The organism is Paraburkholderia sp. CNPSo 3274, from assembly GCF_024206475.1.
In the GTDB taxonomy this organism is placed as follows: Bacteria; Pseudomonadota; Gammaproteobacteria; order Burkholderiales; family Burkholderiaceae; genus Paraburkholderia.
Map to the genome: position 1 here is coordinate 1 of NZ_JAMBPR010000023.1, position 55681 is coordinate 55681.

General features: G+C 64.2%; 53 protein-coding genes, 1 tRNA gene and 1 pseudogene (1 of these 55 cut by a window edge). 32 read left to right on the forward strand and 23 right to left on the reverse strand.

What is annotated here, in order from left to right; translation table 11 throughout:
• Window positions 1-248: 248 nt before the first annotated feature.
• Window positions 249-1274 (reverse strand): annotated as a pseudogene (ppk2, locus tag M3I54_RS17415) (polyphosphate kinase 2); the annotation flags it as partial.
• A 191-nt stretch (window positions 1275-1465) separates the two neighbouring features.
• Entirely contained in the window at window positions 1466-1684 is a 219-nt protein-coding gene (locus tag M3I54_RS17420; RefSeq protein ID WP_158760529.1) for a YdcH family protein, read from the reverse strand.
• 239 nt (window positions 1685-1923) lie between these two features.
• On the opposite strand from M3I54_RS17420, the gene M3I54_RS17425 reads away from it, so the two are divergent.
• The gene (locus M3I54_RS17425) at window positions 1924-3582 is read left to right on the forward strand and encodes a CHAD domain-containing protein (protein ID WP_254337983.1); all 1659 of its coding nucleotides are present in this window, start codon (window positions 1924-1926) and stop codon (window positions 3580-3582) included.
• Between the two features lie 85 nt (window positions 3583-3667).
• Window positions 3668-4591: a TOBE domain-containing protein gene (locus tag M3I54_RS17430; RefSeq protein ID WP_375542160.1), complete on the forward strand. Its 924-nt coding sequence runs from the start codon at window positions 3668-3670 to the stop codon at window positions 4589-4591.
• Window positions 4592-4628: 37 nt separating this feature from the next.
• Here the strand turns inward: M3I54_RS17430 and M3I54_RS17435 are convergent, their stop codons facing one another.
• The gene (locus M3I54_RS17435; protein ID WP_254337987.1) at window positions 4629-5330 is read right to left on the reverse strand and encodes a phosphatase PAP2 family protein; all 702 of its coding nucleotides are present in this window, start codon (window positions 5328-5330) and stop codon (window positions 4629-4631) included.
• Between the two features lie 287 nt (window positions 5331-5617).
• On the opposite strand from M3I54_RS17435, the gene M3I54_RS17440 reads away from it, so the two are divergent.
• A complete protein-coding gene (locus tag M3I54_RS17440; protein ID WP_254337989.1) occupies window positions 5618-6799 on the forward strand; it encodes a PHB depolymerase family esterase in 1182 nt (393 codons plus the stop codon).
• A gap of 101 nt (window positions 6800-6900) precedes the next feature.
• Entirely contained in the window at window positions 6901-7080 is a 180-nt protein-coding gene (locus tag M3I54_RS17445) for a DUF3563 family protein (RefSeq protein ID WP_028202957.1), read from the forward strand.
• Between the two features lie 93 nt (window positions 7081-7173).
• On the opposite strand, the gene M3I54_RS17450 is transcribed toward M3I54_RS17445, so the two are convergent.
• The 3 genes from M3I54_RS17450 to M3I54_RS17460 form a co-directional block, all read right to left on the reverse strand.
• Window positions 7174-7977 carry a BPSS1780 family membrane protein gene (locus tag M3I54_RS17450; protein WP_254337991.1) on the reverse strand — a complete coding sequence of 268 codons (804 nt, stop codon included), beginning with the start codon at window positions 7975-7977 and terminating at the stop codon, window positions 7174-7176.
• A complete protein-coding gene (locus M3I54_RS17455; RefSeq protein WP_254337993.1) occupies window positions 7968-8975 on the reverse strand; it encodes a homoserine kinase in 1008 nt (335 codons plus the stop codon). Before M3I54_RS17455 ends, M3I54_RS17450 begins: the two co-directional genes overlap by 10 nt.
• A gap of 158 nt (window positions 8976-9133) precedes the next feature.
• Entirely contained in the window at window positions 9134-9541 is a 408-nt protein-coding gene (locus tag M3I54_RS17460) for a hypothetical protein (protein WP_254337996.1), read from the reverse strand.
• Between the two features lie 245 nt (window positions 9542-9786).
• On the opposite strand from M3I54_RS17460, the gene M3I54_RS17465 reads away from it, so the two are divergent.
• On the forward strand, window positions 9787-11283 hold the full coding sequence (locus M3I54_RS17465; protein ID WP_375541718.1) for an AMP nucleosidase: 1497 nt from the start codon (window positions 9787-9789) through the stop codon (window positions 11281-11283).
• 102 nt (window positions 11284-11385) lie between these two features.
• Here M3I54_RS17465 and M3I54_RS17470 read toward each other — a convergent pair whose 3' ends face one another.
• Both M3I54_RS17470 and M3I54_RS17475 read right to left on the reverse strand, forming a co-directional pair.
• Complete coding sequence (locus M3I54_RS17470) at window positions 11386-11913, reverse strand: chromate transporter (RefSeq protein WP_254338000.1); 528 nt, start codon at window positions 11911-11913, stop codon at window positions 11386-11388.
• Window positions 11910-12515 carry a chromate transporter gene (locus M3I54_RS17475; protein ID WP_254338002.1) on the reverse strand — a complete coding sequence of 202 codons (606 nt, stop codon included), beginning with the start codon at window positions 12513-12515 and terminating at the stop codon, window positions 11910-11912. Before M3I54_RS17475 ends, M3I54_RS17470 begins: the two co-directional genes overlap by 4 nt.
• A gap of 100 nt (window positions 12516-12615) precedes the next feature.
• Between M3I54_RS17475 and M3I54_RS17480 the strand changes: the two genes are divergently transcribed.
• The gene (locus M3I54_RS17480; protein WP_254338004.1) at window positions 12616-13542 is read left to right on the forward strand and encodes a transcriptional regulator GcvA; all 927 of its coding nucleotides are present in this window, start codon (window positions 12616-12618) and stop codon (window positions 13540-13542) included.
• A 102-nt stretch (window positions 13543-13644) separates the two neighbouring features.
• Here the strand turns inward: M3I54_RS17480 and M3I54_RS17485 are convergent, their stop codons facing one another.
• Entirely contained in the window at window positions 13645-14412 is a 768-nt protein-coding gene (locus M3I54_RS17485) for a TIGR00730 family Rossman fold protein (protein ID WP_254338006.1), read from the reverse strand.
• A gap of 1 nt (window position 14413) precedes the next feature.
• Here M3I54_RS17485 and polA point away from each other — a divergent pair, with 1 nt between their 5' ends.
• The 3 genes from polA (at window position 14414) to M3I54_RS17500 (ending at window position 19807) form a co-directional block, all read left to right on the forward strand.
• Window positions 14414-17215 (forward strand): DNA polymerase I, encoded by a 2802-nt coding sequence (gene polA / locus M3I54_RS17490; protein WP_309249621.1) that lies wholly within the window; start codon window positions 14414-14416, stop codon window positions 17213-17215.
• A gap of 246 nt (window positions 17216-17461) precedes the next feature.
• Window positions 17462-18838 carry an NAD(P)/FAD-dependent oxidoreductase gene (locus M3I54_RS17495; protein WP_254338008.1) on the forward strand — a complete coding sequence of 459 codons (1377 nt, stop codon included), beginning with the start codon at window positions 17462-17464 and terminating at the stop codon, window positions 18836-18838.
• A gap of 96 nt (window positions 18839-18934) precedes the next feature.
• Window positions 18935-19807 carry a dienelactone hydrolase family protein gene (locus M3I54_RS17500; protein ID WP_254338010.1) on the forward strand — a complete coding sequence of 291 codons (873 nt, stop codon included), beginning with the start codon at window positions 18935-18937 and terminating at the stop codon, window positions 19805-19807.
• A gap of 27 nt (window positions 19808-19834) precedes the next feature.
• On the opposite strand, the gene M3I54_RS17505 is transcribed toward M3I54_RS17500, so the two are convergent.
• Entirely contained in the window at window positions 19835-20704 is an 870-nt protein-coding gene (locus tag M3I54_RS17505) for a sulfurtransferase (protein ID WP_254338012.1), read from the reverse strand.
• A gap of 138 nt (window positions 20705-20842) precedes the next feature.
• Complete coding sequence (locus M3I54_RS17510) at window positions 20843-21949, reverse strand: aromatic ring-hydroxylating dioxygenase subunit alpha (protein WP_254338014.1); 1107 nt, start codon at window positions 21947-21949, stop codon at window positions 20843-20845.
• 307 nt (window positions 21950-22256) lie between these two features.
• Here M3I54_RS17510 and M3I54_RS17515 point away from each other — a divergent pair, with 307 nt between their 5' ends.
• From M3I54_RS17515 to folE2, 4 genes are all read left to right on the forward strand, one after another.
• Complete coding sequence (locus M3I54_RS17515) at window positions 22257-22571, forward strand: exodeoxyribonuclease VII small subunit (protein WP_028202970.1); 315 nt, start codon at window positions 22257-22259, stop codon at window positions 22569-22571.
• Window positions 22568-23449: a polyprenyl synthetase family protein gene (locus tag M3I54_RS17520; protein WP_254338016.1), complete on the forward strand. Its 882-nt coding sequence runs from the start codon at window positions 22568-22570 to the stop codon at window positions 23447-23449. Before M3I54_RS17515 ends, M3I54_RS17520 begins: the two co-directional genes overlap by 4 nt.
• 84 nt (window positions 23450-23533) lie before the next feature.
• The gene (gene dxs / locus M3I54_RS17525; protein WP_254338018.1) at window positions 23534-25435 is read left to right on the forward strand and encodes a 1-deoxy-D-xylulose-5-phosphate synthase; all 1902 of its coding nucleotides are present in this window, start codon (window positions 23534-23536) and stop codon (window positions 25433-25435) included.
• A gap of 162 nt (window positions 25436-25597) precedes the next feature.
• Window positions 25598-26404, forward strand: coding sequence for a GTP cyclohydrolase FolE2 (folE2, locus tag M3I54_RS17530; protein WP_254338019.1), 807 nt, complete (start codon window positions 25598-25600; stop codon window positions 26402-26404).
• Between the two features lie 76 nt (window positions 26405-26480).
• Here the strand turns inward: folE2 and tsaD are convergent, their stop codons facing one another.
• Window positions 26481-27509 carry a tRNA (adenosine(37)-N6)-threonylcarbamoyltransferase complex transferase subunit TsaD gene (gene tsaD, locus M3I54_RS17535; protein ID WP_254338191.1) on the reverse strand — a complete coding sequence of 343 codons (1029 nt, stop codon included), beginning with the start codon at window positions 27507-27509 and terminating at the stop codon, window positions 26481-26483.
• A 169-nt stretch (window positions 27510-27678) separates the two neighbouring features.
• Between tsaD and M3I54_RS17540 the strand changes: the two genes are divergently transcribed.
• The 5 genes from M3I54_RS17540 (at window position 27679) to dnaG (ending at window position 33014) form a co-directional block, all read left to right on the forward strand.
• The gene (locus M3I54_RS17540; protein WP_254338021.1) at window positions 27679-28899 is read left to right on the forward strand and encodes an NAD(P)/FAD-dependent oxidoreductase; all 1221 of its coding nucleotides are present in this window, start codon (window positions 27679-27681) and stop codon (window positions 28897-28899) included.
• A 111-nt stretch (window positions 28900-29010) separates the two neighbouring features.
• Entirely contained in the window at window positions 29011-29988 is a 978-nt protein-coding gene (locus M3I54_RS17545) for a universal stress protein (protein WP_254338023.1), read from the forward strand.
• A 142-nt stretch (window positions 29989-30130) separates the two neighbouring features.
• On the forward strand, window positions 30131-30343 hold the full coding sequence (gene rpsU, locus M3I54_RS17550; RefSeq protein ID WP_254338025.1) for a 30S ribosomal protein S21: 213 nt from the start codon (window positions 30131-30133) through the stop codon (window positions 30341-30343).
• Window positions 30344-30567: 224 nt separating this feature from the next.
• On the forward strand, window positions 30568-31014 hold the full coding sequence (locus M3I54_RS17555) for a GatB/YqeY domain-containing protein (RefSeq protein WP_254338027.1): 447 nt from the start codon (window positions 30568-30570) through the stop codon (window positions 31012-31014).
• Between the two features lie 122 nt (window positions 31015-31136).
• Window positions 31137-33014, forward strand: a complete 1878-nt coding sequence (gene dnaG, locus M3I54_RS17560; protein WP_254338029.1) for a DNA primase — start codon at window positions 31137-31139, stop codon at window positions 33012-33014.
• Window positions 33015-33035: 21 nt separating this feature from the next.
• On the opposite strand, the gene M3I54_RS17565 is transcribed toward dnaG, so the two are convergent.
• A complete protein-coding gene (locus M3I54_RS17565; protein ID WP_254338203.1) occupies window positions 33036-33275 on the reverse strand; it encodes a hypothetical protein in 240 nt (79 codons plus the stop codon).
• On the opposite strand from M3I54_RS17565, the gene rpoD reads away from it, so the two are divergent.
• Entirely contained in the window at window positions 33157-35565 is a 2409-nt protein-coding gene (gene rpoD / locus M3I54_RS17570; RefSeq protein ID WP_254338031.1) for an RNA polymerase sigma factor RpoD, read from the forward strand. The genes M3I54_RS17565 and rpoD overlap by 119 nt on opposite strands.
• 166 nt (window positions 35566-35731) lie before the next feature.
• A tRNA-Ile gene (locus M3I54_RS17575) sits at window positions 35732-35819 on the forward strand.
• Between the two features lie 282 nt (window positions 35820-36101).
• Here M3I54_RS17575 and M3I54_RS17580 read toward each other — a convergent pair.
• Entirely contained in the window at window positions 36102-36320 is a 219-nt protein-coding gene (locus M3I54_RS17580) for a hypothetical protein (protein ID WP_254338033.1), read from the reverse strand.
• Window positions 36321-36568: 248 nt separating this feature from the next.
• On the opposite strand from M3I54_RS17580, the gene M3I54_RS17585 reads away from it, so the two are divergent.
• The gene (locus M3I54_RS17585; protein WP_254338205.1) at window positions 36569-36736 is read left to right on the forward strand and encodes a hypothetical protein; all 168 of its coding nucleotides are present in this window, start codon (window positions 36569-36571) and stop codon (window positions 36734-36736) included.
• Between the two features lie 124 nt (window positions 36737-36860).
• Here the strand turns inward: M3I54_RS17585 and M3I54_RS17590 are convergent, their stop codons facing one another.
• The gene (locus M3I54_RS17590; protein ID WP_254338035.1) at window positions 36861-37073 is read right to left on the reverse strand and encodes a hypothetical protein; all 213 of its coding nucleotides are present in this window, start codon (window positions 37071-37073) and stop codon (window positions 36861-36863) included.
• Between the two features lie 347 nt (window positions 37074-37420).
• Between M3I54_RS17590 and M3I54_RS17595 the strand changes: the two genes are divergently transcribed.
• Window positions 37421-37957: a Uma2 family endonuclease gene (locus tag M3I54_RS17595; protein WP_309249618.1), complete on the forward strand. Its 537-nt coding sequence runs from the start codon at window positions 37421-37423 to the stop codon at window positions 37955-37957.
• Window positions 37958-38008: 51 nt separating this feature from the next.
• Here M3I54_RS17595 and M3I54_RS17600 read toward each other — a convergent pair whose 3' ends face one another.
• The gene (locus M3I54_RS17600) at window positions 38009-39301 is read right to left on the reverse strand and encodes a D-amino acid dehydrogenase (RefSeq protein ID WP_254338039.1); all 1293 of its coding nucleotides are present in this window, start codon (window positions 39299-39301) and stop codon (window positions 38009-38011) included.
• Between the two features lie 366 nt (window positions 39302-39667).
• On the opposite strand from M3I54_RS17600, the gene M3I54_RS17605 reads away from it, so the two are divergent.
• Together M3I54_RS17605 and M3I54_RS17610 are read left to right on the forward strand one after the other, a co-directional pair.
• Window positions 39668-40780 (forward strand): alkene reductase, encoded by a 1113-nt coding sequence (locus tag M3I54_RS17605; RefSeq protein WP_254338041.1) that lies wholly within the window; start codon window positions 39668-39670, stop codon window positions 40778-40780.
• Between the two features lie 555 nt (window positions 40781-41335).
• Window positions 41336-41806 (forward strand): ribonuclease, encoded by a 471-nt coding sequence (locus M3I54_RS17610; protein ID WP_254338043.1) that lies wholly within the window; start codon window positions 41336-41338, stop codon window positions 41804-41806.
• A gap of 39 nt (window positions 41807-41845) precedes the next feature.
• Here M3I54_RS17610 and M3I54_RS17615 read toward each other — a convergent pair whose 3' ends face one another.
• Entirely contained in the window at window positions 41846-42799 is a 954-nt protein-coding gene (locus tag M3I54_RS17615) for a LysR substrate-binding domain-containing protein (RefSeq protein ID WP_254338045.1), read from the reverse strand.
• Between the two features lie 180 nt (window positions 42800-42979).
• Here M3I54_RS17615 and M3I54_RS17620 point away from each other — a divergent pair, with 180 nt between their 5' ends.
• From M3I54_RS17620 to M3I54_RS17635, 4 genes are all read left to right on the forward strand, one after another.
• Window positions 42980-44101: a M20 aminoacylase family protein gene (locus tag M3I54_RS17620; protein WP_375542161.1), complete on the forward strand. Its 1122-nt coding sequence runs from the start codon at window positions 42980-42982 to the stop codon at window positions 44099-44101.
• A gap of 68 nt (window positions 44102-44169) precedes the next feature.
• Complete coding sequence (locus tag M3I54_RS17625) at window positions 44170-44964, forward strand: ABC transporter substrate-binding protein (RefSeq protein WP_254338049.1); 795 nt, start codon at window positions 44170-44172, stop codon at window positions 44962-44964.
• A 120-nt stretch (window positions 44965-45084) separates the two neighbouring features.
• Entirely contained in the window at window positions 45085-46275 is a 1191-nt protein-coding gene (locus tag M3I54_RS17630; protein ID WP_254338051.1) for a porin, read from the forward strand.
• A gap of 399 nt (window positions 46276-46674) precedes the next feature.
• Window positions 46675-46926 carry a hypothetical protein gene (locus tag M3I54_RS17635; protein ID WP_254338053.1) on the forward strand — a complete coding sequence of 84 codons (252 nt, stop codon included), beginning with the start codon at window positions 46675-46677 and terminating at the stop codon, window positions 46924-46926.
• Between the two features lie 95 nt (window positions 46927-47021).
• Here M3I54_RS17635 and M3I54_RS17640 read toward each other — a convergent pair whose 3' ends face one another.
• The 6 genes from M3I54_RS17640 to M3I54_RS17665 all read right to left on the reverse strand — a co-directional run bounded on the left by M3I54_RS17640 (window position 47022) and on the right by M3I54_RS17665 (window position 52422).
• The gene (locus M3I54_RS17640) at window positions 47022-47384 is read right to left on the reverse strand and encodes a copper resistance protein CopC (protein ID WP_254338055.1); all 363 of its coding nucleotides are present in this window, start codon (window positions 47382-47384) and stop codon (window positions 47022-47024) included.
• A 28-nt stretch (window positions 47385-47412) separates the two neighbouring features.
• Window positions 47413-48294: a hypothetical protein gene (locus M3I54_RS17645; protein WP_254338193.1), complete on the reverse strand. Its 882-nt coding sequence runs from the start codon at window positions 48292-48294 to the stop codon at window positions 47413-47415.
• Between the two features lie 133 nt (window positions 48295-48427).
• Complete coding sequence (locus M3I54_RS17650) at window positions 48428-48826, reverse strand: DUF2946 domain-containing protein (protein ID WP_309249619.1); 399 nt, start codon at window positions 48824-48826, stop codon at window positions 48428-48430.
• Window positions 48827-48986: 160 nt separating this feature from the next.
• On the reverse strand, window positions 48987-50471 hold the full coding sequence (locus tag M3I54_RS17655) for an aldehyde dehydrogenase family protein (RefSeq protein WP_254338059.1): 1485 nt from the start codon (window positions 50469-50471) through the stop codon (window positions 48987-48989).
• An 18-nt stretch (window positions 50472-50489) separates the two neighbouring features.
• Window positions 50490-51440, reverse strand: coding sequence for an agmatinase (gene speB / locus M3I54_RS17660; protein WP_254338061.1), 951 nt, complete (start codon window positions 51438-51440; stop codon window positions 50490-50492).
• Between the two features lie 151 nt (window positions 51441-51591).
• Window positions 51592-52422: a helix-turn-helix transcriptional regulator gene (locus M3I54_RS17665; RefSeq protein WP_254338063.1), complete on the reverse strand. Its 831-nt coding sequence runs from the start codon at window positions 52420-52422 to the stop codon at window positions 51592-51594.
• Between the two features lie 166 nt (window positions 52423-52588).
• Here M3I54_RS17665 and M3I54_RS17670 point away from each other — a divergent pair, with 166 nt between their 5' ends.
• The 4 genes from M3I54_RS17670 to M3I54_RS17685 all read left to right on the forward strand — a co-directional run.
• Window positions 52589-52933 (forward strand): cupin domain-containing protein, encoded by a 345-nt coding sequence (locus M3I54_RS17670; protein WP_254338065.1) that lies wholly within the window; start codon window positions 52589-52591, stop codon window positions 52931-52933.
• 65 nt (window positions 52934-52998) lie between these two features.
• Window positions 52999-54435, forward strand: coding sequence for an FAD-binding oxidoreductase (locus tag M3I54_RS17675; RefSeq protein WP_254338067.1), 1437 nt, complete (start codon window positions 52999-53001; stop codon window positions 54433-54435).
• 12 nt (window positions 54436-54447) lie between these two features.
• Window positions 54448-55377, forward strand: coding sequence for a LysR family transcriptional regulator (locus M3I54_RS17680; RefSeq protein ID WP_254338069.1), 930 nt, complete (start codon window positions 54448-54450; stop codon window positions 55375-55377).
• Window positions 55378-55538: 161 nt separating this feature from the next.
• A protein-coding gene (locus tag M3I54_RS17685) for a cytosine permease (protein WP_254338071.1) crosses the window boundary here: on the forward strand, window positions 55539-55681 show its start. Its footprint extends 1426 nt past the window's final position; only the first 143 of its 1569 coding nucleotides appear in the window; its start codon is at window positions 55539-55541; the stop codon falls past the right edge of the window.

The following is a 55681-nucleotide window of genomic DNA, read 5'->3' on the forward strand; positions in this document are numbered from 1 at the left end:
CACCCGAAGTGCTTGGCAAAGTTGCTCACCTGCTGGAGATACACGCGTTGCGTGTTGGCCGCGAGGTTGCGCACGCGCATATCCTCGATCATGCGTCGACGTAGGGGTGTCATGGTGGACTCCGCTCTGAATGGTCACGGCAGCAAATTGCACTGCCATCGTCGCACTCGAGCAGAGGGGCCCTGCAGATGATCCCGGAGCCGATGTCGCTGGCCAACCACCACCTCCCGCTTCAGCGGGTTAGTTCAAGGCAGCTTATGCAGCACGAATCGCATCGCATTCAGCCGTGCGCGTTTCTTGCAATCGGAGCGAACGACCGTCCACGGCGCATCGGCAGTGTCCGTTTGCGAGAACATCGCCTCTTTCGCCTGCGTGTACGCCTCCCACTTGTCGAGCGAAGCGAGATCGACAGGACTCAGCTTCCATTGCTTGAGCGGATGCACCTTGCGTTCCTTGAAGCGCCGCCGCTGCTCGGCACGGCTTACCGAAAACCAGAACTTGATCAGGTGGATGCCGCTACGAATCAACTGCCGTTCGAACTCCGGCACCTGCCGCATGAAATCGGCATATTCCTCAGGCGCGCAGAAGCCCATGACATGCTCGACGCCCGCGCGGTTGTACCAGGACCGATCGAACAGCACGATCTCTCCCGCCGAAGGCAAATGCTGCACGTAGCGCTGGAAATACCACTGGCCGCGCTCGACTTCGGTGGGCTTTTCGAGCGCGACGACGCGCGCGCCGCGCGGGTTCAGATGCTCCATGAAGCGCTTGATCGTGCCGCCCTTGCCGGCTGCGTCGCGGCCCTCGAAAAGGATCACCACGCGCTGACCGGTTTCGCGCACCCACGCCTGGAGCTTGAGCAGTTCGACCTGCAGCCGATACTTCTGCCGCTCGTAGGCGCGACGCGACATCAAATTGCGATACGGATAGCTGCCTTCGCGCCAGCCAGAGGCGAGTTCCTCGTCAGGGTGGCGCGTGCGCGAGTTGCGCCAGTCGGCAGGGTTGCCTTCGAGGATCAGGCTGCGCAACTGGGCGACTTCGTCGGGTGACATGCTTTGCATCAATGCCGCGATCGACTCGAGCAACATGGCGGGCGGATTGTGCTCGGCGTGAGTGCGCGCGATGAGCTCGTGGACAGTGCCCGCGATGACCTCGCTCGCGGACTCGACGGCGCTGTCGACGGTGCGCAACTCGGCGCTGTGGGGCGTGACGAGCGGCAGTCGTGCGGCGGGGCCGGCGGTGTCGGAAGCGGAGTAGGGAATGGATTTGGGCATGGTGTCGGCGGATGCGGGGATGGGAGGGCGTACGGAGTGACTCGCATTCAAAGCGGATGCCTCGAAGCGCGAGCGGCAATGGAGCGCAGGGAAGTCGTCGAGGTTTGACCGGCAAGGCAGCGCCGAGGCAAAAGCAGGCGCGCCGATGGCCGGTGCCAGCCCGCTGACAGCCAGGGCTGGACGCCGCCTGTTCAGGCGTTTGCCGCCTTTCTCAGGATGAGGTAGAGGGAGTCTTTGAGTTGAAGCTTTTCCTTTTTCAGCTGTTCGACTTCCATGCCATGCGAAGCCACGACACCTGCCTCCATGTTCTTTATCTGCTGGTCGAGTTCGTTGTGACGATGAAAAATCCGGGCGAAATGGTCGTCCTGGATCTTGAGGCGCGAAATCAAATCTCTGTACTCAGGGAACACTCAACACTCCTTACAGATAGGCAAAATGGGAGAAATTGAAACGTAATTATTTTTCCACCCTCTCGCCGTGGCAGTCTTGACCATCATCAGACTCCCGTTACTCGAAGGGTCAGGGACGTTACCTGGGGCGCCGAGGCGCGCTCGCGTGTACCATCGATCGCGTCGTCGCAGTTCCTGGCTCTCCATCCGCCTGCACCGTTCTAAGCCGTCGCGCCCACCCACAGAACCCTGGAGCGTTCATGGATCGCGTTCTGGAAATCGTGCTGGATGTCGTGATCCCGGCAGCGCCGGATAGAAAAAGCGCAAAAGCAGCCGCCACCACGGGAGCGGTGTCCAGGGCGCACGCCAGCCCGAAACCTTCGGAGCGGGCCGCCAGCCTGTGCGCGGCTTTGCCGCCGCTCGTGGCGTTGCCCGATGTGCGCGAGTGCGTGACGACGGTCGCCTTCGACCGCGGCGGTGTCCTTGGCGGGCTTGGCTGGCGCGTGGCGGTCGAATCGCGCGGCGACACGCAGCGCGTCGTCGTGGCGAGCCGGCGCGTTCATACGCCGGGGGTCACCGTGGTCGCGCCGATCTTCGAGGCGGCGCTCGATGCGAACGGCATCGCGCATGCGCTCTTCGACGCCGCGCCCGAGCCATTTCGCGAGGCGCTGGGCAGCGCGGACGATCTGTCTGCGTCTGCCACACTTGTGGCGTTGCGCAGCCGCTGGAAGTGGCCGCGCGACGGTGTCGAGGTGCTGCTCACGTTCGACGAAGACTTGCAAGAGCGGTCGGCGCCGCCGCAAGCACCGACGGCTCAGGACACTCACGGCGCGGATGCGGCGCCCCCGCCCGACTTGCCCGACCTGCACGAGTTACGCGTGAGCGCACCCTGGCCCGAAGGCGGGGACGAGCGGCCTATTGTCGATGCGCTTTTTGCCTGTGCCGGCGACCTGATCGGGGCGCTTCCCGCATTCGTGCGCCTGACCGACGCGCTCGAACGCGCCACCGCCGGCAGCGTGACCGGCGACGCCGAAGCGATCAAGGCCGAAGCCGTGGATCTCGCCGGCGCGGACACGGCCGAAGCCGCGCTCGTGGCGATCGGGCGCAACATCAGCGCGCAGTGGTTCGGCAATGACGCGGGCGTGCGCGATAGCACGAACGGCGAGTTCATCCATCAGATGCGCGTGTCGCAGCGGCGGCTGCGCACGGCGATGCGCATCTTCTCGCACTGGTGCGACGAGAGCTGGGAGACGCTCATCGAGCCGGAGCTCAAGTGGCTCGGCGGTCTGCTCGGCGACGCGCGCGACCGCGATGTATTCGTCGAATCGACGCTGCCGGCGCTCGCCTCCGCCGACGTCGAGTTGGGGCGCTGGGACGCGATTCGCGACGCGGCAAACGCGCAGCGGCTCGCCGCGCGCGCGCGGCTGCGGGAGGCGCTGGCTTCGCAGCGCTACGCGCTGGCGGCGCTGGCGTGGCTCCAGTGGCTCGACTTACTCGCGCGGCGTGCGCACGACGCTGGCAACGCCGGGCTTTCGCTGCACCGCCACGCGAAGAAGCGCGTGCGCCGCTACTACGAGCGGCTCGTGAGCACGGAAAAGCTCACGGCGATCGACGAGGCGAGCCGTCATCGCGCGCGCATCAATGCGAAGTACTTGCGATACACGATCGAATTCTTCGCCACGCTCACGTCGCGCCGCACGCGCGTGGAGGTGGCGCGCACGCTCGCGCGGCTGCAGAGCGTGCTCGGCGACGGCAACGATGCCGCAGTGGCCCTGCGCTATCTCGAACTCATGGATGCCGAGCCGTATCAGCTTGGGTTCGCGCGCGGCTGGTGTGAGGCCGTCAAGCGCTATACCGCGAAGGAGGGCGAACGCCTGTTGCGCGAACTGGGCGAACCGAAAGTGTCGCGCGGCGCCTGACACGCGTCTCTATAATCGCTTGCGGATTGGCGAACCGCGCCGAACCATCGCTCGTTTCGTCTTGTTTTGGCTTGTTTTGCGCATGATGAATCCTACTGACCCGAACTCCCCACCCACCGGAGCTGGCCACGCCGACGCCGGTCCCACTGCCCCATCCACCCCCTCCGGAGCGCCCGAACTGGGCTTGGGCGGCTCGGTCTGGTTTCAGTCCGGCCAGCAGATGCTGGGTGGCGCGGCGCGCGTTGCGCTGCTGGAAGCCATCCATGCAACCGGTTCGATCACTGGCGCCGCGAAAGCAGTCGGCATGAGCTACAAGGGCGCCTGGGACGCCGTCGACGTCATGAACAATCTCGCGGGCGAGGCGCTCGTGGTGCGCGCGACGGGCGGCAAGGGCGGCGGCGGGACGACGCTCACGCCGCGGGCGCTGCGGCTCGTCGAGACGTTTCGCGCCATCGAGCAGGAGCACCGGCGCTTTCTCGAGCGTGCGGCGCACGCGCTCGGGGCCGTTTCGAGCGAAGGTGACGACGCACACGCTGGCGGCTTCGCGCGCGACCTGGCCGTGCTCGGCCGCTTCGCCATGCGCACGAGCGCGCGAAATCAACTCTTTGGCACCGTCTCGGGGATCGTGCGGGGCGCGGTGAATGACGAGGTGTCGATCGCGCTGCCCGGCGGCGAAGCGCTGGTGGCCACGATCACGCACGAGAGCGCCGAAGCGCTCGGGCTTTCCGCGGGCGCGCCCGTGGTGGCGCTCGTGAAGGCGACTTCGGTCGTGCTGGTCGCGAGCGCGGCGGATGCAGCGCGGCTTTCGGCGCGCAACCGGCTGAGCGGGGCGATTGAGGTCGTACGGCGTGGGGCAGTGAACGCCGAAGTGACGCTCGCCCTGCCGGGCGGCACCGTGATCGCTGCGATCGTGACCGACGCGAGCGTGGACGCGCTGGGATTCGCCGCAGGGCAAGCGGCGACGGCCGTGTTCAAGGCTTCGAGCGTGCTGCTAGGCGTGGCCGGCTGAGCGGCGGACGACCGGGGGGACCGCCAGTCAGGAGGGTTCAGGCGTGGCGCTGCGCGGGCGGCGCGAGGCCGTTGCGGGTTTGCGAGACAGGCGCGACCGGCGCGCGGTTGGCGCGGTTGGCTTTCCATTTGGCGCGCACGTAGGGCCGGTCGTGACCCGAAACGGTGAGCGCGATGTTCGTGACCCAGCGATGCGTGGGCACATGCACGTTGTGCAATGCGACAGTCAGTGCCACGAGGCTCAGCGCGACGACCGCCGCTGAAATTCGCTGGGCCTGCGCCTGCCACCAGTAGCGCGTGAACACGAGCGCGGTGAGCGCCCCGACCACACAGCCCGTGACGGCCTCGGAAGGCGAGTGAGCGTCGAGCACCACGCGCGAGAGCGCGACCGCGAGCCCGACCGCGAGCCCGATGGTCACGCCTGCGGCGCGCGCGAAGGACGGCGCGCCTTGCAGCATCAGGAAAAACGCGACGGGATAGACGGCCGTGGACAGCATGGCGTGGCCGCTGATACCCGTGAAATCCAGTTCCCTTACACCCACGCCCCAGCCGAGAAACGCGATCTTGGTGAGCGTCACAAGGCCAATTGCCAGGCCGAGCACAAACACCCAGCTCGTCGCCATGCGCCACGAGTAGCCGACCATGAGCCACAGCGCGATCGCCAACGCGAGCGGCAGGGTGAGGCCTGCGCCGCCGAGGTTGGTAATCGAGTACCAAAGGTGAATGGGCAAATCTGGCATGAGTCCGCGCTGCCGGCTGTCTGAAGAGGTTCCTGGGCTTGCAGGTGTCAAACCGCTACGTCATAGCGACTTAACGCGCGAGCCGCCTGGCTGGCCGACACGCACATGGAACAAGCATCCAGTATAGCTGCCTCGCATAGACGAAGGCGTGCCTCGTCGAACGCACACAAGGACGGAATGGAACGGATCCGATCTGCAGCGTCGTTCAAATGGTGTTATTGTGCGTTGCACAACGACGGATCGCGGCAAAACGCCACGATGTGTCAGACCCTTTTACGAGGCCATAGATGACGAAAGATCTGACGAAGCTATGGGCAGGTGGCATGCGACGTCTGCTCGCCATCCAGACCCGGGCTACCCGCAATGCCCTGAAGGGCGCGGGGATCGATACACCCAAGCCGCAGGCAATCTGGCGCGCCGCTCAGGCTGCGGCCGAGCAGGCGGCGAGGCACGCCACGCCGGCGCAGGCGCGCAGCGGTGCGCCGGTGCGCGAGTCGCGCGTCGGTCCGCGCGCCGCCGCCTGGGCCGCGGGCGAATGGTGCCGCGCGGAGCACCTTGTACCCGCGAACGCCCAGCATGCCGGGCGCTCGCTTCCTTACGGGCTTTATCTGCCGCCGGGGCGCAAGACGGCGGGCATGCCGCTCGTCGTGATGCTGCACGGCTGCAAGCAGTCGATGGACTCCTTCGCCGAAGGCACCCGCATGAATCTGCTCGCCGACCGCCATGGTTTCGCGGTGGTATATCCCGAGCAGTCGGAACGCGCGCACCCGCACCAATGCTGGCATTGGTACGACTCGCGCGACGCGGCGGGCGGCGGCGAAGCGGCATCCGTTGTTTCGCTGGTCGATGCGCTCGTCGAGGAGCACGGCTTCGATCGCTCGCGCGTCTATCTGGCGGGTTTGTCGGCGGGAGCGGGGCTCGCGATGTTGCTCGCGGTGCGCTCGCCCAGCCGTTTCGCAGCCATCGCGCTGCATTCCGGCCCCGCTTTCGGTGAAGCACGCTCTGGCGTTTCGGCGCTCGATGTGATGCGGCGCGGCGTGCACCACGATCCCGTGGCGCTCGTCGATACCCAATTGGGCGCGCGCATCCATCCGGGCATGCCGGCGCTCGTCGTGCAGGGCGACGCGGACGCCGTCGTCGCGCCCGTCAACGCGGAACAGCTCGCGGTGCAACTGCTGCGCTTGAACGGTCTTGCGGACGCGCGCGGCGTGCGTCAGGGCGTCGTCTCGCGCGAGACCTTCAAGGACGGCTATCGTGAGCAGGATTACGAGCTCGACGGCGCGAGCGTCGTGCGGCTGTGCCGCGTGGCGGACCTCGACCACGCCTGGAGCGGCGGCGACGACACCGTGCCGTTCCATTCCTCGACGGGACCGGACGCGAGCACACTGATCTGGGACTTTTTCGAGGCTCATCGCCGCGAGGCCTTCGACGAAGCCTACGACGACGAACTGACGCAGGGCGTCGGGTAAAAGCGACTACGGATAATTTAGGTGTTTACCCTTAACAGGGTTTACCCTATAATGGCTTCATTCGATTCGCGGGCACGTGCCCGTCAAAGAAGGGCCAAACCATGTACCTGCTCAGCCGTCTTTTCCTGTTCCTCTCCGAAACCGCCGAAGCTCGCCGCCAGCAGCGCGAGGAGGCGTATCTCGCGCAGTCCGTCGACATCTACGATCTCGAATTCCGCATGCAGAAGATGGATCGCGAGAAGGCCACGCGCCACCCGTCGTGGATGAACCACTACGGCTAAGCAGGAATGCTGTGCCCCGCTAACGGGGCAAGATGAAAACGGCGCCCCGAGGCGCCGTTTTTGCGTTGTGCGCGTTAAGGACTGCCGCGCCGTTCAGCGGCCCGAGTCCGGCATTTCGGCGGCCTGCTTTTCCTGCACGCCGTAGCAGCCGCGATAGGTCGCATAGAACGAGCAATAGAGCATCGTCGTCACGATGATGAGCGCGGGCATCAGGATCGCCACCGTGAAGTCGCCTGCGCCGAGCGCGCGCAGAAGCGTCGACAAGCCGATCGATACGACGGTCGAGACCGCGAACCACAGCGCGCCGTACACCATGAACGCGCCCTTGTTGCGCCAGCAGCTCACGATGCTGAAGAACATAGCCTTCACGGGCGGCACGTCGTGCCACGCCGTGAGCACGGGCGCGAACCAGAACAGCATCGACACCGGCACGTAGCAGAGCAGCGAAGCAAGCACCGCAAGCGGCACGTCGCTGTTGGCGAGCGCTTCCGCGTCGAGGTCGCCGCCGATCGTCATCAGCCGCAATAGCGCGCCGCCGTCCACGAACGCAGACGCAGCCAGCACCAGCAACATCGCCACTACGTAAATCGCCCCGAGCATCAGCAGGTGCTTCGCGACGTTGCTGCCATACGAACGGAATCCGTCGATCAGAATGGTCGGGAACACCGGTTTGCCCGCGATCGTCTCGCGGCACGCCGCCATGAAGCCGACGGCCACACCGGGCACGAACAAGAGCGGCAGCACGCCGCCGATCACGGGAATGGCGGAAATCAGCGTCATCGCCAGCAAATAGGCGAAAAACAGCGTGAGAAACGCGAGTGGATTGCGGCGGAACAGCCAGATACCCTGGCGGAACCAGACGTAGCCCGTCTTCGCGGGGACTTCAATTAGTTGCATGGGCGATAGGGCAAGGCGTGATGGGAGCCCGCCTCGCTGCCGGCGAGGCGCTCGCGCAGGATGCGCTCGAAGTGGCCGGGATCGTGCGGCTTGAGCAGTTCGGCCGAGCGGGGCAGGTGGAAATCATACAGGCGCGAGACCCAGAAGCGGTACGCGCCTGCGCGCAGCATGTCCATCCAGTGCCGCGTTTCCTCGGGCGTGAATGGGCGCACGGTCTGGTAGGCCCGCAAGAGCGCGTCGGCGCGCGCTGTGTCGAGCTTGCCCGTGGCGAGGTCGACGCACCAGTCGTTCACGGTCACGGCCACGTCGAAGAGCCACTTGTCGCAGCCGGCGAAATAGAAGTCGAAAAAGCCGCCCAGCCGAACTTCGTGGCCCGGCGCCGGGTGCGAGTGCGCGAACATCGCATTATCGCGGAACAGGTCGCAATGGCACGGACCGCCCGGCAGCGCCGCGTAGTCGGCCGAGCCGAAGAATGCGCGCTGGTGGTCGAGTTCGCTCGTGAGGAGCGTGTGCTGGGCGTCGTCCAGAAACGGCAGCACCGTCGGCACCGTTTCTTCCCACCACGAAAGGCTGCGCAGATTCGGCTGGTCGCCGCGGTAGTCGCGGCCCGCCAGGTGCATGCGCGCGAGCATCTGGCCCACTTCCGCGCAGTGCTCCACGCCGGGCGCGAGTTCGGGCTTGCCTTCGAGCTTCGAGACGATGGCCGCGGGCTTGCCGTGCAACAGCCCGAAAAGCGCGCCGTCCTTGCGTGGCATGGGGTCGGGTACCGGCACGCGATGCGAGGCGAGATGACGCATCAGGTCGAGGTAAAACGGCAGTTGTTCGGCCGTCAGCTTTTCGAAGATCGTCAGGACGTATTCGCCGCGCGTCGTCGTCAGGAAGAAGTTGCTGTTTTCAATGCCGGACTGGATGCCGCGAAATTCGACGACATCGCCGAGATCGTAGTCGCGCAGCCATTGGGCAAGCTCTTGGTCGGTGACAGCGGTGAAGACGGCCATGCAAGAAGGTCGGTTGATTGGTGATGGCGGGTCGGCGAACGCTGCAACGTGCTGCCCGAGGGGCTTGCAAGCGTGTCCGGCTCAGGCGCGATGGTCGCGGCCCGGCTTATGGGGCGGCGCACATGGCGTTGGCGCGGGCATGCCCGCGCCCAGATGGCTCAGTAATGCACGTTGATCGACGGCAGGCGCGTGCTGGCCTGGCCGTTCTGGCGCACTTGCGGCGAGGTGTCGGGGTTCGCGCTCATCGTGTAGCGCGTGCCGAAGTTCGAATGCACGTTGATCTCGACGGGCTTGCCTTTGTCGCGGAACTCGGTGATTTCGGTGCCGTTCGGGCTCACTTCGTGATAGCTCGGCACGCGCGGCACGTCGTTGATGTTGACCTTCGAGGTGACGCGTGCGGCCGGCTTGTTGTTGATCGCAGCCAGATCGGGGAGGCCCGCGCGTTCGTTCTCGGACTGCGCGGATTGTGCCTCGACGGCGGTCTTTGCGTCGTCGGCCGGCGCGGCCATGGCGACCCCGCTGAAAGCGAGCGTCACCGCGACGGCGGCAAGAAGGTGCGACTTCATGGTCTTTCTCCGATGGGATGCTCCAATTCTAGCAAATCCGGACGCTACACCCCATGTCTCGCAAGCGCTGCGGCCCGCGTCCGGCGGGCGGTGCGCGGCGCCCGCAGCGCTCGTGTGGCGGGTGCTTCAAAAGCCCCGGGCGCGGCGAGGTCCGTCGCCAGAAAGTCTCACCTTCCGTGGTAATGTGGATCCATCAAACGGAGAGGCGAACGAAGATGAACAACGATAGCTACCTGCGGCCCCTCATGACGCCGGCGCACGACTTCCCGGACGAGTTTTTCGAAGACGCCGCCGACGCCGTGGCGCGCCTCTCGAGCATCTACGAAGCGAATACGTCTTTCCTGCGCGACGCGTTCGCGCGCTATCGCCGCGGCGAGGCGCTCGAGCGCCGCGTGCGCGCGTGCTACCCGTTCGTGCGCATCCGCACCAACGTCAGCACGCATATCGACTCGCGCCGCTCGTATGGCTTCGTGGCGGGCCCCGGCGTGTTCGAGACCACCGTCACGCGGCCCGATCTTTTCGGCAATTACTATCGCGAGCAGTTGCGCCTGCTGGCGAAGAACCATCACGTGGGCATCGAAGTGGGCGTGTCGGATCAGCCCATTCCCGTGCACTTCGCCTTCGCCGAAGGCATCCACCTCGAAGGCGATCTCGACCGCGAGCGCCTCTTCGCCATGCGCGACGTGTTCGATACGCCCGATCTCGCGCAGCTCGACGACCGCATCGTCAACGGCACCTACGAGCCGGAGCCGGGCGAGCCGCATCCGCTTGCGCTCTTCACCGCGCCGCGCGTGGACTTTTCGCTGCATCGGCTCAAGCACTACACGGCCACGTCGCCCACGCACGTGCAGAACTACGTGCTCTACACGAACTACCAGTTCTATATCGACGAGTTCGTGAAGCTCGGCCGAGCGATGATGGCGCATACCGACGACGCCGACCTGCGCAACTATCGCAGCGAATACACCTCGTTCGTCGAGCCCGGCGATGTGGTGACGTACAACGCAAACCTGGGCGAACAGGACGACGAAGGCACGGCGTCGGTGCGCCTGCCGCAAATGCCGGCCTATCACCTCAAGCGTGCGGACGGCAGCGGCATCACGATGATCAACATCGGCGTGGGACCGTCGAACGCGAAGACGATCACCGATCACATTGCCGTGCTGCGTCCGCATGCGTGGATCATGCTTGGCCACTGCGCGGGTTTGCGCAACACCCAGCGCCTGGGCGACTACGTGCTCGCGCACGGGTATGTGCGCGAGGATCACGTGCTAGACGCCGATTTGCCGCTGTGGGTACCTATCCCGGCGCTCGCTGAAGTGCAGCTCGCGCTCGAGCGCGCGGTAGCGGAGGTCACGAAGCTCGACGGCGTGGAACTCAAGCGCGTGATGCGCACGGGGACGGTGGCGAGCGTCGACAACCGCAACTGGGAGCTGCGCGATCATCGCGAGCCGGTGCAGCGCCTCTCGCAAAGCCGCGCGATCGCGCTCGACATGGAAAGCGCGACCATCGCCGCGAACGGATTCCGCTTTCGCGTGCCGTATGGCACCTTGCTGTGCGTTTCCGACAAGCCGCTGCACGGCGAACTCAAGCTGCCGGGCATGGCGGATTCGTTCTATCGCGCGCAGGTCGATCAGCATTTGCAGATCGGCGTGAAGGCGATGGAGATTCTGCGCACGAACGGCTTGCACAAGTTGCATAGCCGCAAATTGCGCAGCTTTGCGGAGGTGGCGTTTCAGTAGACGCTTTATGACTGGCTGGCGCATGGTGTGCGCCGGCCAGTCTGTCGAATTGCGCCGTTGCCTTGCGTCAATTCGGATGCCGAATCATTTTCTGGCGGTCGTTTACTGCCCGAACCCCATCAACCCGATCAGACTCCCCGCACCAAGCAGCCACAGCGGATGAATCTTCGTGCGAAACGCGAGCACGGCGCACACGCCGGTAATCACCCAGGCGATCCACGAAGGATCGGAGGCCCTGGCGATCAGCACTGCGCTCGCAGCCACGAGGCCCGCCGTCACCGGCACGAGCCCCTTTTGCGCGATGCGCCGCCACGGGCGGTCCTTGAAGCGATCCCACGCATGCAGCGCGGCGATCGTGACGAGCGACGACGGCCCGAACTTCGCAATCGACGTGACCAGCATGCCTGCCCAGCCGGCCACGTGCCAGCCCACCAGCGTCACGACCATCATGTTCGGGCCCGGAGCGGCCTGGGCAAGCGCGAATAGCGCGCTGAACTCGCTCGCGGGCATCCAGTGGTGGACCTCGACGACCTGACGCTGCATCTCGGGCAGGATCGTGTTGCCGCCGCCGAATGCGAGCAGCGAAAGCTGGCTGAAAATCGCGGCGAGCGCAACGAGGGTGGCGTTCATCGCGAGCCTCCTTCCTTGCGCGCCGCGCGGGCCGCGAGCGCGATGCCGACTGGCGTGAGCACGAGCATGGTGGGCAAAAGCGGCGTGCGCAGCACCGCAATGGCCACGAAGCCGAGCGCGGCGATGACGGCCGCGGCGGGATCGCGCCGCAGCGGCAGCACGATTTTCACGGCCATGGAGACGAGCAGCCCGGCGGCCGCTGCGGCGAGCCCGACGAACAGATGCCGCACGTGCGGGTCGTTTTGCGTGCGCTCGTAGAGCACGCCAAGCCCGATCACGACGAGCGATGGCCCCGCGATCAGGCCGAGGATGCCTGCGAGCGCGCCGCGCCATCCCTGAAAACGCATGCCGAGCGCGACCGAGAGATTGATGACGTTGCCGCCCGGCAAAAACTGGCAGAGGCCGAGCAGATCGGTGAACTCGCTGGCGGTGAGCCAGCGGCGCTGCTCGACGATGGTGCGGCGCGCCAACGGCAGTGCGCCGCCAAACGATGTGAAGCCGAGACCGAGAAAGCCTACGAACAGATCGCGCACGGTAGGCGTGTGCAGACAGTCGTCCGTGCCATGTCCGGCAGCGGCGGGCGATGAGATGGGTTGTGTCATGACGGGAAGGGACCTCTGAGGCAAGCTGCGAGATTAAGCCCAATCGCGCGCGCGGCAAAACGATTTCTATGGTGCGCTCTTGTGATCTACACTCACAAGCATGGCACGCTCCCTTCCTCCCTTTCCCGCGCTGCGCGCGTTCGAAGCCGCTGCGCGGCATAACAGCTTCTCTGCCGCGGCCGGCGAGCTCAATGTGACTCACGGTGCCATCAGCCGGCAGGTGGCCGCGCTCGAGGCTTGGGTCGGCGTGCAGGTGTTTCACCGGCATGGCAAGCGGGTCGCGCTGACCGAGGACGGGCGGCGCTACCTCGCCGCCGTGCAGTCGGCGTTCGATGACATCGCGCGCGCAACCAGCCAGTTGCGCGACACGGGCGTCGTGCACGTGCTGCGCGTGAACGCGCTGCCTACCTTCGCGATGAAATGGCTGCTGCCGCGGCTCTCGCAGTTTCAGCGTCTCGCGCCGAACGTCGAGTTGCGCCTGTCGACCTCGAACGCGCCGGTCGAGACGCTCGAAGGCTTCGACGTGGCCGTGCGGCGCGGTCCGGCCCACTGGCCCGACTGCGAGGCCGGTCACTTTCTCGACGAGATGGAACTGCCGGTGTGCAGTCCGGCGCTGCTCAAGCGCGCGCCGATTCATCAGGCGAGCGATCTTGCACGCCACGTGCTGCTGCATTCGGACACGCGGCCCGATGCGTGGCGCACCTGGCTTGCGGCTGCAGGCGTGAAAGCGAAATGCCGGAAGAAGCAGTCGTTCGACCACTTCTATCTGGCCTTGCAGGCTGCCGTGGATGGTCTTGGCGTCGCGCTCGGCCCGCTGCCGCTGCTCGACGACGAACTCGCATCGGGGCGTCTCGTCACCCCGCTCGCGGGGCCGCATCTCGACGCGCGCGGCTACTGGTGGGTGGCGCGCCGCGAGGTGGCGCAAGCGCCGCTCGTCTTGCAGTTTTGCCGCTGGCTGGAGGAACAGGCGAGCGCGCGGGCGCCGCTCGGTGCATCCGGCGTGCCCGCAAGCGCGGAGAAAGCATGAGGGGAGTGATGCGTTGAGGCGCAAGCGGTACGCAGGCCTGCGAAAAGGCTAACCGAAGAGGCTAGCCGCAGGCCATCCGCACGCTGCGCCGCAAGCGATGCATCAGAGATAGAACATCCGGTCTTCGTCGGAATCGCGGTCGCGGCGTGCCGGGTGCGCCTTGCCGGTATCCTCGCCTGTGTCCGCATCTTCGTAGAACTTGAGAACGGCTTCGAGCACCTGGTCCGGGTCGTCGATCACCTGCATCAAGTCCATGTCTTCGGGATTGATGAGGCCCATGGGCACGAGCGCCGAGCGGAACCAGTCGAGCAGGCCCTTCCAGAATTCGGCGCCCACCAGAATGATGGGCACGTGACGCGACTTTTTCGTCTGGATGAGCGTGAGCACTTCGGCCAGTTCGTCGAGCGTGCCGAAGCCGCCGGGCATGACGATCACGGCGTCCGAGTTCTTCACGAACGTGACCTTGCGTGTGAAGAAATGGCGGAAGCGCAACGAGATGTCCTGCCACTGGTTACCCGACTGCTCGTGCGGCAACTCGATGTTCAGGCCCACCGAAGGGGACTTGCCCGCATGCGCGCCCTGGTTCGCGGCTTCCATGATGCCGGGGCCGCCGCCGGAGATCACGGCGAAGCCCGCATCGGACACCTTGCGCGCGATGGTGCTGGCGAGCTGGTAGTACTCCGACTCCGGTTTCAGGCGGGCGGAACCGTAGATGCTGACCGCTGGCCGGATCTCGGACAGGTACTCGGTCGCCTCGATAAACTCTGCCATAATCGTGAACATCTGCCACGATGCGCGCGCCTTTTTGGCCGTCGCGCGCTCTTGATCTGCGAGTGAACGCAGACTCGGAATCACTTTTCTCTTGTCCATAATGCCTGAAGAACTACGCGTGGAAACGAAGCTACAAAACGAGCTGGAAGGTAAGACCCTGCTGCTGGTCGACGGTTCTAGCTATCTCTATCGGGCCTTCCATGCGATGCCGGATCTGCGCGGTCCCGACGGCGAACCCACAGGCGCGCTATACGGCATCATCAACATGCTGCGTCGCATGCGCAAGGACGTTACGGCAGAGTATAGCGCGTGCGTGTTCGATGCAAAGGGCAAGACGTTCCGCGACGACTGGTACCCCGAGTACAAGGCCAACCGGCCTTCCATGCCCGAGCCGCTTGCAGCACAAATCGAGCCCATTCACACGGCAGTGCGCGCGCTCGGCTGGCCGCTCCTGATGATCGAAGGCGTGGAGGCCGACGACGTGATCGGCACGCTCGCGCGTGAGGCCGAGAAGCTCGGCATGAAGGTCGTCGTTTCCACGGGCGACAAGGACCTCGCGCAGCTCGTGACGGACCACATCACGCTCATCAATACGATGACGAACGAAACGCTCGATCGCGAAGGCGTGATCGCGAAGTTCGGCGTGCCCCCGGAGCGCATCATCGATTATCTCTCGCTCATCGGCGACACCGTCGACAACGTGCCGGGCGTGAACAAGTGCGGCCCGAAAACGGCGGTGAAGTGGCTCACGCAATACGACTCGCTCGACGGCGTGATCGCGCATGCGGATGAAATCAAGGGCGCCGTGGGTGGCTATCTGCGCGACGCGCTCGACTTCCTGCCGATGGCGAGAAAGCTCGTCACGGTGGAAACGGCTTGCGATCTCACGCCGCATCTCGAGTCGATCGAAACGTCGCTTGCCACGCGAGCCGAAGCGCGCGAAGAACTGCGCGATATCTTCGCGCGTCACGGGTTCAAGACCTGGCTGCGCGAAGTCACCGAAGCGAGTCAGCAGAGCGAGACGGTGCCCGCAGCGACCAAAGGCGACGCGCCCGAAAAAGACGCGATCGTGCAGCCCGCGCTGTTCGTCGATGCCCCTCGCCATTACGAAACGATCCAGACGTGGCCGCAATTCGACACGTGGCTCAGGAAGATCGAAGCCGCCGAACTCACCGCGTTCGACACCGAGACCACGGCGCTCGATCCGATGGTCGCGAAGCTCGTTGGCATGTCGTTCTCGACGGAACCCGGTGTGGCCGCCTACTTGCCGCTCGCGCATCGCGGCCCGGACGCGCCCGATCAACTGCCGCTGGACGAAGTGCTCGCGCGCCTGATGCCCTGGCTTGAAGGCGAGAAGCACAAGAAGGTCGGCCAGCACATGAAGTACGACGAGCAGGTGCTCGCAAACTACGGTATCGAGCTGAACGGCGTGGAGCATGACACGCTGCTCGAATCGTATGTGCTCGAATCGCATCGCAGCCACGACATGGACAGCCTCGCGTTGCGCCATCTCGGCATCAAGACGATCAAGTACGAAGAGGTGGCGGGCAAGGGCGCGCAGCAGATCGGCTTCGACGAAGTCTCGCTCGAAAAGGCCGCCGAATACGCTGCCGAAGACGCTGATGTCACGCTGCAACTGCATCGCGCGCTCTATCCGCAGATCGCGCTGGAGAAGGGCCTCGATTACGTGTATCGCGACATCGAATTGCCCACCTCGCGCGTGCTGCGCAAGGTGGAGCGCAACGGTGTGCTGATCGACACCGAAAGGCTCGAAAGGCAGAGCGCGGAAATTGCCGTGCGGCTCATCGCGCTCGAAGAGCAAGCGTATGCGCTCGCGGGCGGTGAATTCAATCTGGGGTCGCCCAAGCAGATCGGCCAGATCTTCTTCGAGAAGCTGCAACTGCCGGTCGTGAAGAAAACGCCCAGCGGCGCGCCTTCCACCGACGAAGAGGTGCTGCAAAAGCTCGCCGAAGATTACCCGCTGCCCAAGATCCTGCTCGAGCATCGCGGTCTTGCCAAGCTCAAGTCCACCTACACCGACAAGCTGCCGCGCATGGTGAATGCGCAAACGGGCCGCGTGCACACGAACTACGCGCAGGCCGTGGCGGTCACGGGCCGTCTTGCGTCGAACGATCCGAATTTGCAGAACATCCCCGTGCGCACGGGCGAAGGCCGGCGCATTCGCGAGGCGTTCATCGCGCCGCCGGGGCACAAGATCGTTTCCGCCGACTACTCGCAGATCGAACTGCGCATCATGGCGCATATCTCGGGCGACGAGTCGCTGCTCGCGGCGTTCGCGCGCGGCGACGACATTCACCGCGCCACCGCTGCCGAGGTGTTTGGCGTCACGCCGCTCGAAGTGAGCGCGGATCAGCGGCGCATCGCGAAGGTCATCAATTTCGGCCTGATTTACGGCATGAGCGCATTCGGGCTCGCATCGAATCTCGGCATTACGCGCGACGCGGCGAAGCTTTATATCGACCGTTATTTCGCGCGCTATCCGGGCGTTGCGCGCTATATGGACGAAACGCGCATGGACGCGAAGTCGCGCGGCTATGTGGAAACCGTATTCGGCCGCCGCCTATGGCTGCCCGAGATCAACGGCGGCAACGGTCCGCGCCGCCAGGCCGCCGAGCGCGCCGCCATCAACGCGCCCATGCAGGGGACGGCCGCCGACCTCATCAAGCTTTCCATGGTCGCGGTGCAGAAGTGGCTCGACGAACGCAAGATCGGCACGAAGATGATCATGCAGGTGCACGATGAACTCGTGCTAGAAGTGCCGGGCGACGAACTCGCCGAAGTGCGCAAGCGCTTGCCCGAGCTGATGTGCTCGGTGGCGCAGCTCAAGGTGCCGCTCGTCGCCGAAGTGGGCGTGGGCGAGAACTGGGAAAAGGCGCACTGAAGGCACGTTGAAGTGCTTAGTGCAGCTCTACTAAGTACATACTGAATGCGCTGGACCGCAGCAAAGCCGTAACTGCGCGCGCGCGATAAGGCAAGCCTCGCGTGCGTGATGTCGCGAATGCGCGCCGCAAGGGTTGCCGCCGCGCGCTCCGTCAGCCGACAATGACTTGATTGAAGGCCGGTGCCTCGCACGTATGTTGTCGATGCATCGGCCTTTCTATCGCCTTTCGACATGCACGGAGAGTCTATGCATCGCTTTATCGTTGTGGGAGGAGGCGCAGGCGGGCTGGAACTGGCAACACGGCTCGGCGATCGTTACGGCGAAGCGCGCGCGAAGCGGGGCAAGCCGCAAGCGGCATCGATCACGCTGGTCGACCGCAATCCAACGCATATCTGGAAACCGCTCCTGCACGAAGTCGCGGCGGGCAGCATGGATCCATTCACGCATCAGCTCGAATATCCAGCGCAGGCGCGTTGGCATGGCTTCGAATTCCAGCAGGGCGAGCTGACCGCGCTCGATCGCGCGGCGAAGCGCATCACGCTCGGGCACGTGCTCGACGAAGACGGCGCGGAAATGCTGCCCGAGCGCGTGCTCGAATACGACACGCTCGTGCTCGCAATCGGTAGCACGACGCACTTTTTCGGCGTGCCGGGCGCGGCCGAGAATTCCATCGCGCTCGACACCGTCGAGCAGGCCGAGCGCTTTCGCAAGCGCCTGATCGCCGCGTGCATGCGCGCCGAACATCAGGCGCCCGAAAAAGTCGCGGCGGAGGTGACGGCGGACGACCTCGCGCCGGCCATGAACGCCGGCGCCGAGCCGCGCGTGCAGGTGGCGATCATCGGCGCGGGCGCGACGGGCGTCGAGCTTTCCGCCGAGCTGCGCAACACCGCGCAGGTGCTTTCGGCCTATGGGCTGCACAAGCTCGATCCACGCCACGACGTGGGCATCGTGCTGATCGAGGCGGGCCCGCGCATCCTGCCCGCGTTGCCCGAGCGCGTGTCTTCGGCAACGGGCGAGTTGCTGCAGAAGCTCGGCGTGAAGCTGCTGACGAGCGAACGCGTGATCGAAGTGGCGCCTGGCGTCGTGCGCACCGCGAGCGGCAAGAACCTGCGCGCGGACCTCACGGTCTGGGCCGCAGGCATTACCGCGCCGGCTGTGCTTTCGCGGCTCGACGGCCTCACCGTCAACAAGCTCGGCCAACTGATCGTGCGCCGTACGCTGCAAACGGAACTCGACGACAACATCTTCGCGCTCGGCGACTGCGCGGCCTGCGAATGGCCGGGCCACGAGCGCGGTGTGCCGCCGCGCGCGCAAGCCGCGCACCAGCAGGCCACTTTCCTGTTCAAGTCGCTTGGCAATCTGCTCGCCGGCAAGCCGCTGGAGGAGTTCACCTATCGCGACTTCGGTTCACTGGTGTCGCTCGGCCACTTCAGCGCGGTCGGCAATCTGATGGGCGGGCTGATCGGCGGGAATATGTTGATCGAAGGGTTGTTTGCCCGCTTCATGTACATGTCGCTATACCGGCTGCACATCGCGGCGCTGCACGGCTACGCGCGCATGGTGCTCGATACCTTCGCGCACTGGCTGCGCCGCACGACGTTGCCGCGCGTGAAGCTGCACTGAGCGGCTGCATTGAGCGGCTGCATTGAGCGGCGCTTGCGTCCAGGGACGCGGCGCTATTCTGCCTGTTTCCGCGGTTTGACCTCGAAGGAGCGCTGCATGCTGAAACCCGAAGTCGATAGCCTCGTCCCGCACGTGCCGTTCAACCGGCGCACCTTCATCAAGGCGGCGCTCGGCAGCGGATTCGCCGCTGCCGTGCTGCCCGTCTCCGCGCAAACCATCCACACCGACAGCGAAGGTCTCGAAGCCGGCGAGATCGGCTTCCAGTCGGGCGGCACGCTTATTCCGGCGTATCGCGCACAGCCGCGCGGCAAGACGCACTTGCCGGTGATCATCGTGATTCACGAGATCTTTGGCGTGCACGAGCATATCGCCGATGTGTGCCGCCGCTTTGCAAAGCTCGGCTATCTGGCCATCGCGCCGGACTTCTTCGTGCGCCAGGGCGATGCCTCCGTGTACCCGACGATTCAGCAGATCAACGAGAACATCGCGAGCAAGGTGCCCGACGTCCAGGTGATGGGCGACATTGACGCGGCCATTGCCTGGGCGGCCGAGCATGGCGGGGACACGAAGCGCGTGGGCGTCAACGGCTTTTGCTGGGGCGGCCGCTATGCGTGGCTCTATGCGGAGCACAACCCGCACATCAAGGCGGCGGTGGTGTGGTATGGGCGCGTGGCTGGCCCGCACACGGCGAATGCGCCGAGCAATCCGCTCGATCTCGCGAACAACCTGCAAGTGCCGGTGCTCGGGTTATATGGCTTACAGGATCCAGGCAATCCGCAGGACTCGCTCGAGCAGATGAAGGCCGCCATTGCGCAAGGTCCGCAGGGCGGGCGCAGTTCGCAGATCGTCGTGTACGACGATGCGGGCCACGCGTTCTTCGCGGACTACCGGCCGAGCTATCGCAAGGCCGATGCGCAAGACGGCTGGAAGCGCGCGATTGCCTGGTTCAAGGAGCACGGCGCGATGTGACGCCGTGCCCGGTTCCGGGCTCCCGGCTTAGGGGTTGGGGCCAGTCGCGACCGGCCGCGACGCGTCGGCGCTCCATTCGCTCCACGAACCGGGGTAGAGCGCCGCGCCGTGCAGGCCGGCAATCTCCATCGCGAGCGCATTGTGGCAGGCGGTCACGCCCGAGCCGCATTGCAGGACCACGTGTTCGGGCGTGATGCCCGGCAGCACCGCCGTGAAATCCTCGCGCAGCGCATGCGCCGACTTGAAGCGGCCGTCCGGCGTGAGATTGTCCTGATAAAACCGATTGCGCGCGCCAGGAATATGGCCGCCCACCGGGTCGATCGTTTCGTTCTCGCCGCGATAGCGGTCGGCCGCGCGAGCGTCGACGACCGTGAGTTCGTGCGTGGCGAGATTGCGGACGATGGCCTGCGCGTCCACCGTCACCTGGAGCGGTGCGCCGGCCTTGAAGGTGCCGCGCGCGGGCGCGGGCACGTCGCGCACGAGCGGGAAGCCCGCCGCCTCCCATGCCTTGAGGCCGCCGTCGAGCACGGCCACCGAGTCGTGGCCGAGCCAGCGCAAGAGCCACCACAGGCGCGCGGCGTAGGCGCCGCCTTGCGCGTCGTAGGCCACGACCTGCTGGCCTTCGTTGAGCCCGCGCAGCGAGAGCGTGGCGACGAGCGCCGAGCGGTCGGGCAGCGGATGCCGGCCGTTCTTGCCGGTCTTCGGGCCCGAGAGGTCGCGGTCCAGATGCAGGTATTGGGCGTCGGGCAGATGGCCGAGCGCATAGGCGTTCTCACCCGCGGCGGGATTGGCGAGATCGAAGCGGCAGTCGAAAACCAGCACGCTGCCCGGCGCGGCGGTCAGGCGTTCGTGCAGATTGGCGGCCGAGATCAGCGTGGTGTAGTGCGTGTGGGGCATGACGGCTCCTTGAATCGTGCAAGGCCGCCATCTCTAGCTATGCGACGGCCCGGTGCCGTCAGTCTAAACAAAAAGACGGGCCTAAGCCCGTCTTTCCGTGATGCGTTCGAGTTGCCCGATGCTCGCGCCTGGCCGTTGTCAGATCGGCCCCAGCTCGCGGCGCAGAAACTCGTGGAAGTGCTGCATGCCGTCTTCCATCGGGCTCTGATACGGGCCGACCTCGGAAACGCCGCGCTCGAAGAGCGCACGGCGGCCAGCGTCCATGCGCTCGGCAATCTCGTCGTCTTCGACGGCGGTTTCCATATAGGCGGCGCGCTCGGCCTCGACGAACTCGCGCTCGAAGAGCGTGATTTCCTCGGGGTAGTAGAACTCGACGATGTTCGTCGTTTTCTGCGTACCCTGCGGGATGAGCCACGAGACCACGAGCACGTGCGGATACCACTCGATCATGAGATTCGGGTAGTACACCATCCAGATCGCGCCGAATTCGGGCGGCACGCCGTCGCGGAAGCGCAGGACCTCGTCGTGCCACTTGCGGTAGGTCGGGCTGCCCGGCTTGCCGAGGTGCTTGTGCACGCCGACCGTCTGCACGCTATACCACTCGCCGAACTCCCACTGGAGGTCGTCGCAGGATACGAAGTTGCCGAGGCCCGGGTGGAACGGCACGACGTGATAGTCTTCCAGGTAGACCTCGATGAAGGTCTTCCAGTTGTAGTTGCACTCGTGAACCTCGACGTGATCGAACATGTAGTCCGTGAAGTCGAGGTGTTTGGCCGGCCCAAGGCGTGCAAGATCGCGCGCGACGTCGCGGCCAGCGGATTCGAACAGCAGCCCGTTCCACTTCTGGAGCGGCGAGCTGTTCAGGTTCAGACACGGCTTGTCCGCGAAGTGCGGTGCGCCGAGCAGTTCGCCCTTGAGGTCATAGGTCCAGCGATGCAGCGGACATACAATATTGTCTGCCGTGCCGCGACCGTTTAGCATGATGGCCTGGCGATGCCGGCACACGTTCGAGAGCAGCTCGATTTCGTTGCTCTGGTTGCGAACGAGTACGCGGCCTTCTTTTTCGCCGGGCAGCGCAAAATAGTTTCCCGCCTCGGGCACCATGAGTTCGTGCCCGACGTAGCGAGGACCCTTCTGGAAAAGCGTGTCGATTTCGCGCTTGAGTAGCGCTTCGTCAAAATAAGCGGTGACTGGCAGCTGGCTGTGAATAGACTTCAGCTGCAATGCATTGCTCAGATTGGACATTCCCACTCCCGATGAAGACGTGAAAGCAGTGAACAACCCAACCATCGAAGATTCGATTTAGGGAGCCGGCGATTATACCCGGTTGCCCCCTCATGGGGTAGCTAAGTGACTGATTTTTGCCAAAATTACACCGGAAAGACGGCAGGAATTCAGGAAATATGAGACAAAGGCAGCGGTAATCGGACTTTCAGGAACCGATTTGTACTGGCCCCGAGCGTGTGGTCGAGAGGGCACGCAAGCCGGGGAGCGGGTCGAAAAGGGCCTTTTGCCGTAGAATGTCCGCCTTGTTTCATTCTGGCGACGACTCATGGCGAAATCCGCAACGAAAGACCGTGCTGGCGCGGGCGAAAGCGCAGCCGGGCTGGCCGAGGGCGAAGCCCTGCCCGAGAGCTACGAGGCGGCGCTTGCGGAGCTCGACGGGCTCGTTGCACGCATGGAAGGCGGCAGCCTGAGCCTGGAAGAGTCGCTTGCGGCATACCGCCGCGGTGCGGCGCTCGTGCGCTTCTGCCAGCAGCAGCTCGAAAAGGTTGAACAACAGGTGCGCGTGCTCGACGGCGAGACGCTGCGGCCCGTGCCCCTCAATACGACAGACTCCGCAGCGGGCGGAGACGACGATCTATGACATTTGACCAATGGACCCGGCAGGTACTCGACCGGGTCGAAAGCGCGCTCGATCACTATTTGCCGGCTGCCGACGTGCTGCCGGCGCCCCTGCATGACGCCATGCGTTATGCCGTGATGGGCGGCGGCAAGCGGGTGCGTCCGCTCCTGTGCCACGCGGCGGGCGAACTTACGAACGCCACGCCGGAAGCGCTCGACGCGGCGGCCTGCGCGCTCGAAATGATCCACGTCTACTCGCTCGTGCACGACGACATGCCGTGCATGGACGACGACGACATGCGTCGCGGCAAACCCACCGTACACGTCAAATATGACGAACCGACGGCGCTGCTGGTGGGCGATGCGCTGCAGTCGCAAGCCTTCATCGCGCTGACGTCGGATGTGCTCGCTACTCAGCGACAGGCCTCGCTCGTGCGCGAACTCGCGCTGGCTAGCGGCTCGATCGGCATGGCCGGCGGCCAGGCCATCGACCTCGCGAGCGTGGGCCATTCGCTCACCCGCGAGCAGCTCGAAACGATGCACCGCCTGAAGACCGGCGCGCTCTTGCGCGCCGCGGTCCGTATGGGCGCGCTCGCGGGCGAGACGCCTTCGGCGGAAAGCCTCGCGGCGCTCGACAAGTACGCGGCGGCCGTGGGCCTCGCATTCCAGGTGGTGGACGACATTCTCGACGTCACCGCCGACTCCGCAACGCTCGGCAAGACCGCGGGCAAAGACGCGAAGGACGGCAAGCCGACCTACGTGTCGATTATCGGTCTTGATGCCTCGCGTGCGCTCGCGCAGCAGTTGCGCGCCGACGCGCACGCGGCGCTCGAACCGTTCGGCGCGCGCGCTCAGCGCCTCGCCGAACTCGCTGACCTGGTGGTGAACCGGGTGAGCTGACCGCGCAACCCGCCCACGCGCATGAAAGGGAAGTAATGCGCAGAAAAAGTGCGGGAGCGCCAGTTTTCCTACAATGGAACGACGATGTACGACTTGCTGAAAACCATTGACGACCCGGCGGATTTGCGCCGCCTTGATCGCCGCCAGTTGCAACCGCTTGCCGACGAACTGCGTGCCTTCGTTCTCGAGAGCGTCTCGCAGACGGGCGGCCACCTGTCGTCCAACCTCGGTACGGTCGAACTGACGATCGCGCTGCACTACGTGTTCGACACGCCGCGCGACCGCATCGTCTGGGACGTGGGCCATCAGACCTATCCGCACAAGATCCTGACGGGCCGCCGCGACCAGATGGCGACGCTGCGTCAACTCGGCGGCATTTCGGGCTTCCCGAAACGCGACGAGTCGCCGTACGACACGTTCGGCACCGCGCACTCGAGCACGTCGATTTCGGCGGCGCTCGGCATGGCCGTCGCGAGCAAGCTCAAGGGCGACAACGCCATGGGTATCGCCGTGATCGGCGACGGCGCGATGACGGCCGGCATGGCGTTCGAGGCGCTGAACAACGGCGGCGTCGAAGACGACGTGCCGCTGCTCGTCATCCTCAACGACAACGACATGTCGATTTCGCCGCCGGTTGGCGCGCTCAATCGCCATCTCGCGCGCCTCATGTCGGGCCGCTTCTACGCTGCCGCACGCGCGGGCGTGGAGCGCGTGCTGCGCCATGCGCCGCCGGTGCTCGACCTCGCGCGCAAGCTCGAAGAGCACGCGAAGGGCATGATCGTGCCGGCTACGCTGTTCGAGGAATTCGGCTTCAACTACATCGGGCCGATCGACGGCCACGACCTGGATTCACTGATCCCGACGCTGCAGAACATCAAGGAACTGCGTGGCCCGCAATTCCTGCACGTCGTGACGAAGAAAGGCCAGGGCTACAAGCTCGCCGAAGCCGATCCGGTCCTGTACCACGGTCCCGGCAAGTTCAACCCGGCCGAAGGCATCAAGCCGTCGGCAACGCCCGCGAAGAAGACCTACACGCAAGTGTTCGGCGAATGGCTGTGCGACGCGGCCGAACTCGACCAGCGCGTGATCGGCATCACGCCGGCCATGCGCGAAGGCTCGGGCATGGTGGAGTTCGAAAAGCGCTTCCCGGACCGCTACTACGACGTGGGCATCGCCGAGCAGCACGCCGTGACGTTCGCGGGCGGTCTCGCAGCCGAGGGCTTGAAGCCCGTGGTCGCGATCTACTCGACCTTCCTGCAGCGCGCGTATGACCAGCTGATCCACGACGTGGCGCTGCAGAACCTGCCGGTCGTGTTCGCGATCGACCGCGCGGGCCTCGTCGGCGCCGATGGCGCGACGCACGCGGGCGCGTACGATCTCGCGTTCATGCGCTGCGTCCCGAACATGATGATCATGGCGGCGTCCGACGAAAACGAATCCCGTCAGATGCTCTACACGGCGCTCCAGCAGGACTGCCCGACGGCCGTGCGCTACCCGCGCGGTGCGGGCACGGGCGTCGCGACCGTCAAGCAGATGGCCGCGCTGCCGGTGGGCAAGGGCGAAGTCCGCCGCGAGAGCAAGGCGCCGGCAGGCAGCCGCATCGCGATTCTCGCGTTCGGCACGATGGTTGCGCCGTCGCTCAAGGCCGCCGATGAACTGGACGCCACCGTGGCGAACATGCGCTTCGTGAAGCCGCTCGACGCGGACCTCGTGAAGCAGCTCGCCGAAACGCATGACTACCTCGTGACCGTCGAGGAAGGCAGCATCATGGGCGGCGCCGGTTCGGCCTGTGTGGAAGCCCTCCTTGAAAGTGGGGTTATCAAGCCCGTACTACAATTGGGCCTCCCCGACCGCTTCATCGATCACGGCGATCCGGCGAAGTTGCTGGCGGGCTGTGGGCTCGACGCAGCAGGGATCGCGAAGTCCATTCGCGAGCGTTTTCTCGACAAGGCGGTGTCCGGCAAGTCGGTGATGCGCGTCGCGTAAGGTCGACTGAGGTCGCTATAGTTTGCCTGGCGCCTCGCGGCAGCCCAATTCACATTTGAACTGGCGGGCGGGTTCCTTACCCGGCTTTCCGTCAGCAAACGCCGGCTCATGCCGGCGTTTGCTATTTGCGCGCCGCGTACGGCGCGGCTTGAGGATAAGAACATGAATCAAATGAACCCGGCCTTCGTGATGCCGGACGTCCAAAGCTCCGTCGATACCCGTCAGATCGTGATCCAGCGCGTGGGCGTGAAGGCCGTGCGCCATCCGCTCACGGTGAAGACGAGCGCGGGCGACGTCCAGCCGAGCGTCGGCACGTGGAATCTCGACGTTCATCTGCCGGCCGACCAGAAGGGCACGCACATGTCGCGCTTCGTCGCGCTGCTCGAAGAGAACAAGGCGCCGCTCGAGCCCGCCACGTTCCGCGCGATGCTGGCCGCGATGCTCACGAAGCTTGAATCGCAGGCGGGTCGTATCGAAGTGACGTTCCCGTACTTCGTGAAGAAAGTGGCGCCGGTGTCGGGCGTGGAAAGTCTGCTGGACTACGAAGTGACGCTCACGGGCGACGTGCGCAACGGGCGAACGCGCCTCTTCCTCGAGGTGCTCGTGCCCGTGACGAGCCTCTGCCCGTGCTCGAAGAAGATCTCGCAATACGGCGCGCACAACCAGCGCTCGCACGTGACGATGAACGTCGAGTTCGAAGGCGATCTGCCGGTGGAAGACCTTATTCGCATCGCCGAAGAAGAGGCGTCGTGCGAGTTGTGGGGCCTGCTCAAGCGTCCGGACGAGAAGTTCGTGACCGAGCGCGCGTATGAGAACCCCAAGTTCGTCGAAGACCTCGTACGCGACGTGGCCGTGCGACTGAACGCCGACGCGCGCGTGATTGCCTATACGCTCGAAGCCGAGAATTTCGAGTCGATCCACAATCACAGCGCCTACGCTGTGATCGAGCACGACAAGCGCGCGGCGTAAAGCTGGCCGCCTGGTTGCGCCGTCAACAAAAAAGCCGCCCTTAGGCGGCTTTTTGACTTCTGCGGCGGCAAACGTATTACTGCTGCGCGAGCGACGTCAAATCCCAGCGCGGCTTCACCGTGAACGCGTAATCGCGCGTGGCCTGCTCGGGCCAGCGCGCGAGGCGCAGCGCACCCGCGAGCGCGATCATCGCCCCGTTGTCGGTACACAGCGACAGGTCCGGGTAATGCACCTCGAAGCCGCGCTTTTGCGCTGCCGCCGAAAGCGTCTCGCGCAACTGCTTGTTCGCGCCCACGCCGCCCGCCACCACAAGGCGCTTCATGTTCGTGCGCTTGAGCGCGGCAAGCGATTTCGCGGCCAGCACTTCGACGGCTGCATCGACGAAACCGCGCGCGATGTCGGCCTTGCCTTGCTCGCAGATGTTCGTGCCGAGCTTCTTCACTTGCGTGAGTACCGCCGTTTTGAGGCCGCTGAAACTGAAGTCGAGATCGCCCGAATGCAGCATCGGACGCGGCAGTTCGACCGCGCCTGGCGTGCCGAACTCCGCGAGGCGCGAGACTTCCGGGCCGCCCGGATACCCCAGGCCGAGCAGCTTGGCCGTTTTGTCGAAGGCTTCCCCGGCGGCGTCGTCGAGCGTTTCACCGAGGGTTTCGTAGACGCCTACGTCGGTCACGCGCATGAGTTGCGTATGGCCGCCCGACACGAGCAGCGCGACGAACGGAAACGGCGGCGGCGCATCGACCAGCAGCGGCGAAAGCAGGTGCCCTTCGAGGTGGTGAATCCCCACGGTCGGCCGATTCCAGGCCATGGCGAGCGCATTGGCGATGCTCGCGCCCACGAGCAGCGCGCCCGCGAGGCCGGGGCCTTGGGTAAAGGCGATGGCGTCGATGTCGCCTTTCGCCGCACCGCTCTTCGCGAGCACCTCTTCGAGCAGCGGCAGCGCGCGGCGGATATGGTCGCGCGAGGCAAGCTCCGGCACGACGCCGCCGTACTCGCGGTGCATGGCGATTTGCGAGTGCAGCGCGTGCGCGAGCAGGCCGCGCTCGCTGTCATAGAGCGCGAGGCCGGTTTCGTCGCAGGAGCTTTCGATGCCGAGAACGAGCATGGTGTGGGGCAGGGCAACGGTATTGCGCGGCACGAGCAGCCAAAAACCGTCGCTAAATCAAGAATTAACAGAGCATAAAAGTATAGCAGCGCGCATCAAAGCCGGCTCGGGATGGCAAGCGGCGCCCACCGCGGACAAGCCCCGCCGTCGCGCAGGTAGAATGCGCGCCATGGAATCTTTCGACATCGCCGTGATCGGCGCAGGGGCGGCCGGCATGATGTGCGCGGCGGTGGCGGGCCAGCAGGGCCGCCGCGTGGTGCTGATCGACCACGCGCCGCGCCTCGCGGAAAAAATCCGCATCTCGGGCGGCGGGCGCTGCAACTTCACGAACCTGCACGCTAGCCCGGCCAACTATCTCTCGAACAACCCGCATTTCTGCCGGTCGGCACTGGCGCGCTACACGCCGCGCGACTTCCTCGCGCTGCTGCGCCAGCATCGCGTGACCTGGCACGAAAAGCACAAGGGCCAGCTTTTCTGCGACCAGTCGAGCGACGCGATCATCGACGTCCTGCGCGCCGAATGCGACGCGGGCCAGGTGGCGTGGCGCCGGCCGCTGCCGGTGGAAGCGGTGAGCCACGCCGACGGCGCGGGGTTCACGCTCGGCACGCCGCAGGGCGAGATACGCGCGAAAGCGCTCGTGATCGCGACCGGCGGCCTGTCGATCCCGAAGATCGGCGCAACCGACTTCGCGTATCGCATCGCGAAGCAGTTCGGCCACAAGCTCATCGACACGCGCCCGGCGCTCGTGCCGCTTACGTTCGCGCAGGACGAGTGGGCGCCCTATGTGCCGCTCGCGGGCGTTTCGCTCGAAGTTCACGTGGCGACGGGCGAGCGCAAGACCGGCGGCGCGTTCGACGAAGACCTGCTCTTCACGCACCGCGGCCTTTCCGGTCCCGGCGTCTTGCAGATTTCGAGCTTCTGGCAGCCCGGCCAGCCGATCCGCGTGAACCTGCTGCCCGAGCACGATCCGGCGGCGGCACTGATCGAAGCCAAAGGCGCGACGAAACGCCAGATCGGCAACCTGCTCGCCGAATGGGTGCCGGCGCGCCTCGCGCATGTGTGGCTTGAGGCGCATCAAGTGAAGGCCGACGCGCGTATCGCCGATCTGCCCGATAAAACGCTCCGCAAGATCGGCGAAGGGCTCGCCCAGTGGGCACTCACACCCACGGGCACCGAAGGCTACAAGAAAGCCGAAGTCACGCGCGGCGGCGTGGATACACGCGAGCTTTCCTCGGCGACGATGATGAGCCAGCGCGTGCCGGGCCTCTATTTCGTGGGCGAAGCCGTGGACGTGACGGGCTGGCTCGGTGGCTACAACTTCCAGTGGGCGTGGGCCTCGGGCGTCGCGGCCGGTGAGGGTGCCGCGCACTATTCGGCGAGCGCAGGCTGATTTCCCGACCGATACGAACTGCCGAATCTCTCGCGGTTGACCCCTGTCATTGTTGGCTGGGCGTCCGAGGTTCACGCTTGAATGCCTGACCACGAGGAAAAGGTACGAAACGTGAATCGAGAGGAACAGCAGCACATCGGGCAAATGCACGGGCCACTGCGGCGAATCATGATTGCCGCGGACGATTCGAAGGCATCGACGCAGGCACTGCGTTTTGCGTCGCGTGTGGTGCCGCGCGACGCCCAGGTGCGTATCGTTTGCGCAGCCGAACAGCCAGGCGCGTGGAATGCGGGCGGCGCTTTCACCGCGGGCGATGCGTGGATGTCGGACGCGCTCAGCGCGGCGCGCGACGAATATCTCCACGCCGCCGAGCGCACGCTCGAGCAGGCGATGTCGGCGTTCAACGGACAAGTTGCCCTGGTCGAGGGGCAGGTGGTCGGTCTCTCCGCCGAGGCAGGCGCTGTCGTGCCTGCGCTCGCCGACGCGGCGCGTGACTGGCAGGCCGACATGCTGATCGTCGGCACGCGGCACCAGGGGCGCATGAAGCGTTGGGTCGACGGTTCGGTTTCGGGTGCGCTCGCGGTTTGCGCGCCCTGTCCGCTGCTGGTTGTGCCCGTGGAGTACGAAGAAGCGAACGGTCACGCGCCACTCGCCCGCATCCTGCTGGCGACGGACGGCAGTCCGGCCTCAGCCCGGGCGATCGGCGCGGCGCTGCGGCTGACCGAACCGCAAGCCACGTTGCGCGCGGTTTATGTCGTGGACCGCAGCAGCGTGGCTGTCGACCCGGTGCCTGTCTCGGTGCTGGAGGATGCGCTCGCCGACTTTGGGCGCAAGGCGCTGGCCAGCGCACACACGCAGCTCGACGCGTCAGGCCGTGCCTATGAAACGGCGCTCGTGGCCACCGCGCGCACGCGCGACGACGTTGCCCACACCGTTTTGCGCGACGCGCAGGACTGGCAGGCCGATCTCGTCGCGCTCGGCACGCAGGGCCGGCGAGGCGTCGCGCGCTGGCTGCTCGGCAGCGTCGCCCAGCGCGCCATCGAGGTCACGCATGTGCCGTTGCTGCTCGTCGGGCCGGGCGCTGCCTGATGCTCCGCAGCCCCGCCAGGGAAGGCTCCGGGGGCGGTCGGTCCGGTTGCCGGAATTGGGGTTTCCCCCCAAACCGGCACGCGATGCCCAAATCCGGAACTGCTATACTCAGTCCTCTTTACCCCCGATCCGTTATTGGAAAATGACGACCATCCGCGTAAAAGAAAATGAACCCTTTGAAGTCGCCATGCGCCGCTTCAAGCGCACGATCGAAAAGAACGGTCTGTTGACCGACCTTCGCGCGCGCGAGTTCTACGAGAAGCCTACGGCTGAACGCAAGCGCAAGAAGGCGGCGGCGGTGAAGCGCCACTTCAAGCGTCTGCGCAGCCAGATGTTGCCGAAGAAGCTGTACTGATTCCGGCGTCGCCGTGGCGTGTGGCCGCGCAGTTCCAGCGTGGACCTCGCGTAAATGTCGCGGCGACTGGACAGCCCGTCCGCGGCCTTTGGTTACATCGCGCAACGCGGCCGCCGCTGTCCTTTGGTGTGGTCGCAACCATGTCGAATTTGCGCCAACCCGCCTGGAAGCGTTTCCAGGCGGGTTTTTGCATTCCAGCAACCCCAACGTAATTCAGGTGAGTGATGAGTCTCAAAGACCAGATCAACGACGACATGAAAACCGCGATGCGCGCGCGCGAAAGCGAACGCCTCGCCACGATTCGTCTGCTGCTCGCCGCTATCAAGCAACGTGAAGTCGACGATCGCGTGACGCTCGACGACGCGGCCATCACGGCCGTCATCGACAAGATGATGAAGCAGCGCAAGGACTCGATCAGCCAGTTCGAGGCCGCGGGCCGCACCGATCTCGTCGAGAAGGAAGCCGCCGAGCTGACCGTCCTGACCGCCTACATGCCCGCGCAGCTCTCGGACGCCGAGATCGCCGCCGAAGTGCAGGCCGCTGTCGCCGAGGTGGGCGCAGCCGGCCCGCAGGACATGGGCAAGGTGATGGGCGTGCTCAAGCCGAAGCTGGCCGGGCGCGCCGACATGACGGCCGTTTCCGGGCTCGTCAAAGCCGCGCTCTCGAAGTAAGCGCACCCGGCTCGCACGCGGCGCCGGCCCGGCACAAGGGCGGACGCCGCGAGGCCCGTACGTCACGCGTCTGTCACGTATCGGGCCGCGCGAGCCCCGGCTGCCCAAGCGCGTTCGCTTCGATGATTCCGCATTCGTTTCTGCAAGACCTGCTGAACCGCGTCGATATCGTCGACGTGGTGGGTCGCTACGTGCAGCTCAAGAAGGGCGGCGCGAACTTCATGGGCTTGTGTCCGTTCCACAACGAGAAGAGCCCTTCGTTCACGGTTAGTCCAACCAAGCAGTTCTATCACTGCTTCGGCTGTGGCGCGCACGGCACCGCCATCGGCTTCCTGATGGAGCACGCGGGGCTGACGTTCCCCGAGGCCGTCAATGAACTGGCCCAGTCGGTCGGCCTGACCGTGCCGCAAGAGCCTTCGCCCATGCGTGGCGGCGGCGGGGCTGGCGCGGCGGGCGGCTATGCTCCGGCTGCCTCCAAGGCCGTCACCACCGCGCTTTCCGACGTCATGCAGACGGCTTGCGACTATTACCGCAAGCAGCTGCGCAGCGCGACCAACGCTATCCAGTACCTCAAGAAGCGCGGCCTAACGGGCGAAATCGCCGCGCGCTTCGGCCTGGGCTATGCGCCCGATGGATGGCAGAACCTCGAAACTGCGTTTACCCAGTATCGGGACGATGCGCTGGTCGAGGCGGGCCTCGTCATCGTCAGCGAAAAGCAGGACGCGCAAGGCCAGTCGCGCCGCTACGACCGTTTCCGCGACCGCGTGATGTTCCCGATCCGCAACGTGAAGGGTCAGGTCATCGGCTTTGGCGGCCGCGTGCTGGACGGCGGCGAGCCCAAGTATTTGAATTCCCCGGAAACGCCGCTATTTAACAAGGGCAGCGAACTGTACGGCTTGTTCGAGGCGCGCCTCGCGATCCGGGAGCAGCGCTATGTTCTGGTGGTCGAGGGGTATATGGATGTCGTCGCGCTCGCGCAGCTGGGTTTTCAGAACGCCGTGGCGACGCTCGGCACCGCGTGCACGCCGATCCACGTGCAGAAGCTCATGCGTCAGACCGATACGGTGATCTTCAGCTTCGACGGCGACTCCGCGGGCCGCCGCGCAGCGCGCCGTGCGCTCGACGCGTGCCTGCCGCACGCGGCCGACAACCGCACGATCCGCTTCCTGTTCCTGCCCCAGGAGCACGACCCGGACAGCTACGTGCGCGAATTCGGCTCCGAGGCGTTCTCGGAGCAGGTCGAGCGGGCCATGCCGCTGTCCCAGTTCATGCTCAACGAGGTGCTGGCGGACAAGGAACTGGATCAGCCGGAAGGGCGCGCCCGGGCGCTGTTCGACGCGAAGCCGCTCCTCCAGGCGCTGCCGGCGAACGCCTTGCGGGCGCAGATCATGCACATGTTCGCGGACCGCCTGGACGTGCCATTCGAGGAAGTGGCCGCGCTGTGCGAAGTCGACGCGCGCATTGCCCAGGCGGCGCGCCAGGCGCCCGCACGTAAGGACCGGCACCTTGTGACCGGTATCGAGCGCAAGGCGCTGCGCAACCTCGTGATGCACCCGCGTATCGTGCTGCAACTGGACGAAGAGGGCGAAAAGGCGCTGATTGGACTGACGCGCCACGGCGAGCTGTTCGAGGAAGTGACCACTCACGCGCGGGCACTGGGCGACTCGGCGGAATTTCAGCTGCTTTCGGACCTGCTGAGAAATGGGGCCAATGCTTCAACCTTCGAGGAGATTTTTCGCGAAATTCTGGACTATGATGAAAACGTTCGGGATTTGCTGATGAAAAATCCGGAAGATGGCGCTGCGGTGGAGGAGCGCCGCGAGCAGGAGCGGCTCGTGAGCGAAGAATTGACGGCGGCAATCCTGAAAATGCGGTACGACGCCTGTTGCGATCGCCTGGACGCGCTTTCGCGGCAGTCGCGACATACGCCAGAGGAACTTGCCGAATTGATGTCACTGAACCAGACGCGGGCTGACATGAAACGTCAGCTCGGTTTGTAAGGGAAGGACCGCACAGGGGGATTATTGCCCTGCGTGGTAAAATAACAGGTTTTCAGCGGTTTGTTTTTGTTTTTTCCGGGTGGGCATAATGGGTTGGGGTAATCCGTGAATGTCCAGTTTTCCAGCAAGGGGCGGAATGGCAATGGCAAAGACTACAGGCGGGAAAAAGGCAACAGCCAAGGGCTCGACGGAGCCGACCAGCAAGGTCACAGAGGCCACAGTTGCCAGTTCTTCCGCCCGGTCGTCGGGCAGTGAGTCCACCAACCGTTCTGAACCGGCTACCCGGAAGAGGTCGATGACTGTTTCGGCTGCGCGAGCAGCGCCTGTACGTGCGGCGAAGGCTGCTACGCATCCGGCAACGAAGCGGTCCGGTTCGAGAAGTGCAAGGGAAGTGCCTGCCGTCGAGGACGATGCGGCAGAGCGCGAGGCTCAAGCATCCACGGTTCAAGAGGCTGTTGTCCAGCAGCCGCGAGTCGAGACACTAGCCGGTACGGCGAACTCCATGACGAAAAAGCTGAATGAAGTACCCGTCGATGACGACGCAAACCAGAGCGAAGACAGCCCCCCCGCCGCGGGCAAGGTCGAAAAGACCACCCGTGCGCGCGACCGGCGAGCGAAGGAGAAGGCGCTGCTGAAAGACGCGTTCGCGTCGTCGCAGCCCGGCACCGTCGAGGAGCTCGAGGAGCGCCGCACAAAGCTGCGTGCGCTCATCAAGCTCGGCAAGGAGCGCGGCTTCCTTACCTATGCGGAAATCAACGATCACCTCCCGGACAACTTCACGGAAACCGAGGCGATCGAAGGCATCATCAGCACGTTCAACGACATGGGCGTGGCCGTCTACGAGCAGGCGCCCGACGCCGAAACGCTGCTGCTCAACGACAACGCGCCCAACGCTTCTTCGGACGACGAAGTGGAAGAGGAAGCGGAAGTCGCGCTCTCCACCGTCGATTCCGAATTTGGCCGCACGACCGACCCGGTGCGTATGTACATGCGCGAAATGGGCACGGTCGAGCTCCTCACGCGCGAAGGCGAAATCGAAATTGCCAAGCGCATTGAAGACGGCCTCAAGCACATGGTCATGGCGATCTCCGCTTGCCCGACCACCATTGCCGACATCCTCGCCATGGCCGAGCGCGTGGCGAACGACGAGATTCGCGTGGACGAGCTCGTCGACGGCCTGATCGACCCCAACGCTGAAGACACCGACGGCTTCAACGCCAAGGAAGCGGAAGAGATCGAAAACGAGGACGAAGAGGAAGAAGAGCAAGAGGAAGAAGCAGAGGAGGAGGAAGAGGACGACGGTGCGGCGCAGGCGACGGCCAATGCGGCGCAGCTCGAAGCCCTCAAGCGTGCCTCGCTCGAGAAGTTCGCCCTCATCAGCGAATGGTTCGACAAGATGCGCCGCGCGTTCGAGAAGGAAGGCTACAAGTCGAAGTCTTACCTCAAGGCGCAGGAAACCATCCAGAACGAGCTGATGTCGATCCGCTTCACGGCGCGTACTGTCGAGCGCCTGTGCGACACGCTGCGCGCGCAGGTGGACGAAGTGCGCCAGGTCGAACGCCAGATTCTTCACACGGTGGTGGACAAGTGCGGCATGCCGCGCTCGGAGTTCATCACGCGTTTCCCGGGCAATGAAACCGACCTCGAATGGTCGGAGAAGATCGTCAGCGAGAGCCATGCGTATAGCGGCATTCTCTCGCGCAACATCCCCGCGATCCGCGAACAGCAGCAGCGACTGCTCGATCTGCAGGCGCGCGTGGTGCTGCCGCTCAAGGACCTGAAGGAAACCAACCGCCAGATGGCGGCCGGCGAACTCAAGGCGCGCCAGGCGAAGCGCGAGATGACCGAGGCGAACCTGCGTCTCGTGATCTCGATTGCGAAGAAGTACACGAACCGTGGCCTGCAGTTCCTCGACCTGATCCAGGAAGGCAACATCGGCCTGATGAAGGCGGTGGACAAATTCGAATATCGTCGCGGCTACAAGTTTTCGACCTACGCGACGTGGTGGATCCGTCAGGCCATCACGCGTTCGATCGCGGACCAGGCGCGCACGATCCGCATTCCGGTTCACATGATCGAAACGATCAACAAGATGAACCGTATTTCGCGGCAGATCCTGCAGGAAACCGGTCTCGAGCCGGATCCGGCAACGCTCGCCGAGAAGATGGAAATGCCGGAGGACAAGATCCGCAAGATCATGAAGATCGCGAAGGAGCCGATCTCCATGGAAACGCCGATCGGCGACGACGACGATTCGCATCTGGGCGACTTCATCGAGGACAACAACACGGTGGCGCCTGCCGACGCCGCGTTGCACGCGTCGATGCGCGATGTCGTGAAGGACGTGCTCGACTCGCTCACGCCGCGCGAGGCGAAGGTGCTGCGCATGCGCTTCGGTATCGAGATGAGTACCGATCACACGCTCGAAGAAGTGGGCAAGCAGTTCGACGTGACGCGTGAACGCATACGCCAGATCGAAGCGAAGGCGCTGCGCAAGCTGCGCCACCCGAGCCGTTCGGACAAGCTCAAGTCGTTCCTTGAAGGGAATTGAGCGTGGTTAGCTTTAATGCACGGAAGTCATGTGCACGATGGCCAGACCGACTCGCTTTCGTGTAGTATGTCGGCCTGTCGTCGAAAAGCCCGGCCTTTGGGTAGACCGGGCTTTTTTGTTGACACGTCATCGTTGTTTCGTTTGTCGCTACGCTTCGTAGCTTCGTGGGCCGGACGCCGTGTTGGTTGCAGGCAGCGGACTCATAATCCGCCTCCGAAAGGACATCGTGGGTTCGAATCCCACCCGGCCCACCAAGGTTTTCAGCGATTTCTGGATACAGATTCTCGCTCCGCAAAACCCTACCCGCTCCCACATCTGGTCGGCCCGACCTTTTCCCCTCGCCTTTCCGTTCTCGCCTTGTTGCCGAGTGGCCAGCAAACGTTGCGTCACTTCACGGCGGCTGCAGACTCGCGGATTCCGCTCGGTGCGTTATGCGCTGGCTGCGGTGGCCCGACCGAACGGGTCCGCGAGCAACTGAGCGAGCACGTGGCAACGCTGACCACGGCGAAGCAGCAGATTTTTTTGACACCTGCGCGCTAACCGTGCGTGTCGACCCACGCCCTTGCCCAGGCGATTCCCGCGTCCTGCGCTTCCGCCTCCGAATCGAACAGATCCAGGACTCCGGAAGTGCAGATGAGCTTGTTACCCTGGATGATGGTCCCGCCCCCCGCGTAGCGCTCTGGCGTGAGCAGTTCTGCCTGTTGCGCGATGGCGTGACCCCACAAGTCGTAGCCTTTGTATGTCTCTCGTTCCATCTTTCTGGTGCCCGAAAACGGGAGCCGTTGCCGATCTTGCTCTCATCTTAACTTCTCTCATGGACGATGGCGTGCCGCCAGGCGCCGTGGTGGCAGACTGCGTTTCTGACTCGCTGGCCCGGCAAGGCTTTCGTCCTGTCGGCGTTGTTTAAGCTTGATTTAAGCGACGCTACGTACGCTTCGAAAGCATCCTTGAGTGGACAACGACGCCAGGCATCCCCGGACGTAAAGAGATTGAGATGGTGTACTTGATTACCGACCTGAAGATGGTCGAAAGCTACGGCCGCGTCAAGGCTGACAGCGGCAAGGATGCGCTGGAAGCGTTTGTGCTCAGCAAGGGCTTCCTCAACCTGATGGAGTTCGCCTCCGCCCGGCCCACGTTCGTCAACGACTTGATGGCTGTTCAACTGCAATAAGGAATACTGACGTGGCCATGACTTTGGGGCAGGCCATGGTGCATGCTGAACCCATCCTGCACGAGACAAAACCGTTGAGTTAATGCATAGAGCAGTATGGCGGCAGACAAGGCGGCGCCGGTTGCTACTTTTGCGACTCGAGCATGTCGAGATTGGCTTGCGCGGTCTCCGCGGGGTGCATCGAGCAGTAAGCGTCGAACAGGGTCGAGCATAATTGCGCGAGTGCCGCGAGATTCACGGCCTGGCCCGCATGTTCAACTTCCCCTGCGTTGAGTACGTCGTCAACGACGGGGGCGAGACGGCGCAGTCGCCGGAAAGTCTCCGCATCGATTTCCATTGCACTTCTCGTGTTCAAGCGCCAGGGCGCACTCGGCAAACTCTCACGGTAGCACTTCACGGACGCGCCCGCAGAATGTGACTTCGGCAGAAGCGAGACATCAAAACTGATACTACCCTTTGTGACGGCTTTAATGCGTTGCACAATCAGGACAAATACCCCGAGATTCGGCCGCGATGTCAACACGGGCCCGAGGTACAGGACCTCCCGATATGACCCGATAACGGGTGCAAAATCGAATTCGTACGCGCCGGGTAGTTTATTGTGCGACGCACATAAACATTGGCTTTTCAGCGGTCGACAAAGGGAATACCCTTAGATCATTCCCCTATCGGAGGCTTGCGGTTGTGTCGACTCTTCTCGAGCAGGACGGGCTTCTAGCGACCTGGCGTCGGATTCACCCCAACTCTGAGTCTGGGGCGTGGGAATGCCGTGAACTCGACGGTCGAGGTGAAGCGGTGCCTCATCCTCAACCCTCAGCAAGGCGCCAAATCGTTCTGACCGACGTGTACTGCCAAATCGCCGAGCAGATTGGTCACGTGGCAGCGATGTCGGTTGCCGTGGCGACACCGTCATTTGGCATCCGCGTACCTGACGTCGTCTGGATGCCGCCTGAAAAGTGGGAAGGGTTTGACCGGGATGATCCCGTTCCGTTTGTGCCGGATTTGTGCGTCGAGGTGCTCCTTGACCGCAAGTTTGCGCACGACATCGGCGCGCGGGTCAGGGCGTACCTGGAGGGCGGCGCCCAAGAGGTCATCGTTGTCGGCCAGCGCGGCGAGCTGCAATTCTGTGGCGCGAATGGACTGCGGCAAACTTCGCAGTTCGGAATAACGCTCGCACTCGAGCGGATGTACTTCGAAGCGTTCGCTCCGTCTTCGCACTGATCCACAAAGCGGGCGTCAGCCGACGCGAATCACTGCTGCCAGCAGTACTGACTAGTCCAGTGCGAAATCCGCCGGGGCCTCCGGCTCCCTGGCGTAGCGGAACACGTTCAGGTCGTCATGCTGGATAGCGGGTTTTCTGCCTGAAATCAGGTCGGCGAGAAGCTGCGCCGAACCGCAGGACATGGTCCAGCCAAGCGTGCCATGGCCCGTGTTCAGGAAAAGGTTGGGTACGGCGGTGCGGCCGACAATGGGCGTGCCGTCCGGAGTCATCGGTCGCAGCCCGGTCCAGAACGTAGCCTTCGATGTGTCGCCGCCGCCCGGGAACAGGTCGTTCACGCACATTTCGAGTGTCTCGCGCCGAGCTTCGCGCAGGCGCTTGTCAAACCCGACAATTTCGGCCATGCCGCCCACGCGAATTCGTTTATCGAAACGCGTGATGGCGATTTTGTAGGTCTCGTCGAGGACCGTCGAGACCGGCGCGCGTGACTCGTCCACGATAGGAGCCGTGATGGAATACCCCTTGAGCGGGTAGACCGGAATCTTGACGAGGGCAGACAGGAAGTTCGTCGAATAGGAGCCAAACGCGACAACGAACGCGTCGGCATGGATAAGCCTGGTTCCGTGACGTACGCCAACGACTTTGCCGCCTTCGACAACGAGGGCATCGACTGTCGTGTTGTAGCGGAACGTGACGCCTGCCTCCACGGCGAGAGCGGCAAGCCGGGTCGTGAACAGTTGGCAGTCACCTGTCTCATCGCCAGGCAAGCGAAGACCGCCGGTTAATTTATGCGAGGTGGCAGCAAGGGCCGGTTCAGCCCGCGAGAGTTCGCTTGCAGTTAGCAACTCGTATGGAACGTTCGCCTCTTTCAGGACGGCGATGTCCTTTGCCGCGCCGTCAAACTGCTGCTGCGTTCGGAAAACCTGTAGCGTCCCGCCGGTTCGTCCTTCGTACTGGATACCCGTTTCAGCGCGCAGCGCCTTCAGGCAATCGCGGCTGTATTCCGCGAGTCGCACCATACGGTTCTTGTTGATGGCGTAGCGCTCCGCGGTGCAGTTCTGCAGCATCTGCCACATCCACTGGAGCTGGAACTGCTTGTCCGCGTCATCTGGGCGGATGGCGAGCGGGGCATGCTTCTGGAACATCCACTTAACGGCCTTGAGCGGGACGCCCGGTGCCGCCCACGGCGCTGCGTATCCCGGAGAAATTTGCCCGGCGTTCGCGAAGCTCGTCTCAAGCGCGGGACCTTGCTCGCGGTCGATGACGGTGACTTCATGGCCCGCGCGCGCCAGATAGAACGCGCTCGTCACGCCGACGACCCCGCTACCCAATACCAGAACTCGCATACCCGTCGTCTCCCAGCCAGGAGGCCGCAAATACTCGATAAACGCTGCCGGTATTCGGTTTGGCAGTCGATGAATGAATGCTAGCGACATGCGAGCAGTTTTCAATAATGTTTAGTTGGCTATTTTGGGTTGAAATTGCTAGTCGGTTGGGGGGGGCACGGATGTTTTCAAACCGGCTTCAAGGCTGAGGAATTGTTTGCGAAAGATGAGAACAGTATTGGAAGGAATCGGGACAAATTAATCGATGTGTGCATATACACTCTAGCCCATCGATGTCGTCGTGACGTAAGCAAGCGCTGCGGCTTCGCCCTTGTCACGTCGGACAACCAGTAACGACGCGCTTTCCAATCTTTTTTCAGGCAAATAATGTCCAAACTCTTTTCTGAAGTCAAAGTCGGCCCTTACACGTTCTCGCACCGGGTTGTTCTTGCACCGCTCACCCGTATGCGCGCCGAGAGCGGTGCGATTCCTGGCCCGCTCATGGCGGAGTATTACGGGCAACGCGCGTCGGCCGGCGGGTTCCTGATTGGCGAGGCCACCATCGCTGCGCCGAACGGCAACGGATATCTCGGTGCGCCTGGTCTGTACGACGATAGTCAGATTGCAGGCTGGAAGCGCGTGACCGATGCCGTCCACGCGAAAGGCGCGAAGATTTTCCTTCAGCTGTACCACGCTGGGCGCCAGTCGAATTCGGAGCTGCAGCCTGACGGCGGCCGACCCGTTGGTCCCTCGGAAGTGCCGCACGGCGGCGTCGCATACACGGACGCCGGCTGGGTTCCGAATACGCCGAATCGCGCATTGGAGACGCATGAAATTGCGGGTATCGTCGAAAGTTTTCGCGCTGCGGCGGCACGCGGCGTCGAGGCAGGCTTCGACGGCGTGGAACTGCATGCCGCAAACGGCTATCTGTTCGATCAGTTCCTGCAGGACGGCAGCAACAAGCGGACGGACAACTATGGCGGTTCGTTCGAAAACCGCGCCCGCCTGTTAATGGAAGCCACCCGTGCTGTTATTTCCGTGTGGGGAAGCGACAAGGTCGCCGTGCGCCTTGGGCCGAGCGGGTCCTGGGGCGATATGTCGGATCGCGACCCCGTCGGCCTGTTCACGTATGTTGCACGAGAACTCGCGAAGCTGAATCTCGCGTATCTGCACCTCATCGAGCCCCGCATTCTCGGCAATGTCGAAAACGACAGTGCCGATCCGAATCCGGTTGCGGCTCAGCTGATTCGCAAGCACTATGCGGGCACCATCATCTCGGCCGGCGGTTTCGACGGGGAAAAGGCCGAAGCCATCCTGCAGGCCGGCGATGCAGATCTGGTCGCATTCGGTCGCCACTTCATTGCGAATCCCGACCTTCCGGAGCGGCTCCGTCGCAAGCTGTCGCTCAACCCGTACGACCGCCCGACGTTTTTTGGCGGCACACACATCGGTTATACGGACTACCCGTTCTATAAGTTTGAGGCGCAAGCCGTAGCCTGAACAGGGGACGCTCCCAATTGCGCGAACTCGGCGCCATATTGGGCTCGTTTCGGGCAATTGGTTCATCCCGTCTACGTCTACACTGGCTTTCATGGAGCGAGACGTTGGCTCCATCCCAGGATTCCCCTCCTGCGGTCGAGTTGGACCATACCGTGTACCAGTTGCAGAACAGCAGTCCAGCAGCAGTAGTCGTAGGTGGCAGAGTTGATCGGTCAATGTCGAAGCAGCACGCTGTTGAATCAATGAGGAGTGCAGGGCAACTCGTAGTTGAAGTGCAGGGCAGCATGCAGTTGAAGAGCAGGGCATCACGCAGTTGAACCACGCAGTTGAAGTGCGGAGCAACACGCAGTTGAAGTACCGCGTCATCCAGGCATTATGCGATTGCAAGTCCAGGCCGCTTACATCTGAACGGGTGTAGGCGGCCGCCGTTCGTCTGCCGGGGTGTCGTGCACCGGGTGCGTGTTCCCGGCCGAGCATTGATTCGCTCCGCCATTAGCGCTACCTTTACGTTTGTCCTGTTCGTCGAGTGCTGGTCAACGAGGGGAGAATCGTTTCGTGAAGAGAGCGTGGGTTTTCCCTTGCGTCGTCGCCTTTAGCGCGATCCTTGGCGGTTGCGGCAAGGAGAGTTCGCGAAACGTCACCGAGGCGTCGGGCGCATCCGCGAGCCAGGCGCCGGGTCAGCCAGCGCAGGGCGCAAGCGGCACACCGGCCGCATCAGGCGCGCAGGTTGCGGGCGCGCTGGGTACCGTCACCATGAAGCAGTTGCCGGGAGAAGCGGCCGAGACTCTGCGGTTGATCAAAGCGGGCGGCCCCTTTCCTTTTGCGGACGACGGCGTCTTGTTCCGTAATACCGCGCAATTACTGCCGAAGCATCCGCGCGGCTACTACCACACATACACGGTTCGCACCCCGGGCATGACGGATCGTGGGCAGCGCCGGGTCGTATGTGGTGGACCGCGCAAGCAGACCGGCGACTGCTACTACACCGACGACTACTACGTCAGTTTCAAGCGCATTGCCGAGTAAAGGCCAGATCGTCGTCGAGCCTGAGCGCACGCTCAGGCGCTAAATCAATAGCTCCAGGGTTTTGAACAAGGCGAGGTCTTCTTTCTTCGCCGAGCGCGCGTGCCGGCGGATCACCTGCAGCAAACATTCGATGAAAGCAACGGCCGCGCGGCTCAGCGTGCTGTTGCGGCGCGTGACGATGCTCAGTTGTCGGGGTTCGAACGCCTCGCGCAACGGGAGTGAGCGCAGGCGGCCTCCGAACGGCGGCACGTGACTCAGGATCGTTGGGCTCCACGTGCACATGTCGGCTTGCTCCACCATGGTTTGCAGCGTTGCTACCGACTGCGCGCGCACAATGCGGCGTTCGTCGATCTGCGCGCCGTGGCGCGTGAACAGATAGTCGACCAGATCGCTCTTGCCGTCCGGCGCGAAGTTCAACACCCAGTCTTCGTCGAGCAGTTCGTGGATCGAGCGCGCCCGCACTTTCCGGTGTCCTTCTCGCACCATCACCGACGATTCGTAAGTGAGCACAGCCTCACAGGCGAACTCCTGCGCACTTGCGCCGGGCTGCAACTGGCCGACGGCGAAATCCATACTGCCGTCGCGCAGCAACGGCTGGGCAACGGCCATCAGTCCTTCGACCAGTTCCAGACGGATATCGGGCATACGCTCGCGAAATAGCCGTACGGCCTCGGCCAGAAAGGTCAGTGTAATCCACGGTGTGACGCCCACCATGAGACTGCCTTCCACGCGGCCCCTCAGTCGCTCCAGGTCGCTGTGCGCGTGTTCGAGTTGATTGAGCACGATGCGCGCGTGTGTGAGCAGCACCTTGCCGTGCTCGGTGAAGGTGATGCCTTCGGGCGCGCGGATCAAGAGCGGCAGGCGCTCGTTTGCCTCCAGTTCGCGCAGCGCGCGCGTGACAGCCGCCTGCGAGAGCCCGAGCGAACGGGCGGCGCCGCGAATGCTGCCGGCGTCCGCGCTGGCAACAAGCGCTTCGAGTTGGTGCAGTTTCATGCCGGGGTCGGGCGGCGAGAGGCGATGGGGTGACAACGTTAGGTTGTCATCATAACAAAACGTTGGCTGTTCCCCGGAATTTGCGCTGCATACGATTCGCTCCACGATGCACGAATGGACTGAGGAGGCAAATTGAGCAGACAGTGGGTTTTGCCCGAGGTGGCGGCAATCGAAGCCGACATGATCGCGTTGCGCCACCAGTTGCATGCGCAGCCCGAACTGGGCTTCGAAGAACATGTGACGAGCGCGCTTGTCGCCGAAAAGCTCGAAGCGTGGGGCTATAGCGTGACGCGCGGCGTGGGCGGCACGGGCGTGGTCGCCACGCTGCAGCGCGGCAGCGGGTTGAGTCTCGGGCTGCGCGCCGACATGGACGCGCTCCCCATACGCGAGGCGACGGGCCTTCCCTACGCCAGCAGCAACGAAGGCGTGATGCATGCCTGCGGCCATGACGGCCACACGGCGATGCTGCTGGCAGCCGCCCGATGCCTCGCCCAAACCGCACACTGGCGCGGCACGCTGCACCTGATTTTTCAACCGGCCGAAGAAGGCTTGGGCGGCGCGCGCAAGATGATCGAGGACGGCCTCTTCGAGCGCTTTCCCTGCGACGCCGTGTTCGCGATGCATAACGTGCCCGGTTTTCCGGCGGGGCGAATCGGCTTTCACAGCGGCGCCTTCATGGCCTCCGCGGACGAGGTGACGATCCGCGTGATCGGCCGCGGCGGGCATGCGGCCGCGCCGCAGCAGACGATCGACCCCGTCGTGGTCGGCGCCTCGATCGTCATGGCGCTGCAAAGCGTGGTGGCGCGCAACGTGGCGCCGCATGATCAGGCCGTCGTCAGCGTCGGCGCGCTGCATGCGGGGAGCGCCTCGAACGTCATTGCGCCGCACGCCGATCTGCACCTGAGCGTGCGCGCGCTTTCGGCGCAGGTGCGCGAGCTGCTGGAGCGTCGCATCCGCGAGGTGGCGCAGGGGCAGGCCGCGAGTTACGGCGCACGCGTGGAGATCGACTATCGCCATGACTACCCGGTGCTCGTCAATCACAGCGACGAGACCGAGGTGGCGCGCCGCGTCGCGCTCGAATGGGGCGGCCCGGAGATGCTGATCGACGGCCTGCGCCCGCTCATGGCGAGCGAGGACTTCGCGTACATGCTGGAGCGCCGCCCCGGCAGCTACCTCTCGATCGGCAATGGTGACGGCGAGCAGCACTGCTCGCTGCACAACCCCGGCTACGACTTCAACGACGCGAGCCTCGCCATTGGCGCAAGCTACTGGGTCAAGCTCGCAGAGCACATTCTGAAATAGCACCACAGAAGTCACAGAAAGCACCGAAGCAACTTGAACAACCGAAACGACACGAAGGAGACGAGCAAATGAAGAAATGGACGATGGCGCTTTCGCTGGCGCTCGCTGCGGCGGCAACGGCGGGACAGGCGCATGCGGTGGACCTGAAGGGCCGGCAGATCCGGCTCGCGGTCGATCCCACCTACCCGCCGCTCGAATACAAAACGCCGGACGGCAAGCTCACGGGCTTCGGCGTGGACATTGCCAATGCATTGTGCGCGCAACTGAACGCGCATTGCGTATGGGTGGAAACGAGCTTCGACGGCATGATTCCAGGCCTGATCGCGCGCAAGTTCGACGTCATCTCTTCGTCGATGACGATCACGCCCAAGCGCGCGGAGCAGATCGCCTTCACGAACAAGATTTCGAATGCGCCCGCGCGGCTCGTTGTACGCCGCGGCTCGCCGCTCTTGCCCGATGCGGCCTCGCTCAAGGGCAAGCGCGTGGGCGTGGAGCAGGGCACGAGTCAGGAAGATTACGCGCGCGCGAAGTGGCAGCCCGCGGGTGTGGAGATTGTCCCCTATCAAAACCAGGACCAGGTCTATGCCGATCTGACGTCGGGCCGCCTGGACGCCGCGTTTCAGGCGTCGATCGCCGCAAGCGACGGCTTTCTGAAGCGCCCTGAAGGCAAGGACTTCACGTTCGCGGGCCAGGCCATCGACGATCCGAAATTCTTTGGTCAGGGCGATGGCCTCGGCCTGCGCAAGCAGGAAACCGAACTGCGCGAAGCCTTCAACGGCGCGCTCGCCGATATTCTTGCAAACGGCACCTACGCGCGTATCAACAAGAAATACTTCGACTTCGATATCTACGGCTCGAAATAACGCCCGACGGGCCGCGCAATTGACTAAGGCGGGCGCAAGGCATGCGGTCCGCCTGAGAAAGGATAAGAGGGCTGTGTCTTTGTCAAATAGTTAGCATGCCTGATAAAAAACGGAAAACGTATGAAGAAGAGGAAGATCTTTTGCGTCATGGCGCTGTGCGGTGCGACGGCGCCTGCCTTCGCGCAAAGCAGCGTGACCCTGTACGGTTTGATCGACGAGGGCGTTGACTATACGAACAACGTGGGCGGTCACGCCGTCTACGAAATGACGAGCGGCTATGCGCAAGGCAGCCGCTGGGGACTGAAGGGCACCGAAGACCTGGGCGGCGGCAACAGTGCGGTCTTTCAGATCGAAAGTGGCTTCAACGCGAGCAACGGGGCGCTGGCAGAAGGAGGCCGCGCCTTCGGACGCCAGGCGTATGTGGGTCTCGCCAATGAACGCTACGGCACGCTCACGCTCGGGCGTCAGTACGACTCCGTGGTGGACTATCTCGCGCAGACGACGGCGAACGGCAACTGGGGCGGCTACCTGTTTTCGCACCCCTACGACAACGACAATACCGACAACACCTTTCGCCTGAACAACACGATCAAATACGCGAGTCCGACGTTCGGCGGCTTCTCGTTCGGCGGCACATACAGTTTCAGCAACGACACGAACTTCGCGAACAACCGCGCGGTGAGCGTGGGGGCGCAATACACGGTGGGCGGCTGGCTCATCGCCGCGGCCTACCTGAACGCCAGCAACCCCGCGCTGACCTCGGGCGGCGCGATTGCGGGCGCGAGCAGCATGAACGGCGCGGACGGTAATTTCGCTTCGTCGCGTCTGCAGATTTTCGGTGCAGGCGTGAGCTACACGGCTGGGTCGGCAACAGTCGGCTTCGCGTACACGAATACGTACATCGGCCAGCCTGTGGCGAACGTTGGGTATCTCACCGGCGACGAGACGATCCAGCCGGTGACGGGGCCGCTCGCCGGTGGCCGGGTGACGTCGCTCAGGTATCAGAACTTCGAGGTGAACGGCAAGTATCAGTTTACGCCGGCCTTCTACGTCGGCGCGGACTACGTCTACACGCTCGAACACTACGACGCGACGACAGGCAGCGTGAAGCCTTCGATCCACTCCGTGGGCGTGATGGTCGACTACAACCTCTCGAAACGCACTGACGTGTATCTGCAGAGCGCATTCCAGCTCGTAGCGGGCGACAAGACCGGCTCGTCGCTCGACCAGGCTTATGTGCCCGGCGCGCAGGATCTCTCGTCGACTTCCCGCCAGGTCGTGGTGCGTGCCGCAATTCGTCATAGCTTCTGACTTCGTAGCCTGCACGCGGCGCTCTGCACGATCGGAGCGCCGCCCGGCACATTTGCGACAGGCGGGGTCACGTCGCCGAAACTCACGGACAGCGCGTCCCTATACAAAAGGGAGATTCGATGGCACTTTTTGCAGCCTGATGGCTGGAGGCAGGCGGGGCATTAGCGTTTTCCCGCACGCCCCGCCATGCGTCACCGCCGGCCCACCATTCGATTTTTTTTGCAAGATCCTGGCTGCGCCAGCGCCCGAGTCGTCCAAACCGTCATTGTGCGGGCGCTTCGGAGATTAATCGGATAACTAATCATTTCGATGCATCGGCGCATACCGCATTGCGGAAACGAAACCGAATCGCCCCCGTTTTTTTCGCCAGCATTTCTGCTCCATTCCGCTTAAAATTGCATGATCCTGCTGTACTGGAGCACTACCATGGAACGAAAGAAAGCTGAACACATCCTGCTCGAAGCCGACGAAATCGCCGGCCTGGTTCTCAACGGCTTCGACATGACGATGGAAACCGACGCCGGGCGCGCGCTCTACGATCGCACGTTTACCGCCTACATCCATAATGAAATCGGCGACTTGCCCGTTGGGGAGCTGTACGACGCCTTGAACGGTTCGCCCGAAGCCTTTACTGCGACCGCGCCGCAGTAAGTCGGCGCCCCGCCAAAAATCACGAACGAGCCACGCTGCGCGATCGTACGAGAGCGTACGAACTCGCAGCATGGCCGCATTTCATCGTTGCACGTTCACTTCACGTCGAACGAGTAATGTCCGGTCGTGCGGTGCCCGTCGGCGGCAACCGCGACCCACACCACCGAATACTTTCCAGGCGTCAACGCGTTCAGCGCAACCGACATGCGCTTGCTGTTGCCCGCATCGACCTTGGCCTTCTCGCGAATGACCGATTTGCCCTGCGCGTCCGTCACGTTGATGGAACTGAACGCGGGCTCGAGCGCATCGTCGAAGTCGATCACGACCGCGTTGAGCGTGGCCGGCGCGGTCGATCCAGCGGGCGGTTCCTGATGCTGCGGATAAGCGTGCGCCCACGCGAGGTGTGCGGCGAGCAGCGCGATCGAGGCGACAGCCGCGCGCAAGGTAGCGAGTTTCATGGCGATAGTCCTGTGTGAATATGCGGGGTCACTGGAAGAGCGGCTTGCCGATCGTGCTCGGCGCGACATCGTCGAAGAAGATGTGCACTTGCGCGAGGATGCCGACATGCGAGCCGCTTGCCCGGTTGATCGGGATCTGCGCTTCGATGCCGAGCTGGCCGTAACGGTTCATCCAGATGAAGCCGGGGTTGACGGTCCCGGTCGTTTGTCCCTGGCTGCGCGAGAGGGGCACTTCGACCAGCGGGATGAGGCTGGAAAACGGCTGCGGCAAGCCGAGGTCGTGTACGTGCTGTTGCAGGTAGGGCAGGCTGTACTGGAACGTGAAGCCATAGTCGAACGAGTTCGGCTGGCCGCCGCCGGTCGTGAACGACGGTCCCGCTTCGCCCGTGATGGCGATGGGCCGCAGCCATGCGAGCGAGTCGGGCAGATCGCCCATGCCCTTGCCGGCGAAGACCGTGGGCGAGATCGTCGAGAAGTTGGCGGCGATCGCGCGGCTGCCTGTGCCGCCGAGTTCGGCGTTCACGCCGACCGACGTCATGAATTCATGCGCGTCGTTCACGTAGAGCAGGTACTTGAGCCCCACGCCGAAGTTGTCGAAGCCGCGCGCGGTGGGGTTGTTCTGCATGACGTAGCTGCCGTCCACGGAGAAGGCGAGCCGCGGCGTGATGAGCTTGTCGTACTCGAAGCTGAAGGTGTTGATGCTTTGGTCGCCGGCGTCGCCCGGCACGCGCTGGTGCCCGAATTCGAGGTTGGCTTCGTCGCCTACGCCGGGGTCGTCGACGGAGAGCGTGGAGGGGAAAACGCGGTCGCCCGCGATGGCGTGAGCATGGGCCGCGCACGGTCCGAGCAGCAGCGCGCAGCCGACGAGTCGAGTCAGCGAGCGAAGGTGTGCAGGTACGCCCAGCCCCATGCGGCGGGACGGCGATTGGTCAGACATGAGTTGGCCTGTCGAGGAGCGAGGCACGCGCGCGAACCACGGTGGCGCGCGTGCAGGCCCGGCGACACGCTGGGCGTACCGTCCGGGATTGGCAGGGTCGATCCAGTCAGGACAGGGGAGGGGCGCGTGCGTGGATGTGGCTCGCGGGCGCGACGAGGCGAACGCTTTCGAACTGCGCCGCGATGCGCGCCTGCACGAGCTGGCCGACCACAAACAGTGCCACGGGTACGCCGGACACGACGGGCAGGTGCGCGAAGAAGCTGCAATAACCGCAGTCCTGCATGTCGCCAGACGCTGCGTTCGTTGCGTGCGAGCCCACTGTGCCGCTCGCGCCGTGAACGTGGCGCTCCATCGAAGGCATGCCGCAGGGCGCGCGTTCGACCGTGCCTGGCGCCCCCCGCATGGCCTGGGCGGCCAGCAGGTGCGAAACCACGGGCGCGAGCGTCGCCATGAGGAGCGCAAGCGTCCCCAGGAGACTGCCCAGCCTGAGATGGAATCGGCGCACGGCGTGGAGCGGAAAGTGGCGGAAATATTGCGGGGATTATGCCACGCGAGCCGCAACCCCCGCCACGCCGCCTACGGCGGCGCCGCCCGTCAAAGCGTCGCGGCCGCGCACGTCGCGTGCAAGGCCGCGATCGAGCCCGCATGAACCCGGCATGAAGCGATCAGGCGCGCAGGCCGACCGTATGACGCAATTCCTGGTAGCTGCGCAAGCCCGCGACCCCCAGCTCGCGGCCAATGCCGCTCAGGCCGAAGCCGCCCCAGCACACTTGCGGAAAGATCAGTTGCGGGGTGTTGACCCACACGAGCCCGGCGCGAAGCTGCGCCTTGTACCGTCGCGCGGCCTTTTCGTCGCTCGTCACGACCGTGGCGACAAGTCCATAACGCGTATCGTTGGCAAGGGCGATTGCTTCGTCATCCGAACGGAATGATTTCACGCACGCGACTGGCCCGAAGATTTCGTCGGTCCACAGCACGTTGTCCGCCGTGGGTTCCGCAATGACGACTGGCGCCATGAAGAAACCATCGGCACATGCGGGATCGAGCTGGCCCGCGAACGCGATCTGCGCACCCGCTTCGACGCCTTGAGCCACGAGCGCTGCCACGCGCGCGTGTTGCGCTGCGCTGATGAGCGGTCCCATCGCTGCGTCCGCACCGCGAGGAGGCGCGACCACGACAGCTCGCGCCGCTGTCTCGAATGCGGCCATGAACTTGCGATACACATTGTCGTGCACGAGTATGCGCGCGGTGGCCGAGCACATCTGCCCGGCGTTGGAAAACGCGCCGCCCACCGCGAGCGAGACGGCCTGCACCACGTCGGCGTCTTCGCGCACGATCAGCGCGGACTTGCCGCCCAGTTCGAGCGTGAGGCGCTTCATGTCCTGCGCGGCGGCCTGCATGACCTTGCGGCCCGACGCCGTGCTCCCGGTGAACGAGATCTTGTCGACGAGCGGATGCGTCGTCAGCCATGCGCCGACTTCGCCGCCGCCGTTGACCACGTTGACGACCCCATCGGGCACGCCCGCTTCACTCACGATCCCGGCGAGCATGTGCTCGGTGGGCGACGTGAGTTCCGAAGGCTTGATGACGACCGTGCAGCCCGCGGCCAACGCGGGTGCGAGTTTCCACGCCGTCGTGACCATCGGGAAATTCCACGGCACGATCAGCGCCGCGACGCCAACCGGTTCGTGCAAGCGTTCGGCCAGCAGCGCATCGTCCGGCACCGCGACCGGTTCGGCGGCGAACACCGACGCGTCTTCGCACAGGCCCGCGTAGTAGTTGAACGTCGCGATGGCGTCGCTCACGTCGAGGTCCGCTTCGAATGGCGGCTTGCCGCTCACCTGCATCTGCATCGTAGAGAGGCGTGCGCGGTCGGCTTCCAGCAATTCGGCGATTTTGCGCAGCAGCCTGCCGCGCGCGGCGGGCGTCGTGTGCCGCCATGCGATGAGCGCATCGTGCGCGGCGTGCACGGCGCGATCGACCATCTCGGGCGTGGCGTGCTCCTGCCAGCCGATCGTTTCGCCCGTGGCCGCATTGCAGATGCGCGAGCACACTTCGCTGTCCGCGGCGCAAAAGGTTGCGCCCGCAATCGTTGCGGCGGGCAGCACCAAGGCCTCGCCGTCGATCGGACGTTCGGTATTCTTAACCATGATGGTTCTCCTTGCGCCCTAGCGGTAAGCCACGCCGGGCATGATGCAAAGCATTTCGAAGGCGAGATTCGCGCCCACGAGCGCGGTCGTGCCGGCCTGGTCGTACGGCGGCGAGACTTCGACGAGATCGGCGCCCACCACGTTGAGCCCCTTCATGCCGCGGACGATCTCGAGGCCCTGTTGCACGGTGAGCCCGCCTACCTCGGGCGTACCGGTGCCCGGCGCGAAGGCGGGATCGAGTCCATCGATATCGAAGCTCAGATACACGGGCGTGTCGCCCACGCGTGCGCGCACCTCTTCCATGAGCGGCGCGAGCGAACGGTTCCAGCAGGCCTCGGCTTGCACGACGGTGAAACCCTGCTTGCGGCACCAGTCGAAATCTTCTGCGTGATAGCCGGTGCCGCGCAGGCCGATTTGCGTGACCTTGTCGCATTGCAGGAGGCCATCTTCGACTGCGCGGCGAAACGGCGTGCCGTGCGCGATCTTTTCGCCGAACATGGTGTCGTTCACGTCGGCGTGAGCGTCGATGTGAACGACGGCGACCTTGCCGTATTTCTTGTGCAGCGCGCGCAGGATCGGCCATGCGATCGTGTGGTCGCCGCCGAGCGTGATCGGCCGGCAGCCCGTCCCGACGATGCGGTCGTAGGCGGCTTCGATCAAACGAATCGAATCCTTCAGGTCGTACGGGTTCGTTGCGACGTCACCGATATCGGCCACCTGCAGCGAATCGAACGGCGCAGCGCGCGTGGCCATGTTGTACGGTCGCAGCAGCACCGATTCCGTGCGGATCTGGCGCGGCCCGAAGCGCGTGCCGGAGCGGTTCGAGGTGCCGATATCGAGCGGCACGCCCACGAAGCAGACGTCGAGGCCCTCGGTGGTCTCGGCCTGCGGCAGGCGCATCATGGTGGCGATGCCGCCGAACCGCGGCATCTCGTTGCCGCCCTGCGGCTGGTTGAATTGGCGCTCCATCTGGTGTGTCTCCGATCGTTAGAGTCAAATCGATCGGGCGATGGTAGGGGAGATCCCGCGCGGCCAAATATTGAAGTTGAGATGTTTACATCGATGGAAGTCGATGTATGCAAGCCCTTAATCGGTTGAATGCCGCGGTTAAACGGCCTGGCTAAACCGCGGCGTGGCCCCAGGCGATCAGCTCGCGCTTGGTGCGCACGCCCAGTTTCGCGAAGGCGCGCTTCACGTACGACTCGGCGGTGGCCACCTGCACGCCCAGGATCTGCGCGGCTTCGGGCACGGTCTTGCCCGTGATGAGGTGCGCACAGGTTTCGTATTCGCGTTTGGAAAGGCGCACGCTGTCTGCCGCAATGCGCGCGTCGAACTGCGCGAGCGGATGCATGAACGGAGCGGCATGGGCAATGCGCCGCGCCGCGCTCGTGGAGGCGTGCAGTTCGAGCAGCGGAAACAGAAACTCGCTCACGTTGCGAAAACGGTTCATTTCCACGAGCGTAAACGGCGGTTCGCGCAGCCCGCGTTCGAGCGCGATGGAGTCCTGCGCGTGGCGCGTGCCGCGTGCGAGCACGCATTCGTGTGCAATGCGCGCTTCGTCGAAGAGCCGCTGGCGGAATTCGCCCGGCGGTATCGCGCCGATATCGCGCACCACCAGCATCGTGCCGAGCTTGCCGCGAATGCCCGCGAAAAGCGGATCGCTTTCGTAGAAGCGGTCGTAATACAGGGTCATCACGTCCGAGATCGCACCCGAATCCATTCCGACTCCGCCACTGCCGATCCATTCGCAGCGAAAGCCCGTGGGCATCGTGCTGTCCGCGCGCGAGCGCTCGATATGCACGACATTGACGGGCACGACCTCGTTGAGCAGCAGCGTGAGACGCGGCACGAAATCGGGCGTGCCGACGGCCTCGATCACGTTGCCGAGGGTCTTGAACGAGAGCGGGAAGTTCGGTTGATCGCGGTTGAGCGGGGGGACGTTGAGCAGCATGGCGCGCCCATTCGTGATGGCTGATTCATTATAGCCGAAGGCTATTGGCCGCCAAAAAAGCCCAGATCAGCCAGCAAAACACCGCTTGCCCCCCCTGAGGGGGGGCATACCGCGGCCGCGCCAGTCGGTAACTTTGGCGTCACTCAATCAACCGGAAGTGACGCAAATGAGCAAACTGATTCAGGACATCGTGCCGCTGGGCGCTGGCATCGGCGAATTCACGAAGCTGGAATACGGCATGGACGAGAGCGACTGGCGCGCCACTGTCGGCAAGAACAATCACTACGTGATCGGCTGGTGGGAGGGCAAGACCGGCGCGGTGGACTTCCCGGCCACGACCGCCGACGAAGCGGTATGGCTCGTGGAAGGCAAGATCGCACTGACCGACGCGAACGGCGCTCGCAAGGAATTCACGGCGGGCCAGGGCTATCTCCTGCCCGCTGGCTTTGCAGGCCGCTGGGAAACCCTCGAGGACGCGAAGAAGTTCTACGTCGTGCTCGAACAGGCGTAAGGACCATGGCGAGCTGCCTCCCACGGGAGGCGGCTTTGTTTCTCCCGTTCCGTGCAGTGAAGCCAATGATGAGTACCCCTGCAGAAGTTGAAGTTCAATCGCGCCCGGGCGTCACGCTCGGCGTGCAAGAGGCGCTTTCGCGCACGCGGTTCTTTCCGTACTGGCTCGACAACCCCGCCGAGCCGCCGACCGAACCCAGGCTCACCGCCAACGTGGAGGCCGACCTGCTGATCGTCGGCGGCGGCTTCACGGGGCTCTGGGCCGCCGTGCAGGCCAAGGAGCAGATGCCGCATCTGAACGTCGTGCTGATCGAGGCGGCCAAAGTCGCGCACGGCGCGTCTGGCCGCGCGGGCGGCATCATCTCGACTTCGGTGATGCATGGATTGCCCAATGCCATACGGGTATTCCCCAGCGATATTGCGCAGCTCGAAGAATTCGGCCATCACAATCTCGACGGCTTCGAGGAAACGCTCAAGCGCTACAACATCGACGCCGACATCGAATGGAACGGCGAAATGACCGTGGCGGTCGATCCCGAGCATATCGCGCATTTGCATGGCGATTACGAGCTTCACAAACGCTACGGGCACGATGTCGTTCTGCTCGATGGCGAAGCGACGCGCGAGCAACTGGATTCGCCGTTGTTCGCCGGCGCGCTGTGGTCGCGCAATCGCAGCGGCATCGTGCATCCGGCCAAGCTCGCGTGGGGCCTCAAGCGCGCGGCGCTTTCGCTCGGCGTGAAGCTCTATGAGCACACGCCGCTCATCGATGTCATCGACGAAGGCCAGACTGTCTACGTGAAGACGCCCGAAGGCAGCGTGCGCGCGCCGCGCGTGGTGTTCGGCAGCGGTACGGCAAAGGTCGGCATTCCTGATATCAACCGGCGCGTGCTGCAGGTGCGCGACCACGTGCTCGCCACCGAACCGCTCACCGAAGAACAGCTCGCGCGTATCGGCTGGAAGAATCGCCAGGGCATTTACGACACGCGTACGCAGCTCAATTACTTCCGCCTCACGAAGAACAACAACATCATCTTCGGCGGACTCGTGAGCTATCACTTCGACGGCGATCCGAATCCCCCGCAGGACCAGAAGGCGGAGACCTACTATCGGCTCGCGCAGGCGTTTTACCGCACCTTTCCGCAGCTTGCCGACGTGCGCTTCTCGCATGCGTGGGGCGGCCCGATCGACTACTGCTCGCGCGGCTCCGTGTTCGCGAAGCGCTATCTGAACGACAAGGCCGTTTTCGTGGCGGGTTACACTGGCTTTGGCGTGGCGGCGAGCCGCTTCGGCGCGTTCATGGGCCTGAATATCCTGTTCGACCGCAACAGCCCCGAGCGCGCGCTCGATATCGCCAACCAGAGCCCGACTTATATCCCGCCGGAGCCGGTGCGCTGGCTGGCCGCCAAGGTCACGTTCCATGCGTTCGACGGCGCCGACGCCGAAGGCGGCTGGAAGCGCGCGTGGATCAAGGGTATCAAGGCGATGGGCTTTCCGATGTGAGGGATTAGCGGCATGTTCTCGAATACCTCCGATCTCGACCTGCGGCTCATCCGCGTGTTTCTCGCCGTGGTGGACGCGCGCGGCATCACCGCGGCCGAAGCGACGCTAGGCGTGCGGCAGTCCACCATCAGCACGCAGCTCTCGGCGCTCGAGGCGCGCGTGGGCTTCAAGCTCTGCGAGCGCGGACGCGGCGGCTTTCGTCTCACGTCGAAGGGCGAACGCTTCGTGCCCTCGGCGCGCGCGCTCGTTGCGGCCACCACCGAGTTCGTCGCGCGGGTGCGCGACATCGACCGAAAACTCGTCGGCACGCTCGGCATCGGCCTGATAGGCCAGGCTTCGCATGTCGAGAACGCGCGGCTCGCGGAAGCGATAGGCGCATTTCGCAAACGCGATCAGGCCGTGCGCTTCACGATGAAGGTCGCGGCGCCGCAGGAACTCGAGGAAAGCCTCGTCAATAACCAGTTCGACATTGCGATCGGTTACTTCTGGCATCGCGTGGCTGGCCTCGACTACACCGAGCTTTTCAGCGAGCGTCAGGTGCTGTGCTGCGGGCGCGGGCATGCGCTTTTCCATAGTGCGCCGCACGTCAACGTGGATGACCTGCGCGAGCACGACTGGGTCTGGCGCAGCTATCCGATACCGGAGGAGCTTGCAGGCATCGGCGACCGGCAGGTGACGGCGATTGCCGACAGCATCGACGCCGCCACGGTCCTGATCCTGTCGGGCAGCCATATCGGTTATCTGCCCGCGCATCACGCCGAGCCGTTCGAGCAGCGTGGCCTGATCCGGGTGCTCGGACGCACGACGTTCGGCTTCGACGTGCCGATGCATCTGGCCGTCAAGCGCAGCGCTGCGGAAAAGCCCATCGTTCGCGCGTTCTGCGACGATCTGCTGGGCGTCTATGGGCAGCATGCGGCTGTGCCCGAATCGCTGGTTGAATGAAGCAAGCGCTGTGCGCCATACATTGGCTGCGCATGATGTAAACGTATGGAATGCAGAATAATTAGCCCGCTGCGATCGATTAAAGTGGGCGAGAGATGTTGATAGTGCGTTGACCGGTTGCCTCGATGAACAACCGGATCGGCGCGGCAAGGAGTGAGACAATGAGCAATAACAGCATTACCCAAGTCGAAACATTCGGTTTCGAACGCATTCCCGATGCGTCGCGCTACGCGCGGCCCATCGATCTTTTCCGGCTGCTGTTCGGCGGCTGCAATACCTTCTCCACCTCGGTGCTGGGCAGCTT

Excerpts from the sequence above, each read along its gene's own strand:
- M3I54_RS17580 (WP_254338033.1), bottom strand. The coding sequence starts at position 36,320 with ATGGAACGAGAGACATACAAAGGCTACGACTTGTGGGGTCACGCCATC.
- speB (WP_254338061.1), bottom strand. The coding sequence starts at position 51,440 with ATGGAGCGCCAATTCAACCAGCCGCAGGGCGGCAACGAGATGCCGCGG.
- M3I54_RS17495 (WP_254338008.1), top strand. The coding sequence starts at position 17,462 with ATGCATCGCTTTATCGTTGTGGGAGGAGGCGCAGGCGGGCTGGAACTG.
- M3I54_RS17500 (WP_254338010.1), top strand. The coding sequence starts at position 18,935 with ATGCTGAAACCCGAAGTCGATAGCCTCGTCCCGCACGTGCCGTTCAAC.
- M3I54_RS17475 (WP_254338002.1), bottom strand. The coding sequence starts at position 12,515 with ATGACACAACCCATCTCATCGCCCGCCGCTGCCGGACATGGCACGGAC.
- M3I54_RS17430 (WP_375542160.1), top strand. The coding sequence starts at position 3,668 with ATGAATCCTACTGACCCGAACTCCCCACCCACCGGAGCTGGCCACGCC.
- M3I54_RS17670 (WP_254338065.1), top strand. The coding sequence starts at position 52,589 with ATGAGCAAACTGATTCAGGACATCGTGCCGCTGGGCGCTGGCATCGGC.
- M3I54_RS17615 (WP_254338045.1), bottom strand. The coding sequence starts at position 42,799 with ATGAAACTGCACCAACTCGAAGCGCTTGTTGCCAGCGCGGACGCCGGC.
- M3I54_RS17675 (WP_254338067.1), top strand. The coding sequence starts at position 52,999 with ATGATGAGTACCCCTGCAGAAGTTGAAGTTCAATCGCGCCCGGGCGTC.
- polA (WP_309249621.1), top strand. The coding sequence starts at position 14,414 with ATGCCTGAAGAACTACGCGTGGAAACGAAGCTACAAAACGAGCTGGAA.
- M3I54_RS17640 (WP_254338055.1), bottom strand. The coding sequence starts at position 47,384 with ATGAAACTCGCTACCTTGCGCGCGGCTGTCGCCTCGATCGCGCTGCTC.
- M3I54_RS17645 (WP_254338193.1), bottom strand. The coding sequence starts at position 48,294 with ATGGGGCTGGGCGTACCTGCACACCTTCGCTCGCTGACTCGACTCGTC.
- M3I54_RS17655 (WP_254338059.1), bottom strand. The coding sequence starts at position 50,471 with ATGGTTAAGAATACCGAACGTCCGATCGACGGCGAGGCCTTGGTGCTG.
- M3I54_RS17540 (WP_254338021.1), top strand. The coding sequence starts at position 27,679 with ATGGAATCTTTCGACATCGCCGTGATCGGCGCAGGGGCGGCCGGCATG.
- M3I54_RS17505 (WP_254338012.1), bottom strand. The coding sequence starts at position 20,704 with ATGCCCCACACGCACTACACCACGCTGATCTCGGCCGCCAATCTGCAC.
- rpoD (WP_254338031.1), top strand. The coding sequence starts at position 33,157 with ATGGCAAAGACTACAGGCGGGAAAAAGGCAACAGCCAAGGGCTCGACG.
- M3I54_RS17520 (WP_254338016.1), top strand. The coding sequence starts at position 22,568 with ATGACATTTGACCAATGGACCCGGCAGGTACTCGACCGGGTCGAAAGC.
- M3I54_RS17600 (WP_254338039.1), bottom strand. The coding sequence starts at position 39,301 with ATGCGAGTTCTGGTATTGGGTAGCGGGGTCGTCGGCGTGACGAGCGCG.
- M3I54_RS17425 (WP_254337983.1), top strand. The coding sequence starts at position 1,924 with ATGGATCGCGTTCTGGAAATCGTGCTGGATGTCGTGATCCCGGCAGCG.
- M3I54_RS17680 (WP_254338069.1), top strand. The coding sequence starts at position 54,448 with ATGTTCTCGAATACCTCCGATCTCGACCTGCGGCTCATCCGCGTGTTT.
- M3I54_RS17515 (WP_028202970.1), top strand. The coding sequence starts at position 22,257 with ATGGCGAAATCCGCAACGAAAGACCGTGCTGGCGCGGGCGAAAGCGCA.
- M3I54_RS17635 (WP_254338053.1), top strand. The coding sequence starts at position 46,675 with ATGATCCTGCTGTACTGGAGCACTACCATGGAACGAAAGAAAGCTGAA.
- M3I54_RS17440 (WP_254337989.1), top strand. The coding sequence starts at position 5,618 with ATGACGAAAGATCTGACGAAGCTATGGGCAGGTGGCATGCGACGTCTG.
- M3I54_RS17460 (WP_254337996.1), bottom strand. The coding sequence starts at position 9,541 with ATGAAGTCGCACCTTCTTGCCGCCGTCGCGGTGACGCTCGCTTTCAGC.
- folE2 (WP_254338019.1), top strand. The coding sequence starts at position 25,598 with ATGAATCAAATGAACCCGGCCTTCGTGATGCCGGACGTCCAAAGCTCC.
- rpsU (WP_254338025.1), top strand. The coding sequence starts at position 30,131 with ATGACGACCATCCGCGTAAAAGAAAATGAACCCTTTGAAGTCGCCATG.
- M3I54_RS17510 (WP_254338014.1), bottom strand. The coding sequence starts at position 21,949 with ATGTCCAATCTGAGCAATGCATTGCAGCTGAAGTCTATTCACAGCCAG.
- M3I54_RS17455 (WP_254337993.1), bottom strand. The coding sequence starts at position 8,975 with ATGGCCGTCTTCACCGCTGTCACCGACCAAGAGCTTGCCCAATGGCTG.
- M3I54_RS17465 (WP_375541718.1), top strand. The coding sequence starts at position 9,787 with ATGACGCCGGCGCACGACTTCCCGGACGAGTTTTTCGAAGACGCCGCC.
- M3I54_RS17470 (WP_254338000.1), bottom strand. The coding sequence starts at position 11,913 with ATGAACGCCACCCTCGTTGCGCTCGCCGCGATTTTCAGCCAGCTTTCG.
- M3I54_RS17625 (WP_254338049.1), top strand. The coding sequence starts at position 44,170 with ATGAAGAAATGGACGATGGCGCTTTCGCTGGCGCTCGCTGCGGCGGCA.
- M3I54_RS17665 (WP_254338063.1), bottom strand. The coding sequence starts at position 52,422 with ATGCTGCTCAACGTCCCCCCGCTCAACCGCGATCAACCGAACTTCCCG.
- M3I54_RS17485 (WP_254338006.1), bottom strand. The coding sequence starts at position 14,412 with ATGGACAAGAGAAAAGTGATTCCGAGTCTGCGTTCACTCGCAGATCAA.
- M3I54_RS17555 (WP_254338027.1), top strand. The coding sequence starts at position 30,568 with ATGAGTCTCAAAGACCAGATCAACGACGACATGAAAACCGCGATGCGC.
- M3I54_RS17620 (WP_375542161.1), top strand. The coding sequence starts at position 42,980 with ATGATCGCGTTGCGCCACCAGTTGCATGCGCAGCCCGAACTGGGCTTC.
- M3I54_RS17480 (WP_254338004.1), top strand. The coding sequence starts at position 12,616 with ATGGCACGCTCCCTTCCTCCCTTTCCCGCGCTGCGCGCGTTCGAAGCC.
- M3I54_RS17435 (WP_254337987.1), bottom strand. The coding sequence starts at position 5,330 with ATGCCAGATTTGCCCATTCACCTTTGGTACTCGATTACCAACCTCGGC.
- tsaD (WP_254338191.1), bottom strand. The coding sequence starts at position 27,509 with ATGCTCGTTCTCGGCATCGAAAGCTCCTGCGACGAAACCGGCCTCGCG.
- M3I54_RS17450 (WP_254337991.1), bottom strand. The coding sequence starts at position 7,977 with ATGCAACTAATTGAAGTCCCCGCGAAGACGGGCTACGTCTGGTTCCGC.
- dnaG (WP_254338029.1), top strand. The coding sequence starts at position 31,137 with ATGATTCCGCATTCGTTTCTGCAAGACCTGCTGAACCGCGTCGATATC.
- M3I54_RS17590 (WP_254338035.1), bottom strand. The coding sequence starts at position 37,073 with ATGGAAATCGATGCGGAGACTTTCCGGCGACTGCGCCGTCTCGCCCCC.
- M3I54_RS17605 (WP_254338041.1), top strand. The coding sequence starts at position 39,668 with ATGTCCAAACTCTTTTCTGAAGTCAAAGTCGGCCCTTACACGTTCTCG.
- M3I54_RS17630 (WP_254338051.1), top strand. The coding sequence starts at position 45,085 with ATGAAGAAGAGGAAGATCTTTTGCGTCATGGCGCTGTGCGGTGCGACG.
- dxs (WP_254338018.1), top strand. The coding sequence starts at position 23,534 with ATGTACGACTTGCTGAAAACCATTGACGACCCGGCGGATTTGCGCCGC.
- M3I54_RS17445 (WP_028202957.1), top strand. The coding sequence starts at position 6,901 with ATGTACCTGCTCAGCCGTCTTTTCCTGTTCCTCTCCGAAACCGCCGAA.